The organism is Streptomyces sp. NBC_01006 (assembly GCF_045162725.1).
Lineage (GTDB): Bacteria > Actinomycetota > Actinomycetes > Streptomycetales > Streptomycetaceae > Streptomyces.
On sequence record NZ_CP108700.1, the window covers coordinates 5,776,232 to 5,833,466 of the forward strand.

At 70.9% G+C, this 57,235-nt stretch carries 52 protein-coding genes, 5 tRNA genes and 1 pseudogene (2 of these 58 cut by a window edge); 37 read left to right on the plus strand and 21 right to left on the minus strand.

The window, feature by feature from the left end; translation table 11 throughout:
• Positions 1-464, minus strand: partial view of an MFS transporter gene (locus OG509_RS26570; RefSeq protein WP_406185030.1) — the beginning only. It extends 1,174 nt beyond the left edge of the window; 464 of the gene's 1,638 nt are visible here — the first part of the coding sequence; its start codon is at positions 462-464; its stop codon lies beyond the left edge, outside the window.
• A 102-nt stretch (positions 465-566) separates the two neighbouring features.
• On the opposite strand from OG509_RS26570, the gene OG509_RS26575 reads away from it, so the two are divergent.
• A complete protein-coding gene (locus tag OG509_RS26575) occupies positions 567-1,160 on the plus strand; it encodes a TetR/AcrR family transcriptional regulator (protein WP_406185031.1) in 594 nt (197 codons plus the stop codon).
• A gap of 82 nt (positions 1,161-1,242) precedes the next feature.
• On the opposite strand, the gene OG509_RS26580 is transcribed toward OG509_RS26575, so the two are convergent.
• Positions 1,243-2,382: a PucR family transcriptional regulator gene (locus OG509_RS26580; protein ID WP_406185032.1), complete on the minus strand. Its 1,140-nt coding sequence runs from the start codon at positions 2,380-2,382 to the stop codon at positions 1,243-1,245.
• Between the two features lie 198 nt (positions 2,383-2,580).
• Here OG509_RS26580 and OG509_RS26585 point away from each other — a divergent pair, with 198 nt between their 5' ends.
• Complete coding sequence (locus OG509_RS26585) at positions 2,581-3,507, plus strand: proline dehydrogenase family protein (RefSeq protein ID WP_385581252.1); 927 nt, start codon at positions 2,581-2,583, stop codon at positions 3,505-3,507.
• Between the two features lie 31 nt (positions 3,508-3,538).
• The gene (gene pruA, locus OG509_RS26590) at positions 3,539-5,170 is read left to right on the plus strand and encodes an L-glutamate gamma-semialdehyde dehydrogenase (RefSeq protein WP_387283709.1); all 1,632 of its coding nucleotides are present in this window, start codon (positions 3,539-3,541) and stop codon (positions 5,168-5,170) included.
• An 82-nt stretch (positions 5,171-5,252) separates the two neighbouring features.
• On the opposite strand, the gene OG509_RS26595 is transcribed toward pruA, so the two are convergent.
• Entirely contained in the window at positions 5,253-6,179 is a 927-nt protein-coding gene (locus OG509_RS26595; RefSeq protein WP_406185034.1) for a zinc-binding alcohol dehydrogenase family protein, read from the minus strand.
• A gap of 88 nt (positions 6,180-6,267) precedes the next feature.
• On the opposite strand from OG509_RS26595, the gene OG509_RS26600 reads away from it, so the two are divergent.
• Positions 6,268-6,705, plus strand: coding sequence for a MarR family winged helix-turn-helix transcriptional regulator (locus tag OG509_RS26600; protein ID WP_406185035.1), 438 nt, complete (start codon positions 6,268-6,270; stop codon positions 6,703-6,705).
• 8 nt (positions 6,706-6,713) lie between these two features.
• On the opposite strand, the gene OG509_RS26605 is transcribed toward OG509_RS26600, so the two are convergent.
• The 3 genes from OG509_RS26605 to OG509_RS26615 form a co-directional block, all read right to left on the minus strand.
• On the minus strand, positions 6,714-7,415 hold the full coding sequence (locus tag OG509_RS26605; protein WP_406185036.1) for a nitroreductase family protein: 702 nt from the start codon (positions 7,413-7,415) through the stop codon (positions 6,714-6,716).
• 96 nt (positions 7,416-7,511) lie between these two features.
• Complete coding sequence (locus tag OG509_RS26610) at positions 7,512-9,542, minus strand: phosphocholine-specific phospholipase C (RefSeq protein WP_406185038.1); 2,031 nt, start codon at positions 9,540-9,542, stop codon at positions 7,512-7,514.
• Between the two features lie 119 nt (positions 9,543-9,661).
• Positions 9,662-10,678, minus strand: a complete 1,017-nt coding sequence (locus OG509_RS26615; RefSeq protein ID WP_406185040.1) for an NADP-dependent oxidoreductase — start codon at positions 10,676-10,678, stop codon at positions 9,662-9,664.
• 101 nt (positions 10,679-10,779) lie between these two features.
• Here OG509_RS26615 and OG509_RS26620 point away from each other — a divergent pair, with 101 nt between their 5' ends.
• The 5 genes from OG509_RS26620 to OG509_RS26640 all read left to right on the plus strand — a co-directional run bounded on the left by OG509_RS26620 (position 10,780) and on the right by OG509_RS26640 (position 15,343).
• Complete coding sequence (locus OG509_RS26620) at positions 10,780-11,679, plus strand: LysR family transcriptional regulator (protein WP_406185041.1); 900 nt, start codon at positions 10,780-10,782, stop codon at positions 11,677-11,679.
• A gap of 261 nt (positions 11,680-11,940) precedes the next feature.
• Positions 11,941-12,069 carry a hypothetical protein gene (locus tag OG509_RS26625; RefSeq protein ID WP_266625109.1) on the plus strand — a complete coding sequence of 43 codons (129 nt, stop codon included), beginning with the start codon at positions 11,941-11,943 and terminating at the stop codon, positions 12,067-12,069.
• Positions 12,070-12,150: 81 nt separating this feature from the next.
• Positions 12,151-13,191 (plus strand): 3-isopropylmalate dehydrogenase, encoded by a 1,041-nt coding sequence (locus OG509_RS26630; protein WP_406185042.1) that lies wholly within the window; start codon positions 12,151-12,153, stop codon positions 13,189-13,191.
• A 241-nt stretch (positions 13,192-13,432) separates the two neighbouring features.
• Positions 13,433-14,518: a branched-chain amino acid aminotransferase gene (locus OG509_RS26635; RefSeq protein ID WP_406185043.1), complete on the plus strand. Its 1,086-nt coding sequence runs from the start codon at positions 13,433-13,435 to the stop codon at positions 14,516-14,518.
• Between the two features lie 390 nt (positions 14,519-14,908).
• The gene (locus tag OG509_RS26640; protein WP_406185044.1) at positions 14,909-15,343 is read left to right on the plus strand and encodes a hypothetical protein; all 435 of its coding nucleotides are present in this window, start codon (positions 14,909-14,911) and stop codon (positions 15,341-15,343) included.
• Positions 15,344-15,438: 95 nt separating this feature from the next.
• On the opposite strand, the gene OG509_RS26645 is transcribed toward OG509_RS26640, so the two are convergent.
• Positions 15,439-16,884: a cytosine permease gene (locus tag OG509_RS26645; RefSeq protein ID WP_406185046.1), complete on the minus strand. Its 1,446-nt coding sequence runs from the start codon at positions 16,882-16,884 to the stop codon at positions 15,439-15,441.
• Between the two features lie 156 nt (positions 16,885-17,040).
• Here OG509_RS26645 and ureA point away from each other — a divergent pair, with 156 nt between their 5' ends.
• From ureA to OG509_RS26675, 6 genes are all read left to right on the plus strand, one after another.
• The gene (ureA, locus tag OG509_RS26650) at positions 17,041-17,766 is read left to right on the plus strand and encodes an urease subunit gamma (RefSeq protein ID WP_406185047.1); all 726 of its coding nucleotides are present in this window, start codon (positions 17,041-17,043) and stop codon (positions 17,764-17,766) included.
• Complete coding sequence (locus tag OG509_RS26655; RefSeq protein WP_406185048.1) at positions 17,763-19,496, plus strand: urease subunit alpha; 1,734 nt, start codon at positions 17,763-17,765, stop codon at positions 19,494-19,496. The genes ureA and OG509_RS26655 overlap by 4 nt, the downstream gene beginning before the upstream one ends.
• Before the next feature lie 20 nt (positions 19,497-19,516).
• Positions 19,517-20,554, plus strand: coding sequence for an agmatine/peptidylarginine deiminase (locus tag OG509_RS26660; RefSeq protein ID WP_406185049.1), 1,038 nt, complete (start codon positions 19,517-19,519; stop codon positions 20,552-20,554).
• Positions 20,555-20,583: 29 nt separating this feature from the next.
• Positions 20,584-21,192 carry a TetR/AcrR family transcriptional regulator gene (locus OG509_RS26665; RefSeq protein WP_030159070.1) on the plus strand — a complete coding sequence of 203 codons (609 nt, stop codon included), beginning with the start codon at positions 20,584-20,586 and terminating at the stop codon, positions 21,190-21,192.
• A gap of 295 nt (positions 21,193-21,487) precedes the next feature.
• Positions 21,488-23,122, plus strand: a complete 1,635-nt coding sequence (gene cimA / locus OG509_RS26670; protein ID WP_406185051.1) for a citramalate synthase — start codon at positions 21,488-21,490, stop codon at positions 23,120-23,122.
• Positions 23,123-23,229: 107 nt separating this feature from the next.
• The gene (locus tag OG509_RS26675; RefSeq protein ID WP_406185052.1) at positions 23,230-24,576 is read left to right on the plus strand and encodes a hypothetical protein; all 1,347 of its coding nucleotides are present in this window, start codon (positions 23,230-23,232) and stop codon (positions 24,574-24,576) included.
• 34 nt (positions 24,577-24,610) lie between these two features.
• On the opposite strand, the gene OG509_RS26680 is transcribed toward OG509_RS26675, so the two are convergent.
• Entirely contained in the window at positions 24,611-25,234 is a 624-nt protein-coding gene (locus OG509_RS26680; RefSeq protein ID WP_406185054.1) for a YceI family protein, read from the minus strand.
• 256 nt (positions 25,235-25,490) lie between these two features.
• On the opposite strand from OG509_RS26680, the gene OG509_RS26685 reads away from it, so the two are divergent.
• Both OG509_RS26685 and OG509_RS26690 read left to right on the plus strand, forming a co-directional pair.
• Complete coding sequence (locus OG509_RS26685) at positions 25,491-27,074, plus strand: acyl-CoA carboxylase subunit beta (RefSeq protein WP_266663402.1); 1,584 nt, start codon at positions 25,491-25,493, stop codon at positions 27,072-27,074.
• Between the two features lie 22 nt (positions 27,075-27,096).
• Entirely contained in the window at positions 27,097-27,303 is a 207-nt protein-coding gene (locus OG509_RS26690; protein WP_030159060.1) for an acyl-CoA carboxylase subunit epsilon, read from the plus strand.
• A gap of 83 nt (positions 27,304-27,386) precedes the next feature.
• Here the strand turns inward: OG509_RS26690 and OG509_RS26695 are convergent, their stop codons facing one another.
• The 8 genes from OG509_RS26695 to OG509_RS26730 all read right to left on the minus strand — a co-directional run bounded on the left by OG509_RS26695 (position 27,387) and on the right by OG509_RS26730 (position 37,748).
• The gene (locus OG509_RS26695) at positions 27,387-27,968 is read right to left on the minus strand and encodes an ATP/GTP-binding protein (protein ID WP_037792108.1); all 582 of its coding nucleotides are present in this window, start codon (positions 27,966-27,968) and stop codon (positions 27,387-27,389) included.
• Complete coding sequence (locus tag OG509_RS26700) at positions 27,949-28,509, minus strand: DUF742 domain-containing protein (protein WP_385581306.1); 561 nt, start codon at positions 28,507-28,509, stop codon at positions 27,949-27,951. Before OG509_RS26700 ends, OG509_RS26695 begins: the two co-directional genes overlap by 20 nt.
• Before the next feature lie 93 nt (positions 28,510-28,602).
• On the minus strand, positions 28,603-29,016 hold the full coding sequence (locus OG509_RS26705; protein WP_008739857.1) for a roadblock/LC7 domain-containing protein: 414 nt from the start codon (positions 29,014-29,016) through the stop codon (positions 28,603-28,605).
• A gap of 10 nt (positions 29,017-29,026) precedes the next feature.
• Positions 29,027-32,221: a nitrate- and nitrite sensing domain-containing protein gene (locus tag OG509_RS26710; protein WP_406185057.1), complete on the minus strand. Its 3,195-nt coding sequence runs from the start codon at positions 32,219-32,221 to the stop codon at positions 29,027-29,029.
• Positions 32,222-32,554: 333 nt separating this feature from the next.
• Positions 32,555-33,136 carry an ATP/GTP-binding protein gene (locus OG509_RS26715; protein WP_048475966.1) on the minus strand — a complete coding sequence of 194 codons (582 nt, stop codon included), beginning with the start codon at positions 33,134-33,136 and terminating at the stop codon, positions 32,555-32,557.
• Positions 33,117-33,509: a DUF742 domain-containing protein gene (locus OG509_RS26720; RefSeq protein WP_030859942.1), complete on the minus strand. Its 393-nt coding sequence runs from the start codon at positions 33,507-33,509 to the stop codon at positions 33,117-33,119. The genes OG509_RS26715 and OG509_RS26720 overlap by 20 nt, the downstream gene beginning before the upstream one ends.
• 150 nt (positions 33,510-33,659) lie before the next feature.
• A complete protein-coding gene (locus OG509_RS26725) occupies positions 33,660-34,073 on the minus strand; it encodes a roadblock/LC7 domain-containing protein (protein WP_008739864.1) in 414 nt (137 codons plus the stop codon).
• 9 nt (positions 34,074-34,082) lie between these two features.
• Complete coding sequence (locus OG509_RS26730) at positions 34,083-37,748, minus strand: nitrate- and nitrite sensing domain-containing protein (RefSeq protein WP_406185059.1); 3,666 nt, start codon at positions 37,746-37,748, stop codon at positions 34,083-34,085.
• A 565-nt stretch (positions 37,749-38,313) separates the two neighbouring features.
• Here OG509_RS26730 and OG509_RS26735 point away from each other — a divergent pair.
• The 9 genes from OG509_RS26735 (at position 38,314) to OG509_RS26775 (ending at position 42,326) form a co-directional block, all read left to right on the plus strand.
• Positions 38,314-38,496, plus strand: coding sequence for a hypothetical protein (locus OG509_RS26735; RefSeq protein WP_406185060.1), 183 nt, complete (start codon positions 38,314-38,316; stop codon positions 38,494-38,496).
• Between the two features lie 98 nt (positions 38,497-38,594).
• Positions 38,595-39,383: a fumarylacetoacetate hydrolase family protein gene (locus OG509_RS26740; protein ID WP_406185062.1), complete on the plus strand. Its 789-nt coding sequence runs from the start codon at positions 38,595-38,597 to the stop codon at positions 39,381-39,383.
• Positions 39,376-40,890 carry a glutamate--tRNA ligase gene (gene gltX, locus OG509_RS26745; protein WP_406185064.1) on the plus strand — a complete coding sequence of 505 codons (1,515 nt, stop codon included), beginning with the start codon at positions 39,376-39,378 and terminating at the stop codon, positions 40,888-40,890. The genes OG509_RS26740 and gltX overlap by 8 nt, the downstream gene beginning before the upstream one ends.
• A gap of 132 nt (positions 40,891-41,022) precedes the next feature.
• Positions 41,023-41,751, plus strand: coding sequence for an HAD family hydrolase (locus OG509_RS26750; RefSeq protein ID WP_406185066.1), 729 nt, complete (start codon positions 41,023-41,025; stop codon positions 41,749-41,751).
• Positions 41,752-41,837: 86 nt separating this feature from the next.
• Positions 41,838-41,909: transfer RNA gene (locus OG509_RS26755), tRNA-Gln, on the plus strand.
• 27 nt (positions 41,910-41,936) lie between these two features.
• A tRNA-Glu gene (locus OG509_RS26760) sits at positions 41,937-42,009 on the plus strand.
• Positions 42,010-42,072: 63 nt separating this feature from the next.
• Positions 42,073-42,145 (plus strand) — tRNA-Glu (locus OG509_RS26765).
• A 21-nt stretch (positions 42,146-42,166) separates the two neighbouring features.
• Positions 42,167-42,238 (plus strand) — tRNA-Gln (locus OG509_RS26770).
• 15 nt (positions 42,239-42,253) lie between these two features.
• Positions 42,254-42,326 (plus strand) — tRNA-Glu (locus tag OG509_RS26775).
• A 182-nt stretch (positions 42,327-42,508) separates the two neighbouring features.
• Here OG509_RS26775 and ndgR read toward each other — a convergent pair.
• Entirely contained in the window at positions 42,509-43,225 is a 717-nt protein-coding gene (gene ndgR, locus OG509_RS26780) for an IclR family transcriptional regulator NdgR (protein ID WP_037837458.1), read from the minus strand.
• A 119-nt stretch (positions 43,226-43,344) separates the two neighbouring features.
• On the opposite strand from ndgR, the gene leuC reads away from it, so the two are divergent.
• The 4 genes from leuC to OG509_RS26800 all read left to right on the plus strand — a co-directional run bounded on the left by leuC (position 43,345) and on the right by OG509_RS26800 (position 46,547).
• Positions 43,345-44,769 (plus strand): 3-isopropylmalate dehydratase large subunit, encoded by a 1,425-nt coding sequence (leuC, locus tag OG509_RS26785; protein WP_406185068.1) that lies wholly within the window; start codon positions 43,345-43,347, stop codon positions 44,767-44,769.
• Between the two features lie 3 nt (positions 44,770-44,772).
• Positions 44,773-45,366, plus strand: coding sequence for a 3-isopropylmalate dehydratase small subunit (gene leuD, locus OG509_RS26790; protein WP_030162844.1), 594 nt, complete (start codon positions 44,773-44,775; stop codon positions 45,364-45,366).
• A gap of 137 nt (positions 45,367-45,503) precedes the next feature.
• Positions 45,504-45,731 (plus strand): hypothetical protein, encoded by a 228-nt coding sequence (locus OG509_RS26795; protein ID WP_008739877.1) that lies wholly within the window; start codon positions 45,504-45,506, stop codon positions 45,729-45,731.
• Between the two features lie 144 nt (positions 45,732-45,875).
• Entirely contained in the window at positions 45,876-46,547 is a 672-nt protein-coding gene (locus OG509_RS26800) for an HU family DNA-binding protein (RefSeq protein WP_385581330.1), read from the plus strand.
• A gap of 305 nt (positions 46,548-46,852) precedes the next feature.
• Here the strand turns inward: OG509_RS26800 and cofC are convergent.
• Positions 46,853-47,524 (minus strand): annotated as a pseudogene (gene cofC / locus OG509_RS26805) (2-phospho-L-lactate guanylyltransferase); the annotation flags it as partial.
• A gap of 176 nt (positions 47,525-47,700) precedes the next feature.
• Between cofC and OG509_RS26810 the strand changes: the two are divergent.
• From OG509_RS26810 to OG509_RS26820, 3 genes are read left to right on the plus strand one after another with little or no spacing between them, the layout of a single operon-like run.
• The gene (locus OG509_RS26810; protein ID WP_406185069.1) at positions 47,701-48,453 is read left to right on the plus strand and encodes a lysophospholipid acyltransferase family protein; all 753 of its coding nucleotides are present in this window, start codon (positions 47,701-47,703) and stop codon (positions 48,451-48,453) included.
• Complete coding sequence (locus tag OG509_RS26815; protein ID WP_030162837.1) at positions 48,450-49,460, plus strand: NAD(P)H-dependent glycerol-3-phosphate dehydrogenase; 1,011 nt, start codon at positions 48,450-48,452, stop codon at positions 49,458-49,460. The genes OG509_RS26810 and OG509_RS26815 overlap by 4 nt, the downstream gene beginning before the upstream one ends.
• A gap of 39 nt (positions 49,461-49,499) precedes the next feature.
• A complete protein-coding gene (locus tag OG509_RS26820) occupies positions 49,500-50,657 on the plus strand; it encodes a D-alanine--D-alanine ligase family protein (RefSeq protein ID WP_406185071.1) in 1,158 nt (385 codons plus the stop codon).
• Between the two features lie 82 nt (positions 50,658-50,739).
• On the opposite strand, the gene OG509_RS26825 is transcribed toward OG509_RS26820, so the two are convergent.
• Positions 50,740-51,240, minus strand: a complete 501-nt coding sequence (locus tag OG509_RS26825; RefSeq protein WP_406185073.1) for a DUF3515 domain-containing protein — start codon at positions 51,238-51,240, stop codon at positions 50,740-50,742.
• Between the two features lie 23 nt (positions 51,241-51,263).
• Complete coding sequence (locus OG509_RS26830) at positions 51,264-51,497, minus strand: Lrp/AsnC family transcriptional regulator (RefSeq protein WP_030162831.1); 234 nt, start codon at positions 51,495-51,497, stop codon at positions 51,264-51,266.
• Positions 51,498-51,741: 244 nt separating this feature from the next.
• Here OG509_RS26830 and OG509_RS26835 point away from each other — a divergent pair, with 244 nt between their 5' ends.
• Positions 51,742-52,725: a thiamine-phosphate kinase gene (locus OG509_RS26835; protein WP_030162829.1), complete on the plus strand. Its 984-nt coding sequence runs from the start codon at positions 51,742-51,744 to the stop codon at positions 52,723-52,725.
• Positions 52,722-53,525 carry a bifunctional hydroxymethylpyrimidine kinase/phosphomethylpyrimidine kinase gene (gene thiD, locus OG509_RS26840; RefSeq protein WP_406185076.1) on the plus strand — a complete coding sequence of 268 codons (804 nt, stop codon included), beginning with the start codon at positions 52,722-52,724 and terminating at the stop codon, positions 53,523-53,525. Before OG509_RS26835 ends, thiD begins: the two co-directional genes overlap by 4 nt.
• Before the next feature lie 151 nt (positions 53,526-53,676).
• Here the strand turns inward: thiD and rpmB are convergent, their stop codons facing one another.
• Positions 53,677-53,862 (minus strand): 50S ribosomal protein L28, encoded by a 186-nt coding sequence (rpmB, locus tag OG509_RS26845; protein WP_030298506.1) that lies wholly within the window; start codon positions 53,860-53,862, stop codon positions 53,677-53,679.
• Positions 53,863-54,110: 248 nt separating this feature from the next.
• On the opposite strand from rpmB, the gene OG509_RS26850 reads away from it, so the two are divergent.
• Both OG509_RS26850 and recG read left to right on the plus strand, forming a co-directional pair.
• The gene (locus OG509_RS26850; protein WP_406185078.1) at positions 54,111-55,802 is read left to right on the plus strand and encodes a DAK2 domain-containing protein; all 1,692 of its coding nucleotides are present in this window, start codon (positions 54,111-54,113) and stop codon (positions 55,800-55,802) included.
• Positions 55,803-55,818: 16 nt separating this feature from the next.
• A protein-coding gene (recG, locus tag OG509_RS26855) for an ATP-dependent DNA helicase RecG (RefSeq protein WP_406185080.1) crosses the window boundary here: on the plus strand, positions 55,819-57,235 show its 5' portion. Its footprint extends 788 nt past the window's final position; only the first 1,417 of its 2,205 coding nucleotides appear in the window; the start codon lies at positions 55,819-55,821; its stop codon lies off the right edge, out of view.

Genomic DNA, 57,235 nt, shown 5'->3' on the forward strand with positions numbered 1-57,235 from the left:
AGGGCGATGCCGCCGGTCATGGCCCCGGACCAGATGGCGATGGCCTGACCGCGCTGCTTGGCGTCCTGGAAGAGGTTGCGTACGAGCGCCAGCGTGGAGGGCATCAGGGTCGCCCCGCCGATCCCGAGCAGCACGCGGGCGGCGATCAGCATCTCGGCGCTGGTGGCGTAGGCGGCGCAGACCGAGGCGAGCCCGAAGGCGGTCGCGCCCATCAGCAGCAGCTTGCGGCGGCCGATCCGGTCGCCGAGCGAACCCATGGTGATCAGCAGGCCGGCGAGGGCGAAGGCGTAGCTGTCGAAGATCCAGAGCTGCTGGGTGGCGCTCGGGTCGAGCTCTCGGGTGATGGCCGGGATGGCGAAGTAGAGGACGGAGACGTCCATCGAGACCAGGAGCAGGGGCAGCAGGAGGACGGTGAAGGCGGTCCATTCCCTGCGGCCGGCGAGACGCGCGGCGGAGTTCGTCATGAGCAGGAATGTACAAGCGTCATAAACGCTTGTCTAGTACGCCCGTATGGGACTGTTGTCTGTGACTGTTGTCTAGGACGCTTGTCTTGATACGGTGAGCGCATGGGACACCGTGAAGATCTGCTCGAAGGCGCCAAGAAGTGCCTGGTCGAGAAGGGTTTCGTGCGGACGACCGCGCGCGACATCGTCAACGCCTCCGGCGCGAACCTGGCGTCGATCGGCTACCACTACGGCTCGAAAGACGCCTTGATGTCGAAGGCGTACATCGCCCTCGCGGAGGAGTGGGGCGATTCGTTCGTGCCGGACGTCACCGGGGAGGGCGGCTCGCTCGAACGATTCCGCTCGGTCTGGGAGGGCGTGATCGGCCGTCAGGAGGAGTCGGCGCCGATGTGGGCGGCCAGCATGGAGGTGGCGCTCAGTCGCGGCCGGATGCCGGAGCTGCGCGAACTGCTCGCCGCCTCCGCGGGGGACGGCCGCAAGGGGCTGATCGCCGCGTTCACCGGCATCCCCGAGGAGGACCTCGACGAGCGGGACGTCCGCACGATCGGCGGGCTGTACCAGGCGCTCATCACCGGGGTGATGGCGCTGTGGATGTTCGACCCGGAAGCGGCCGTCACCGCCGAGGAGTTGACGGAGGGCATGCGGCGCGCCGCGGAGATGATGACGAAGGACAAGGGCGCCGCCTACCCCGCCTGAGCGCGGGTGTCTCCCGTACGAGGGGTGTCGGCGCACCGCGTACGAGGCGTGCCGGCGCGGTGTGTACGAGGCGCGCCCGCGTTCAGCCGTACAGGCGGGCCGCCTTGAGGGCCATGTGGAGCAACAGCCGGTCCTCGCCCTCGTCCAGGTCCAGGCCGGTCAGCTGCTCCACCCGGGCGAGCCGGTAGTACAGGGTCTGGCGGTGGATGCCCAGGGCCGCCGCCGCGCGGCCCGCCTGGCCCGCGCAGTCCAGAAACAGTTCGGCGGTACGGGCGAGTTCCCGGTGCGCCGGCCCGAGCAGGACCCGGGTCGCCGGATCGCCCGCCGGGTCGGCGGCCGCCAGGGCCGCCAGCATCCGGTACGGGCCGATCGCCGACCACTGGGCCACCGGGCCGAACCTGGGCTGGGCGGCGGCCGCCTGCGCCGCCGCCGAAGCCTCCGACCAGGCGTCGGCCAGTGCCGCCGGCCCCCGGCGGGGCTCCGCGATCCCGGCGGTCGCCGAGCCGCCCGCCAGCAGCCGGGTCGCGACGCCGACGGCTGGGACGAGCACCTCCGCCGAGCGGAGCCTGACCAGGACGGCGAGTGCCTGGCCGGCCTTCCGCCCCGGCCGGGGGAGCGTGGACACCGCCGCCGCGCCCGGGACCGACGCCGGGGCCTCACCGGACCACGGCTCCACGCACACCACCGCGTGCAGCCCCTCACCCCCCGGCCCCAGGGCCAGCCGGAGCGCGGCCACCGCCATGTCCTGCTGCCAACCCCGGCCGGCCGTGAGCACCTCCCGGAACTCCCGGGACAGGTCGGCCCCCGCCTTCGCCTCCTCGGCGAGCAGGATCCCGATGCGCTCGGCCACCTCCATGGCCGCCGCCAGGGCGTCCGGCCCGGGGCCGGGCTCCTGGTCGAGGAGCCACACGTACCCCTGCACGATCCCGCGGTAGCGCACCGGCAGGCAGATGCGCCCCCGGAAGACCCCCGCGTCCGGCGCCGCCGGGATCCGCACCGGACCCGTAGCCCGCGCGATGCCGAAGCCCTCGAACCAGGCCCGCACGGCCGCCGTCGACTGCCGGGTCAGGATCGAGCGGGTGCGTACGGGATCCATCGCGAGATCGTCGTCGCTGTCGTGCGCGCCGAAGGCGATGAGGCGGAAATCCCGGTTCTCCAGCGTCGCCGGGGCGCCGAGGAGCGCCGAGATGTCATCCACCAGGTCCTGGTAATCGCCCTTCACCCGGACATTCTCCCACCTGGAAAGCCGGTCTTCAGACAGATGTATGAGATCGGGGACACGGATGCGTGACAGCTGTCGATGGCAGAGGATCAAAGCGATCCTTAGGTTTCACGGTGGTTTTACTTGCGTTTTCTTTACGGCCCCGCCCACCCCCGCGCGGACCGTATGCCTGCTTCTGCCACCTGTTGGAGGTGCCCCGTGCTGGGTCCCGCGATCCTCGCCGCTTCGCGCAGCGACAAGATGCGCCGAATCGTCTCTGCCGCCCCGGTGACCAAGCCCGTGGTGAACCGGTTCATCCCCGGCGAGACGGTCGACCAGGTCATCCCGATCGTCGTGGACCTCACGGAGAAGGGCCTGGAGCTCACGCTCGACGTGGTGGGCGAGGACATCACCACGGTGGAGCAGTCCCATGCCGCGCGTGACGCCTACCTCGAACTCATCGAGCACCTGGCCGGCCTGGGCCTCGGCGAGAAGGCCGAGATGTCGGTCAAGCTGTCGATGTTCGGCCAGGCGCTGGAGGGCGGCCACGAGCTCGCGCTCGCCAACGTCCGCCCGGTCGTCGAGGCCGCCGCGGCCATCGGCACCACCGTCACGCTGGACGCCGAGGACCACACCACCCTCGACTCGATGTTCGCCATCCACGAGGAGCTGCGCCGGGACTTCCCGCAGACCGGCTGCGTGATCCAGGCGTACCTCTTCCGCACCGAGGCCGACGCCCGCCGCCTGGCCGCCGCCGGCAGCCGCGTCCGGATCGTGAAGGGCGCCTACAAGGAGCCCGCCGAAGTCGCCTACCAGGACAAGGGCGAGATCGACAAGGCGTACGTCCGCATCCTGAAGACGCTGATGGAGGGCGAGGGCTACCCGATGATCGGGTCGCACGACCCGCGCCTGATCGCCATCGCGCAGGAGCTCGCCCGCAAGGCCGGGCGCAAGCTGGACGAGTACGAGTTCCAGATGCTGTACGGCATCCGCAGCGAGGAGCACCTGCGGCTCGCCGCCGAGGGCCACCGCATGCGCGTCTACACCGCGTACGGGACGGACTGGTACGGCTACTTCATGCGGCGCCTCGCCGAGAAGCCGGCCAACCTCCTGTTCTTCCTCCGCTCGATGATCACCAAGAACTAGCCAAGAACCAGGTCAAGGAGTTACCAGCCCCATGGATGCTGTGACCCAGGTCCCCGTGCCGGTCAACGAGCCGGTCCACTCGTACGCCCCCGGTACCCCGGAGCGCGCGCGCCTCGAAACGCAGCTGAAGCAGCTGTCCGAGAACCCGATCGACCTGCCCATGACGATCAACGGCGTCAAGCGGATGGGCGGCGGCGAGCGCTTCGACGTCGTGCAGCCGCACGACCACAAGTCGGTCATCGGCACGTACGCGAACGCCACCCAGGCCGACGCCCAGGAGGCCGTCGACGCCGCCCTGGCCGCGGCCCCGGCCTGGCGCTCGATGTCCTTCGACGACCGCGCCGCGATCATCCTGCGCGCCGCCGAGCTGCTGTCCGGCCCGTGGCGCGAGAAGCTGGCCGCCTCCACCATGCTGGGCCAGTCGAAGACCGCGCAGCAGGCCGAGATCGACACCCCGTGCGAGCTCGTCGACTTCTGGCGCTTCAACGTCCACTTCGCCCGCCAGATCCTGGCCGAGCAGCCGGTCGCGAACTCCGCCGGCGTGTGGAACCGCAGCGACCACCGCCCGCTCGAAGGCTTCGTCTACGCGATCACGCCGTTCAACTTCACGGCCATCGCCGGCAACCTGCCGACCGCCCCCGCCCTGATGGGCAACGTGGTCGTGTGGAAGCCGTCCCCGACGCAGACGCACTCCGCGGTCCTCCTGATGGAGCTCCTGGAGGAGGCCGGCCTGCCGAAGGGCGTCATCAACCTGGTGACGGGCGACGGCATCGCCGTCTCCGAGGTGGCCCTGAACCACCCCGAGCTGGCCGGCATCCACTTCACCGGTTCGACCAAGACCTTCCAGTACCTGTGGAAGACGGTCGGCAACAACATCGAGAAGTACAAGTCCTACCCGCGCCTGGTCGGCGAGACCGGCGGCAAGGACTTCGTCGTGGCGCACCCGTCCGCGGACCGCGCCGTCCTGAAGACCGCTCTGACCCGCGGCTCCTTCGAGTTCCAGGGCCAGAAGTGCTCGGCGTCCTCGCGCGCCTACGTCCCGGCCTCGATCTGGAACGACGGCTTCAAGGAGGCCTTCGCGGCCGAGGTCGACGGCATCACCATGGGTGACGTCCGCGATCTGACCAACTTCATCGGCGCCGTCATCGACGAGCGTTCGTTCGCGAAGAACAAGGCCGCGATCGACCGTGCGATCGCCGACCCGACCTGCGAGATCATCGCCGGTGGCACGTACGACGACTCGGAGGGCTACTTCGTCCGCCCGACCGTCATCGCGTGCACCGACCCGGAGAACGAGGTCTTCACGACCGAGTACTTCGGCCCGATCCTGGCGATCCACGTGTACGAGGACGCCGAGTTCGACGCGATGCTGGCCCAGATGGAGTCGGTGTCGGCGTACGCGCTGACCGGCTCGATCATCGCCGGTGACCGCTACGCGGCGGCGGACGCGATGGAGAAGCTCCGCTTCGCGGCGGGCAACTTCTACATCAACGACAAGTCGACCGGCGCCGTGGTCGGGCAGCAGCCGTTCGGCGGCGGCCGTGCCTCGGGTACGAACGACAAGGCGGGCGCCGCGTCGAACCTGATGCGCTGGACCTCGACGCGCTCCATCAAGGAGACGCTGGTCGCGCCGACGGACTACGCGTACCCGCACATGGGCTGATCCCGGCCCCCTGCTGACCCCGCCCCCGTTCCGGTACCCCCAAGTCCGGATCGGGGGCGGTTCCAGTTGCGCCCCTGTCCGGTCAGGGGATCAGGACCACCTTGCCGAGGTTGCGCCGTTCCTCGATCAGCGCGTGCGCCCGGGCCGCCTCGGCCAGCGGGATCTCCCCGTGCACGGCGGGGCGCAGCGAGCCGTCCGCGTACGCCTTCCACAGCTCGCGCCGCCAGCCCTCGTACACCTCGGGCCGGCCCTGCGCGACGGCCCGGATCTGGAAGCCGATCATCGAGGCGCCGCGCACCAGCAGTTCGTACGCCTCCACCGAGCCGCCGCCCGAGCCGTACGCCACCAGCCGGCCGCCCGTGGCCAGGGCCCGCACGACGGGGCCGAGCAGCTCGCCGCCGACCCCGTCGAGGACCACGTCGTACGGGTCGCCCCAGGAGGCCGGGTCGTCGTACAGCACCACCTCGTCGGCGCCGAGGCCGCGCACGAACCCGGCCTTGTCCGGGCTGGAGACGGCGGCGACCAGCCGGCCCGCCCCGCCGGCCCGGGCCAGTTGGAGCGCGAGGCTGCCGACCCCGCTCGCGGCCGCCGTGACCAGCACGGACTCCCCGGGGCGGACCTGCCCGGCCTCCCAGGCGCCCCGGGCCACGAGCCCGCTGCGCACGAGCGCGACGGCGTCGACGGAGCTCGCCCCGTCGGGGACGGCGGAGGTGAAGGGGGCCGCGAGGAGCGCGTACTCGGCGTACCCGTGGCCGAAGCACAGCCCGGTGACCCGGTCGCCGACGGCGAACCCCCGCATCCCCTCGCCGAGTGCCGCCACGGTTCCCGCGACCTCGCCGCCGAGCGGTATCGCCCCGGCACCCTCCCGCACCTTGCGCACGACGGGCAGCGTGACCCCGACGGCCTCGACCGCGACGAGCAACTCCCCGGGGGCGGGGACGGGCACGTCCGCCTCCTCGGCGAACAACACCTCGGGACCGCCGTTGACCTCGTGGCGGATGCGCAGCACAGGACCTCCCGGACCGTGTCGAATTCATTGGGAGCCCCAACGATATACGAGATCGTGGGGAGTTCCAATGAATTGCTACGCTGGGCTCATGACCTCGGCCCTCGCACACATCCAGTCCCTCCCGAGCTGGCTCGTCGGGCGGGTCGCGGCGCGCGGCCGCGGCCTGGTCGCCGAGGCGCTCGCCGCGGAGGGGCTGAAGCTCGCGCACCACGCGGTACTGGCGGCGACGGCCGAGTACGGCCCGGTGGCCCAGGCCGACCTCGGCCGCCGGCTCGGCATCGACCCCAAGGACCTGGTCGGGCTCCTCAATCACCTGGAAGGCGCCGGCCTCCTCCTGCGGGCCCCGGATCCGGCGGACCGCCGGAAGAACGCCATCACCCTCACCCCGGCGGGCAAGGCCACCCTCGCCCGCTGCGCCACCCTGGCCGAGACGGCGAACGCCGCGTTCCTGTCCCCCCTGACCCCGGCGGAACGCGAGCAGCTGACAGCCCTCCTGGCCCGCGTCCACGAGGCCGGAGCCCCGTAATACACCCCCTAGACCTCGACGATGACCTGGTCCAGGGACTTGCGGACGAGGTCCGGGACCTCGCAGTCGTCCGCCGGGTAGCCCACCGGGATGACCGCGAAGGCCTTCTCGTTCTCCGGGCGGTGCAGGACGTGGGAGAGGAAGCGCATCGGGCTCGGGGTGTGCACCAGGGCCGCCAGCCCGCTGAGGTGGAGGGTGGTCAGGAGCATGCCGACCGCCATGCCGACCGATTCGTCCACGTAGTAGTGCTTGCGCTTGGCGCCGTCCGGGCCGAGCCAGTAGCGCTGCTGGAAGACCACGATCAGCGCCGGGGCGTCCGTCAGGTGGGTCTTCACGGCGTCCGTGCCGAGGGGGCGCAGGGCGGCGAGCCATTCGTCGCCCAGCCGGCCGTCGTAGGACAGCTGCTCCTCCTGCTCGGCGGCCGCGCGGATCTGCTGCCGCACGGCCGGGTCCTTGACCAGGACGAAGGTCCACGGCTGCTGGTGCGCCCCGGAGGGGGCGGTCGCCGCGCAGGCGACGGCGTCCCGGATGACCTGCTCCGGAACGGAGTCGGGGGAGAAGTGCCGGACGGTGCGCCGCTCGTCCATGCGCTCCCGCAACTGCGCGGCGCGCGCGAGCGATTCCCCGCTCGGCATCCGCGCGGGACGGTAGGCGACGGGGCGGTACGGCTCGCCATGGGTCGGGGTCCACTGCTCGGTCTCGGGCGACATGGACAGATCTTCACGCGGGGACCGGATCGGGACCAGGGCCCGATCCGGTCGCCCTCGAGTATTTCCGGCCAGGACGTGCTCCAGGCCGTGTCGTCCCTAGCTGCCGCTGATGCTGGGCGTGCCCGTCTCGATGTGGCCCGTGTAGCGGCGCGACCAGGTGCCGTCGTTGTCCGCGAGGATCGTGAAGTCGTACCAGCCGTCGTTGTACGCGACCGCGTTGAAGTAGTCCTCGCGCGAGGAGTTCGCCGGGACGGTGTAGGTCCACGGGCCGTCCGAGCGGTAGGCGTTCGAGCGGATCGTGAAGGTGACGGGCGCGGCCGACGTGTTCGTCATCTTGAAGTAGAGCGCCGTCTTGCCCGTGCCCGGCTCCACCGCGAAACGGGCCGCCACCTCGATCGCCTTGCCCGCCTTCGACGCGTCGCCGATGAACCGGCGCAGGAAGCGGTTGGGCCCGTACATCGAGATGTCGTACTTCCCGGAGCCGCTGCCGAGCCCGATGTTGAAGTAGTCCGTCGCCGTCGCGCCCGGGTCCACCGTGTACTGCCAGGCCGCCGTGTCCCGGTACTGGTGCGGGTGGATCGAGAAGTGTGCCGCCTGCTTCGCCTGCGCGCCCTGGTTGGTCATCGAGAACCAGGCCAGGATCTTGCCGGCCGCGCCGAACTCGAAGCGGTCCAGGTTGCCGTTGACCTGGTACGGAAGGGCCCGTGCCGGGCGGGTTCCGGCCTCCTGCACGGGGAGTGCGTTGTCCTGCGGCGCCGGGTTGGGGAGCGGGCCGCAGGTCGACTGGCCGATGACCTTCGCCGTCGAGGGCAGCCCGGACGGCACTCCGTACACCGGGCGCGCGAAGTCGAAGACGCCGGTCAGGTCGCCGGTCACCTTGCGGCGCCAGTCGCTGATGTTCGGGCAGTTCGCCGGGGTGCCGAGGGCCGCCGTCCACTTCTCCATGAACCGGAGCACCGAGGTGTGGTCGAAGACCTCCGAGCTCACCCAGCCGCCGCGCGTCCACGGGGACATGACGATCATCGGGACGCGGAAGCCGAGGCCGATCGGGGTGCCGTCGATGTACTCGCCCGGGGTGCCGGGCGGGGCGACGGGCGGCGGGACGTGGTCGAAGAAGCCGTCGTTCTCGTCATAGTTGAGGAACAGGACGGTGGAGTCGAAGACCTCGGGGTTCGCGGCCAGCGCGCGGTAGACCAGGTCCACGAAGTGCGCGCCGTCGCCGGGCGGGGCGTACGGGTGCTCCGAGAAGGCCTCGTTCGCGACGACCCAGGAGACCTGCGGCAGGGTGCCGGCGACGACGTCCGCGCGGATGGCGGCCGCGATGTCGTCGGGGGTGGAGCCGGTGACCTTGGGGACGGAGCCCATGCCGCGGTCCCACAGCGGGTTGCCGGGCGCCGCGTCCGTGAACTTCTTGAAGTAGGCGAGCCCGTTGTCCCCGTAGTTGTCCTGGGCGTTCTGGTAGACCTTCCAGCTCACGCCGGCCCGCTGGAGGGCCTCCGCGTACGTCTCCCAGGTCAGCCCGGACTCGTCGCCGCCGTCCTTGCTGCCCGCGTCGACCTTGCCGCTCCACAGGAAGGTGCGGTTCGGGCCGGTCGCGCTCAGCGTGGAGCAGAAGTAGGCGTCGCAGATCGTGTAGTTGTCGGCGAGCCCGTAATGGAAGGGTATGTCCCCGCGGTCGAGGTAGCCGAGGGTGCGGGTGTTGCCGACGCCGAGGACCCAGTTGTCCATCCGGCCCTTGTTCCAGGCGGCGTGCTGCGAGGTCCAGCTGTGCGGGAGGTCGCCGTTGCACTGGGCGAGCGTCTCGCCGTCGACACCGCCGGCCGCGGGGGTGGAGCTGAGCTTCCACGGGTACTGGCGGCCGCCCCAGTTGGGCTGGTTGAACATGCCCCAGCCGCCCGGGATGTTGCCGGCGGCGCGGTCGCCGAAGCCGCGGACACCCTTCAGCCTGCCGAAGTAGTGGTCGAAGCTGCGGTTCTCCTGCATCAGGATCACCACGTGCTTCACATCGGTGATCGTGCCGGTCGCGGCGGCAGCGGCCGAAGACGTCGGCGCGATCGCCGGCAGGGCGGCCCCGGCCATCAGCCCGGCGCCGATTCCCACGAAACCTCTGCGGCTGATCGGTGTCACTGGCTACTCGCCTCCAACTCAAGTGCCCCGCTGGCACATTGACGGAAAGAGTGGCGGGCGCCGGGCCAAAGGTCTACATCCGTGCGGTAAGAAGTCGGTGAACATCCGGTTGGCTGGATTCAGTCCCCAAGACGGACCAGCATTTTGCCCAGATTGTCGCCTCGCAGCATGCCCAGGAAGGCATCCACCGTGTGATCAATTCCCTGGACAACGGTGGTGTCCGTGCCGATCCTGCCGCTCTGCAGGTGAGGGACCATGAAGTCCTCCATCTCGTCCTGCAAATTGGTGTGATTGCGAACCAATACCCCTTCCAGGCGCAACGACTTGTGGACGACCTCGAAGAGGTTGCGCGGCGCGGCCGGCGAGCGGTCCCCGTTGTACATCGAGATCCCGCCGACCCAGGCGATCCGCCCGTACTCGCGCAGCACGTCGATCGCGCCGGCCAGGTGCTCCCCGCCCACGTTGTCCACGTACACGTCGATGCCGTCGGGCGCGGCCTGCGCGAGCTGCTCGCCGACCGGCCCGTCGTGGTAGTCGAACGCCGCGTCGAAGCCGAGCGCGCCGGTGAGGTGGCGGACCTTCGCCGCCGAGCCCGCGCTGCCGATGATCCGGCGGGCGCCCAGCAGCCGCGCGATGTGCCCGGTGGCGGTGCCGACCCCGCCCGCGGCGGCCGAGACGAAGAGGTCCTCGCCCTCGCGCAGCGCCGCGGTCCGGGTCAGGGCGGCGTACGCGGTCAGGCCGGTGCCGCCGAGGATGCTCAGGTACGCCTCCAGCGGGACGTCCTCGTGGCCGCGCAGCTTCCGGGTGCCGTTCGCGCCGAGCGTGACGAGGGCGTGCGTACGCCAGCCCTCGCGGTGGAAGACCAGGTCGCCCTCGCGCAGTCCGGGGTCGCGGGAGGCGAGCACCCGGCCCACCGCGCGGCCCTCCAGGGGGGTGTTCAGCTCGAAGCCGCCCTCGCCGCCGTCCATCAGTCCGCGGTGGTACGGGTCCACCGAGAGCAGGAGGTTCTGCACCAGGGCGGTGCCCGCGGCGGGGGAGGGGACCGGGGTCGCCACGTACGCGAAGTCGGTCGCGACGGGGAAGCCGCAGGGGCGGGCGGTCAGGTGGACGGCGTGAGCGGTGTGGTTCGTGGTCATGACGAGGACGCTAGGAAGGAATCACCGGCCCGGGCAGGGGGTTGCGCTCATGGAAGCCGCACATCCATGAACACAGCTCATAGAACGAGGTGAGAGCCACTGTGGCCGAGCTCGCCCCGCACGAACTCCGGGTCCTGGTCGCCGTCGCCGAGACCGGCGGCTTCTCCGCCGCGGCCGCCCGGCTCGGCCTCACCCAGTCGGCCGTGTCGCACTCCGTACGCGGCAGCGAGGCCAAGGTCGGCGCGGTCCTCTTCGAGCGCGGGCGCAGCGGAGCCTCGCCCACCCCGGCGGGGGAGCGGGCGGTCGGCCTCGCCCGCCGGATCCTGCGGCTGTACGAGGTCCTCGGCGCGGAGGTGCGCGGCGCCGGCCGGACCGGGCCGGATCGGGACACCGTGGAGGGAGTGCTGCGCATCGCGGCGTTCCGCAGCGCGGCCCTGCACCTGCTGCCCCCGGCCCTGGAGCGGCTCACGGCCCGCCACCCCGGCATCCGCCCCGAGGTCCGGGTGGTGCGCGAGCTCGGCGCCGGCACGGCGGGGGAGGTGGCCGCGGGCCGCGCCGACCTCGGCATCGCGACGCTGAACGCGACCGGACCCGCAGCGCGGGACGGGGGAGGGGCCGGCCTGCTGACCGGGGTGCTCCGGGAGGAGGCGTACGCCCTGGTCCACCCGGCCGGACACCCGGACCCGAAGGCCCTGCCCCTGCTGGACTGGGACGAGAACTGCGGCTCGTACACCCGCGACTGGTGGCGGGCCCAGGACTGGATCCCGCGCGCCACCGTCAAGGCGGAGGACGACGGGATGGTGCTGACCATGGTCGGGCGCGGGCTCGGCATGGCGATCCTGCCCGAGCTGTCGCTCCGCGAGGCCACGAACGCCGTGGACATCACCGGACTGGGCCCTTCGGGGCCGGTGAGACGCGTGGGATACGTCACCACACCGGAGTCCGCGTCCACTCTGGCCGTAAGGGCTCTGATCAGGGAACTTCGCTCCGAGAAGGCGTGAATCGGAGGCCCGTGAAGGGGCCTTCCGAGGGGCTGTCCGTCTCAGATAGTAGGAAGCCCGACTAATTGCGGAGACATACAACGGGAGCTGCCCTAGCGTTGTAGGAGCCGAACGTCTCGCCGATCCGGCGAATGGCGGTCGAGAGCGCGCGCCCTTTGGCAGGCAACCCCTGCCGCGCACCGCTCCCCGCCTCTTCCGGCGCCTTGAAGGAACCCCTCATCCGTGGCCCCGCCACGCCGTGATCTCAAGGAGTCGATCACCATGACCGCATCCACCGCAGCCCGCCGCGTCCGCCACTCCTCCACTGCCGACGCCGACCGCAAGAACGCCGCGGCCGCCCTCCAGCGCGCTCTCGACCGCCGGGACAACGGCGGCTCGACCGGCCACTGAGCACCCCCGGCCCTCGGTTGGGTTGGTCCACATGGTGGACGCGACATGACCGAGGGCTGGGACCGGGAGTACGGTTCCGACATGTCGACCAGCATCAATCTCGCAGTGATCCCCGGTGATGGCATCGGCCAGGAAGTCGTGGCTCAGGGCCTCAAGGTCCTTACCGCGGTCCTGCCCCAGGATGTGAAGCTGGAGACCAAGGAGTACGACCTCGGCGCCCAGCGCTGGCACCGCACCGGTGAGACCCTCCCGGACGCGGAGCTGGAGGCGCTGAGGCACCACGACGCGATCCTGCTGGGCGCCATCGGCGACCCGTCGGTCCCGTCCGGCGTGCTGGAGCGCGGCCTGCTGCTCAAGCTCCGCTTCGCCTTCGACCACTTCATCAACCTGCGCCCGTCGAAGCTCTTCCCCAACACGGCCACCCCGCTCGCCGGCCGTCCGGAGATCGACTTCGTCGTGGTCCGCGAGGGCACCGAGGGCCCGTACACCGGCAACGGCGGCAGCCTGCGCACCGGTACGCCCGCCGAGGTGGCCACCGAGGTCAGCATCAACACCGCGTACGGCGTGGAGCGCGTCGTGCGTGACGCGTACGAGCGGGCCAACGCCCGTCCGCGCAAGAAGCTGACGCTGGTCCACAAGAACAACGTCCTCGTGTACGCGGGCCACATGTGGAAGAACATCTTCGACAAGGTCGGCCAGGAGTACCCCGAGGTCACCACCGACTACCTGCACGTCGACGCCGCGACGATCTTCTTCGTCACGCAGCCCGAGCGCTTCGACGTCATCGTCACGGACAACCTCTTCGGTGACATCCTCACCGACCTGGCCGCCGCCGTGACCGGCGGGATCGGCCTCGCCGCCTCCGGGAACATCAACCCGACCGGCACCTTCCCGTCCATGTTCGAGCCGGTCCACGGCTCGGCCCCGGACATCGCCGGCACCGGCAAGGCCGACCCGACCGCGACGATCCTCTCGGTCGCCCTCCTGCTGCGCCACCTCGGCTACGAGGCCCAGGCCGTCCGCATCGAGGACGCCGTCTCCGCCGACCTCGCGGAGCGCGACGGGACCTTCCGCAGCACCGAGCAGATCGGCGACGCGCTCGCCGCCCGAGTAGCCGGCTGACCCGGCAGCTCCACCTCAGGAAGCCGCCGGGCCGCGCACAGACGCACCCGGCGGCTTTTCCTGTACGGCCCCGGGTGCCACCATCTCCCCTGGGCCGCATTCACTCCGTTTCACCCCGCTTCTCCGAAGGCACCTCGCGCGCGATAATCGAACGCGAGACCGCGGAATGCGGGGAAGCTCGGACGTCCTGGTACGCCGTGAGCGCGGTCCGCCCTACGAAACCGGTGAAGGACAAGCACTCATGACGACGCCCACGATCGAGCTCAAGCCCTCCTCGAACCCGCTGTCCGATGCGGAGCGCGAGGCGATCCTGGCCAGCCCCGGCTTCGGCCGCCACTTCACCGACCACATGGTGACGATCAAGTGGACCGAGGGCCGCGGCTGGCACGACGCCGAGCTGGTCCCGTACGCGCCGCTGTCGATGGACCCGGCGAACATGACCCTGCACTACGCGCAGACGATCTTCGAGGGCCTCAAGGCCTACCGCCAGCCCGACGGCACCGTCGCCAGCTTCCGCCCGCAGGCCAACGCCGAGCGCTTCCAGGCCTCCGCCCGCCGCATGGCGATGCCGGAGCTGCCGGCCGACCTCTTCATCGAGGCCTGCGACGCGCTCATCAAGCAGGACAGCGCCTGGGTGCCCTCCTCCGGCGAGGCCTCCCTGTACCTGCGGCCGTTCATGTTCGCGTCCGAGGTCGGCCTCGGCGTCCGCCCGGCCAACGAGTTCCTCTTCATCGTCATCGCCTCGCCCGCCGGCGCGTACTTCCCCGGTGGCGTCAAGCCCGTCTCCGTCTGGCTCTCCGAGGAGTACGTCCGCGCCGTCAAGGGCGGTACGGGCGCGGCCAAGACCGGCGGCAACTACGCGGCCTCCCTCGTCGCCCAGGCCCAGGCCGCCGAGCACGGCTGCGACCAGGTGGTCTGGCTCGACGCCGTCGAGCACCGCTGGATCGAGGAGATGGGGGGCATGAACCTGTACTTCGTGTACGGCGACCGGATCGTCACCCCGGAGCTGACCGGCTCGCTCCTGCCCGGCATCACCCGCGACTCCCTCCTCACCATCGCCCGAGACCTCGGCTACACCGCCGAGGAGGGACGTATCTCCACCGAGGACTGGAAGCGCGACAACGAGAACGGCACCCTGACCGAGGTGTTCGCCTGCGGCACCGCCGCGGTCATCACCCCGGTCGGCTCGGTCAAGTCCGAGCGCGCCAACTGGACCCAGGGCACCGGCGAGCCCGGCGAGGTCACCATGAAGCTCCGCAAGGCGCTGCTGGAGCTCCAGACCGGCCGCACCGCCGACACCCACGGCTGGATGCACCCGCTGGGCTAGTCCGCGGCGAGGCAGTCACGACGAGGTCCCGGCCGGGAGGCCGGGGCCTCGTCGTGTGTCCGGGGCCTGGTCCGCCGGGCGGTGCGGGCAGGGCGCCGCACCTGGCCGGGCCACCCGGCCGGAGGTACGCCGGGAGTGTTCCGCGGGTCGCCCGCCTCCGGCTCGGGGGCCCTTCCGGGGCAGGGCCCGCGGGCCTCGTCGCCCCGCCCGCCGCCCGGTGCGGGCGCGTGGGTACGGTCCGTGCGGAGATGCGGTGCACGTACCGGCGTGCGACGTTGATCGCGCCTGCCGATGCGGCGCCGGACACCGGCCCCGGGCGGCACGCTGCGCCCCCAGCGGCGTGAATCTCTCGTGCGCCGGCCGCCACGGCCGGCGGGAAGGCGGATCCCCATGAAGCGGTTCGTTGCCTCCGGCCTGCTCTGCGCGGCCGCGGTAATCGGCGCCTCGGCATGCTCCAGCGACGACGACACGACGCCGCAGGAGGCAGCCTCGTCGGCCAGCGCCGCGCTGTGCACCAACCTGGTCCAGTTGAAGTCGGACAACGCCGCGCTCAAGGCGCTGAATCCGGCCACGGCCACCAAGGACCAGCTGCAATCGGCGTACGACGCCGTCCAGGCCGACTGGAAGAAGGTCAAGGAGACCACCTCGGCACTGAAGTCGGCCGAGAAGGACGCCGTCACGATGGCCGCGGAGAACCTCAAGAGCGCCTACGAGGGCCTGCCAGGCGACACCACGGGCAAGGACGCGATCACCCAGCTCCAGCCGCAGATCCAGGCGCTGGACACCGCGGCCAACGAGGCGACCACCTCACTGAAGTGCCGTTAGCGCCCGGCGGAGGCGACGATGCGGGCCCCGGGGGGACGTCCTCCCGGGGCCCGCATCGTGTACCGCTCCCGGCGTCAGCCGTCAGCCGTCAGCCGTCAGTCGACGGCGACCGCCACCTTGCCCGCGGCATCACTCGCGCTGGCGGGTGCGGCCGCGCTCATGCTCGCGGTCCGCAGCGTGAGCGCCGTGTAGACCAGGCCGCCGGCCAGGCCGGACAGGACGAAGGAGCAGTCCACTCCGCCGGTCAGGGCGAGCAGCGGGCCCTCGTAGAAGGGGGTGGTCACGGCGAGCAGGCCGACTCCGGCGCCCACGGCCCAGGAGACGGTGGCGGCCACGTTCCAGCCGGCGCGGTACCAGTAGATCCCGCCCACCGAGCGGCGGTTGAAGACCTGGAGCGCGTCGGCGTCGTACTGCCCGCGGCAGCGGACGTAGCCGATCAGGGTGATCACGGCCCACGGGGTGCCGATCGCGGTGAGCAGCAGGACGAACGAGGTCATCGCGGACTGCACGTCCCACTCGAAGGAGCCGATGAAGACGAACGCGGTGGCCACGGCGGCGGCGACCAGCGTGGCCTTGGCGCGCGTGGCCTTGGGCACGATCGCGTCGAGGTCGAGGCCCATGGAGTAGAGCATCAGTCCGGCGTTGCCCACCGAGCCGGCCGCGGCGGCGGCGAGCAGCGGCAGCAGGTACCAGAACGGCGCGGCGTCGACGAGGGGCCCGGCGTAGTCGGTGCCGGCCTTGGCGGCGAGCGCGGTGTAGGTGCCGAACAGCTGCGGAATCAGCAGGCCGATCAGCAGGCCGAGGGCCGTGGACCAGAACACCTTGCGGGAGCCGTGCCTGCGGGGGGAGATGTAGCGGGTGTAGTCGCCGAGCAGGGTGATGAAGGCGACGGGCCCGCTCAGTCCGGCGGCGACGGCGGCGAGCAGCCAGGTCGGCCAGAAGGAGCCGAGCAGGTACGAGGTCTGCGGCGGGGCGGCGGTGGTGAAGTCGGGGGCGTAGGCGTAGAGGCCGATGGCGAGCAGGATCACCATGCCGATGGAGAGCACCTTGCTCATGCGCAGCAGCAGCCGGTAGCCGAAGACGGCCCCGACGACGGTACAGGCGGCCAGTACCCCGTACATCACGGCCCGCGAGACGCCGGTGTCCGGCAGCCCGGTGAGCCGGGACAGGACGCCGACCATGACGTCGCCGCCGATCCACAGGGTGAGGGCGGTGTAGCCGAGTGAGAGCAGCAGGCCGACGACCGAGCCGACGAGCCGGCCGCGGACGCCGAACTGGGCGCCGCTGGAGGTGGAGAGGTTGGTCGCCGTGCGCAGGGAGACCAGCGCCAGCGGCGCGGTGAAGGCGATGCCGACGAGCGTGCCGGTCACGATGGCGGTGACCGAGGGCCACAGACCCAGTCCGAAGGACGGGGGCAGCCAGCCGAACACGATCACGCCGAGGCAGAGATTGGAGCCGAGCAGGATCGAGATCAGGTCACGGGGACCGCTCGTCCGCTCCTCCTCGGGGATGGTGTCGACTCCGCGCTGTTCGATGGGCATGGGGGGACTCCCTTGGCAGGGCGGGGGGTGGTTCGCATATGTTTGAACGACACTCAATGTGACCTAACGCCTGGTCCCAGGTCAATGCTTCATTGCCGAGAAATGAAGAGTTAGAGTGATGCTCTAACCCATCGACTCAAAAGGTGGTGGATCGGCGTGCGGCTGACCCCTACGGAGCGCGACCGGCTGCTGCTGCGCAGCGCCGCGGAACTGGCCAGGGCCCGCAGGGCCCGCGGACTCAAGCTCAACGTCCCGGAGGCCACCGCGCTCATCGCGGACACGGTCTGCGAGGCCGCGCGCGACGGCAAGCGGCTCGCGGAGGCCATCGAGGAGGCCCGCAGCGTGCTGGGCCCGGCCGATGTGCTGCCGGGCGTCGCCGACGTGGTCACCGAGGTGCACGTGGAGGCCGTCTTCGACGACGGCTCCCGCCTCGCGGTGGTCTCGGCCCCGATCCGGGGCGCGGTGCCGCTCGGCGAGTACGCCCCGGGAGCGGTCGTACCCGGCCCGGGCGCCCCCCAGCCGGAGCCGGCGCTGCACCTGCACGTGCGCAACACGGCCTCCGTGCCGGTGAGCGTCACCTCCCACTTCCACTTCTTCGAGGCGAACCCCCGCCTCGACTTCGACCGCGCCGTGGCCTACGGCATGCGGCTGTGCGTGCCCGCCGGCTCGTCCGTACGGTTCGACCCGCACGGCGAGGCCGAGGTCGGCCTCGTCCCCATCGGCGGCGACCGCATCGCGATCGGCTTCGCCGGGCTGGTCGACGGCCCCCTGGACGCCCCGGGCGCCAAGGACGAGGCCCTGCGCCGCGCCGCGGCCTGCGGCTACCTGGGTACGGGGATGAGCGGCGCGGCGGACGACACGGCGGACGGAGACCAGCCGTGAGCAAGCAGACCAGGCACAGCGACCACTGTGCGCCGGGCAGCCGGCACATCGACCCCCACGAGTACGCCTCCGTCTTCGGCCCCCGCGCCGGAGACCGCGTCCGGCTCGGCGACTCCGGGCTCACCGTCCGGGTCGAGTACGACGCCCAGAAGCCCGGCGACGAGTTCCTGGCCGGCTTCGGCAAGACCGCCCGCGACGGACTGCACCTGAAGGCCGCCGCAGTCCGCGAGACCTGCGACGTCGTGATCAGCAACGTCCTGGTCATCGACGCCGTCCTCGGCATCCGCAAGGTGTCCATCGGCATCCGCGAGGGCCGGATCCACGCGATCGGCCGGGCCGGCAACCCGGACACCCTCGACGGGGTGGACGTCGTGGTCGGCACCGGCACGTCGATCGTCTCCGGCGAGGGCCTGATCGCCACCGCAGGCGCCGTCGACACCCACGTCCACCTGCTGTCCCCGCGGGTCATGGAGGCCTCGCTCGCCGCGGGCGTCACCACGATCATCGGCCAGGAGTTCGGCCCGGTCTGGGGCGTCGGCGTCAACTCCCCCTGGGCGCTGAAGCACGCGTTCAACGCCTTCGACGCCTGGCCCGTCAACATCGGCTTCCTCGCCCGCGGCTCCTCCTCGGACGCCGCCCCGCTGGTCGAGGCCCTGGCCGAGGGCGGCGCGTCCGGCTTCAAGGTCCACGAGGACATGGGCGCGCACACCCGCGCCCTGGACACCGCGCTGCGCGTGGCCGAGGAGCACGACGTCCAGGTCGCCCTGCACAGCGACGGCCTCAACGAGTGCCTCTCCGTCGAGGACACCCTGCGCGTCCTGGACGGGCGCACCATCCACGCCTTCCACATCGAGGGCTGCGGCGGCGGACACGTCCCCAACGTGCTCAAGATGGCCGGCGTGCCGAACGTCATCGGCTCCTCCACCAACCCCACCCTGCCCTTCGGCCGGGACGCGGTCGCCGAGCACTACGGCATGATCGTCTCCGTCCACGACCTCAAGCCGGACCTCCCCGGCGACGCCGCCATGGCCCGGGACCGCATCCGCGCGGGCACCATGGGCGCCGAGGACGTACTGCACGACCTGGGTGCGATCGGCATCACCTCCTCCGATGCCCAGGGCATGGGCCGCGCCGGCGAGACCATCCGCCGCACCTTCGCCATGGCCGCCAAGATGAAGGGCGAGCTCGGCCCGCTCGAAGGCGACGGCGAGGGCGACGACAACGCCCGCGTCCTGCGCTACATGGCCAAGCTGACCATCAACCCGGCCATCGCCCACGGCCTGGCACACGAGATCGGCTCCATCGAGGTCGGCAAGCTCGCCGACATCGTGCTGTGGCGCCCCCAGTTCTTCGGCGCCAAGCCCCAGCTGGTCCTCAAGTCCGGCTTCCCCGCGTACGGGGTCACCGGCGACCCCAACGCGGCCACCGACACCTGCGAACCGCTGGTCCTCGGCCCGCAGTTCGGCTCGTACGGCGCCACCCCCGCCGACATCTCCGTCGCCTTCGTCTCGGCCGCCGCGGCCGCCCTCGGCAGCGACGGGATGCCGACCCGCCGCCGCCGCGTCGCCGTCCGCGGCACCCGCGGCATCGGCCCCGGGAACCTCCTCCTCAACTCCCGGGTGGGCGCGGTCGATGTGGACGCGCGCAGCGGTCTCGTCACCCTCGACGGCGACCCGCTGCGCTCCGAAGCGGCCGACTCGGTCTCCCTCAACCGCCTGTACTTCTTGTAAATCCTTTAAGGACCGCTGCCATGACTGCAAAGCCCACGGACCACGGTTTCCGGATGCCCGCCGAGTGGACGCCCCACGAGCGCACCTGGATGGCCTGGCCGAGCCCCAACCCGACCTTCACCAACGAGCAGGAGCTCGCCGAGGCCCGCCGGGCCTGGGGCGCCGTCGCCCGCGCGGTGCGCGCGTACGAGCCCGTGACCCTGGTCGTCTCGCCCGGTGACGCCGAGAGCGCCCGCGCGGTCGTCGGCGACGACGTACAGCTGGTGGAGCGGGAGCTCGACGACGCCTGGATGCGCGACATCGGCCCGACCTTCGTCACCAACGAGGCCGGCGGGCTGGCCGCCGTGGACTGGACCTTCAACGGCTGGGGCGCCCAGGAGTGGGCCCGCTGGGAGCACGACTCCAAGGTCGCCCGGCACGTCTCGGACCTCGCCGGCACCCGTACGTACAGCACCCCGCTGGTCAACGAGGGCGGTGCGATCCACGTCGACGGCGAGGGCACCGTGCTCCTCACCGACACCGTGCAGCTGGGCGCCGGGCGCAACCCCGACTGGACCCGCCAGCAGGTCGAGGCGGAGATCCACGCCCACCTCGGCACCACCAAGGCGATCTGGCTGCCGTACGGCCTGGCCGGCGACTACGGCACCTACGGCACCCAGGGCCACGTGGACATCGTGGCCGCCTTCGCCCGCCCCGGCGTGGTGATGGTCCACACCCAGCCGGACCCCGCCCACCCGGACCACGAGCGCTGCAAGACCATCGCCGCCATCCTGCGCTCCTCCACGGACGCTCAGGGCCGGCGGCTGGAGGTCGTGGAGATCCCGGCGCCGACCGTGCTGGAGGAGGACGGGGAGTGGGTGGACTACTCCTACATCAACCACTACCTGTGCAACGGCGGCGTGGTGTTGTGCTCGTTCGACGACCCGCGCGACGAGGAGGCCGCCGAGATCTTCCGCGGCCTGTTCCCCGAGCGGACCGTGACACTGGTTGACGCACGTACGATTTTCGCCGGGGGTGGCGGTATCCACTGCATCACCCAGCAGCAGCCGAAGGTCTGACCTGCGGCGGATCGACGAAGGAGTGGCCCATGGCGGCGGGTGGAGTGCGTGCGGTACGGAAGAACGCGCCGCCGCGAGAGGACGTACTCGTCGCCGCCATGGCCACGATCGCCGAGCGCGGCCTGGAGGGCCTGACCATGGCCGGGCTGGGCCGCCAGGTCGGCATGAGCAGCGGCCACCTCCTCTACTACTTCGGCAGCAAGGACGAGCTCCTGCTGCAGACGCTGGAGTGGAGCGAGGCGGCCCTCGGGGCCAAGCGCCGGGCCCTGCTGGCCCGCCGCGGCCCGGCGCGCGAGCGGCTCCAGGCGTACGTGGACCTCTACGTGCCCGAGGAGGCCCGGGACCCCCACTGGACGCTGTGGCTGGAGGTCTGGAACCGCTCGCAGAACGCCGGCCCGCAGGAACGCGAGCGCCAGGCCGCCATCGAGGGCGCCTGGCACCGCGACCTGGTGGCCCTGCTCGCCGAGGGCATCTCGCGCGGGGAGTTCCGGCCCGTGGACCCGGACCGCTTCGGCGCCCGGCTGCGGGCGCTGCTCGACGGGTTCAGCATCCAGGTCGCCGTCGGCCTGCCCGGGATAGGGCGGGCGGACATCCTGGCCCACGTCTCGGAATTCCTTGACGAAGCTCTCGTATCGTGAGACGCGCTGCTCTTGCGGTGAGACGGTGTGACACACTGCGGACGTGCCTGCTCAGCTCATGATTATGGACAGCAGCGCGCCGGTCCGCAGTGGCCGCTGAACCGTGGAAGAACTTCGCGGAAGCGGCCACAGTGCCCCAGACCCGCGCGCAGACCTCTCGCACCCGCGAGGGGTCTTTTCGTTTCCCGGCGCCATTCCTGCCGGGAGCGGGCCGCGCGCGATGATGGGGGCAGTGGAGGCGGCCTGCCCTGGGGCGGGCATCCGGAACCACTCATCCGACAGGAGTCAGATCAGCATGACGACGACAGAGGCGGCAGGGCCGGCGGCGCAGGACCCCGCCGACGACACGGACAGCTTCCACGTCTTCGACACCACCCTGCGCGACGGCGCCCAGCGTGAGGGCATCAACCTCACCGTCGCCGACAAGCTGGCGATCGCCCGGCACCTGGACGACTTCGGAGTGGGCTTCATCGAGGGCGGCTGGCCGGGCGCCAACCCCCGCGACACCGAGTTCTTCGCCCGCGCCCGCGCCGAGATCGACTTCAAGCACGCGAAGCTGGTCGCCTTCGGCGCGACCCGCCGGGCGGGCGGTTCGGCCGCCCAGGACCCGCAGGTCCGGGCCCTGCTGGAGTCGGGTGCCCCCGTGATCACCCTGGTCGCCAAGTCCCACGACCGGCACGTCGAGCTCGCCCTGCGCACCACGCTCGAAGAGAACCTGGAGATGGTCCGCGACACCGTCTCCCACCTGGTCGCCCAGGGCCGCCGCGTCTTCGTCGACTGCGAGCACTTCTTCGACGGGTACCGGGCCAACGCCGAGTACGCGAAGTCGGTCGTACGCACCGCCCACGAGGCCGGCGCCGACGTGGTCATCCTCTGCGACACCAACGGCGGCATGCTGCCGGCCCAGGTGACCGCGGTCGTCGCGACCGTCCTCGCCGACACCGGCGCCCGCCTGGGCATCCACGCCCAGGACGACACCGGCTGCGCCGTCGCCAACACCCTGGCCGCCGTCGACGCGGGCGCCACGCACGTCCAGTGCACCGCGAACGGCTACGGCGAGCGCGTCGGCAACGCCAACCTCTTCCCGGTCGTCGCCGCGCTGGAGATCAAGTACGGGCGGCGCGTCCTCCCGGAGGGCGCCCTCGCCGAGATGACCCGCATCTCGCACGCCATCGCCGAGGTCGTCAACCTGACGCCCTCCACGCACCAGCCGTACGTCGGCGTCTCGGCCTTCGCGCACAAGGCGGGCCTGCACGCCTCGGCCATCAAGGTCGACCCGGACCTCTACCAGCACATCGACCCCGAGCGGGTCGGCAACACCATGCGGATGCTGGTCTCCGACATGGCCGGCCGCGCCTCCATCGAGCTCAAGGGCAAGGAGCTCGGCGTCGACCTCGGAGGGGACCGCGCCCTGGTCTCCCGGGTCGTCGAGCGGGTCAAGGAGCGGGAGCTCTCGGGCTACACGTACGAGGCCGCCGACGCCTCCTTCGAGCTGCTGCTGCGCGCCGAGGTCGAGGGCCGCGCCCGCAAGTACTTCCGTACGGAGTCCTGGCGGGCCATCGTCGAGGACCGCCCCGACGGCACCCACGCCAACGAGGCCACGGTCAAACTGTGGGCCAAGGGCGAGCGGATCGTCGCCACGGCGGAGGGCAACGGCCCGGTCAACGCCCTGGACCGGGCGCTGCGGGTGGCCCTGGAGCGCTTCTACCCCCAGCTGACCAAGTTCGAGCTGGTCGACTACAAGGTCCGCATCCTGGAAGGCAAGCACGGCACGGAGTCCACGACCCGCGTCCTGATCGCCACGACGGACGGCATCCGTGAGTGGTCCACGGTGGGCGTCGCCCAGAACGTGATCGCCGCGTCCTGGCAGGCCCTGGAGGACGCCTTCACCTACGGCCTCCTGCACGCGGGTGTCGAACCCGCCGAGTAGCAGCACGCCGGCCCCACCGCCCAGACCGCCCCTGCCCTCGTGGTGGGGGCGGTGTGGTTTATGTCCAGCTCACACAGGAAAGTGGCGGTTCCGGTAGCGTCGGGGGTATGAGGACCAGGCTGATATCCGTACGTCCCGGTCGGCTGCTGGCCGCTCTGCTGCTGGCCCTGTCCGCGACCGCCCTCGTGGCCGCCCCGCAGGCATCGGCGGCCACCGGACCCGCCGCCGTGGCGGAGGCCCTCAAGCAGGGCCCGGTGTACGTGGACCCCCGCGCCGAGGCGCAGCTGCCGAAGGCACAGGCGGACGCGCTCGCGAAGAAGATCAAGGACGCCGGGAAGCCGGTCTTCGTCGCCGTGCTGCCGGCCGGCTCCGAGTTCCCCGCCGACAGCGTGCTGCGTACGGTCCGCGCCGAGACCGGTATCACCGGGCTCTACGCGATCCGGCTCGGCGACGGCTTCAACGCGGGCGCCGACCGGGCGGTCATGCCCCCCAATGCCGTCCGCAATCTGACGGACGCGGTGAAGGCCGGCGGGGCCGTGGACGCGGGCACCGAGATCAACAACTTCGTCGACCAGGCGCTGACGCAGGTCAAGGGCAAGGCTCCGGCCTCCTGGGGCGACACCGGGGCCGACGGCGGAAGCCCGGTCGGCGGGCTGGTCGCGCTCGGCGCGGTGGCCGTGATCGGCGGCGGCGGTGCGTACGCGCTGGTGCGGCGCAACCGCAAGAAGAAGGAAGAGGCGGAGCGCGAGGCGATCGAGAAGCTGCGCGTGGTCGTGGACGAGGACATCACGGCCTTCGGCGAGGAGCTCGACCGGCTGGATTTCCACCCCGGTGAGCCCGGAGCGGACGACGCCATGCGGGGGGACTACGAACAGGGCCTCGACTCGTACGAGAAGGCCAAGGACATCATGGCCTCGGTCCAGCACCCCGATGAGGTCAAGGGCGTCACCCAGGCCCTGGAGGACGGCCGGTTCGCGCTGGCCAGCCTCGATGCCCGCCGTCAGGGCCGGCCGCTGCCCGAGCGCCGCTCCCCCTGCTTCTTCGACCCGCGGCACGGGCCGAGCACGCAGGACGCCGAGTGGTCGCCGGCCGGCGGGGCGGCGCGTACCGTCCCCGTGTGCGCGGCGGACGCCGTCCGGCTGAGCGAGGGCAAGGACCCGATGGTCCGTACGGTCGACACCGAGTACGGGCCGCGCCCGTACTACGACGCGGGCCCGGCGTACGGGCCCTGGGCGGGCGGATACTTCGGCGGCGGCATTCTGCCCGGCCTGCTCGTGGGCACGATGCTCGGTTCGATGATGTCGAGCCCCGCCTACGCCTCCGACATGGGCGGCTACGACGGCGGGGACTACTCCGGAGCCGACTTCAACTCCTCCGACTTCGGGGGAGGGGACTTCGGCGGCGGTGGTGGGTTCGACGGCGGCGGCGGGTTCGACGGTGGGGGCGGCTTCTAGCCACCGCCCCCGGGACCCGGCGGCGTCAGGCGGTTCAGGCCTGCTTGATGGCCGAGATGTCGAAGGTCAGCTTCACCTTGTCGCTGACCATGACTCCGCCGGCCTCCAGCGCGGCGTTCCAGGTCAGGCCCCAGTCGGAGCGCAGGATCTCGGCGGAGCCCTCGAAGCCGACGCGCTCGTTGCCGTAGACGTCGGTGGCCGAACCGTTGAACTCCAGGTCGATGGAGAGCGGGCGGGTTACCTCCTTGATCGTCAGCTCGCCGGTGATGCGGTACGCGTCGCCGCCGAGCTGGGCCGCCCGGGTGGAGCGGAAGGTCATCAGCGGGAAGGCCTCGGCGTCGAAGAAGTCGCCGCTGCGCAGGTGGCCGTCGCGGTCGGCGATGCCGGTGTCCACGGAGGCGATCTTCACCTCGATGGAGGCGGCGGAGCGGGCCGGGTCGCTTCCGTCGAGCTGCAGGGTGCCGGAGTAGTCGGTGAAGCTGCCGCGGACGTTGGTCACCATGGCGTGGCGGACCGTGAAGCCGATGCTGCTGTGGGCGGCGTCGATCACATAGTCGCCGGTGAGGGCCGCGAGGGCCGGGTCCACGTCGATCGTGGCGACGGTGGCGGCGCCCTCCTGGATGTTCCCGGTCTGGCTGCGGCGGTTGAAGAGACCCATGACGTGCTCCCTGGTGCGGTCGTGCCCGATGTTGGTTGAACTTTCAACGAGGATGACGCTAGACCTATTCCGTTCAAATTTCAACATCTAGGTGGGGCGTGTCGCCGTTTTGTCGAACTTCCACAAAGGAGAGGGGCCTCGCCTGGTGGTGTCCGCGCATCACGTGGCGGTTCTGTCCGGGCCGGACAGCGGAACACTTCCGAGACTGTGTGGAATCAACGGAGGTTTTTCATCGACCGCTTCGTAAGGTCGATACATGACCGTTGTGGACCAGACTCCGAGCGAGCCGACGGACGCCCGCGGGCGCGTGGCCGAGCTGCACTCCCTGCGCGAGCAGGCGCGGCGTGGACCCAGTGACCGGGCGACCGAGGCGCAGCACGCCAAGGGCAAGCTGACCGCGCGCGAGCGCATCGCGCTGCTGCTCGACGAGGGTTCCTTCAAGGAGGTCGAACAGCTGCGCCGCCACCGTGCGACCGGCTTCGGCCTCGAAAGCAAGAAGCCGTACACCGACGGTGTCATCACCGGCTGGGGCACGGTCGAGGGCCGCACGGTCTTCGTCTACGCGCACGACTTCCGCATCTTCGGCGGCGCCCTGGGCGAGGCCCACGCCACGAAGATCCACAAGATCATGGACATGGCCATCGCGGCCGGTGCCCCGCTGGTCTCCCTGAACGACGGCGCCGGCGCCCGTATCCAGGAGGGCGTCTCCGCGCTCGCCGGCTACGGCGGCATCTTCCAGCGCAACACCAAGGCCTCGGGCGTCATCCCGCAGATCTCGGTCATGCTGGGCCCGTGCGCCGGCGGCGCCGCATACTCCCCGGCCCTGACGGACTTCGTGTTCATGGTCCGCGAGACCTCGCAGATGTTCATCACCGGCCCCGACGTCGTCCGCGCCGTCACCGGCGAGGAGATCTCCCAGAACGGCCTCGGCGGCGCCGACGTGCACGCCGAGACCTCCGGCGTCGCGCACTTCGCGTACGACGACGAGGAGACCTGCATCTCCGAGGTGCGCTACCTCATCTCGATGCTCCCCTCCAACAACCGGGAGAACCCCCCGGTCCACGAGACCTCCGACCCCGCCGACCGGCGCTCGGACGTCCTGCTGGACCTGGTCCCCGCGGACGGCAACCGCCCGTACGACATGCACAAGGTGATCGAGGAGCTCGTCGACGAAGGCGACTTCCTGGAGATCCACGAGCGCTGGGCCCGCAACATCATCTGCGCCCTGGCCCGGCTCGACGGCCAGGTCGTCGGCATCGTCGCCAACCAGCCCGCCCACCTCGCCGGCGTCCTCGACATCGAGGCCTCCGAGAAGTCCGCGCGCTTCGTCCAGATGTGCGACGCCTTCAACATCCCGATCATCACCCTGCTGGACGTCCCCGGCTTCCTGCCGGGCGTCGACCAGGAGCACGGCGGCATCATCCGCCACGGCGCCAAGCTGCTGTACGCGTACTGCAACGCCACCGTCCCGCGGATCTCGCTGATCCTGCGCAAGGCCTACGGCGGCGCGTACATCGTCATGGACTCGCAGTCCATCGGCGCGGACATCACGTACGCCTGGCCGACGAACGAGATCGCGGTCATGGGCGCCGAGGGCGCGGCCAACGTCATCTTCCGCAAGCAGATCGCGGAGGCCGAGGACCCCGAGGCGATGCGCGCGCGCATGGTCAAGGAGTACAAGGCCGAGCTGATGCACCCGTACTACGCGGCCGAGCGCGGTCTCGTCGACGACGTCATCGACCCGGCGGAGACCCGCGAAACCCTGATCAGCGCCCTGGCGATGCTCCGCAGCAAGCACGCCGACCTGCCGTCCCGCAAGCACGGCAACCCGCCGCAGTAGTAGCGAAGGAGACCTGCCACCCATGACCACCAAGTCCGCCGACACCCTGCTGCGCGTCGAAAAGGGCAACGCCGCCCCCGAGGAGCTGGCCGCGATCACCGCGATCCTGCTGGCCCGCGCCGCGTCCGCCCCCGAGGGCCGTCCGGTGCACCGCATCGGCTCCCAGGCCCGCTGGCGCCGCCTGGAGCGCACCCCCGGCTTCCGCGCCCCGCACAGCTGGCAGGGCTAGCCGCTACGGCTCTTCCGGGACAGACCGAAAAGGCCCCCCGCACTCCTCGGAGTGCGGGGGGCCTTTCGCGCGGGCCGTGGTGCCTACCGCAGGCGGGCCATGAGGGCGTGCTCGACCAGGGTGATGAGCGCGCTCTTGGCGTCCGCGCGGTGGCGGGCGTCGGTGGTGATGATCGGGGCGTCCGGGCCGATCTGCAGGGCCTCGCGGACTTCCTCCGGCGTGTACGGCTGGTGGCCGTCGAAGCCGTTGAGGGCGATGACGAACGGCAGGCCGCTGTTCTCGAAGTAGTCCACGGCCGGGAAGCAGTCCGCCAGGCGCCGCGTGTCGACGAGGACGACGGCACCGATGGCGCCGCGGACGAGGTCGTCCCACATGAACCAGAAGCGGTCCTGTCCGGGGGTTCCGAACAGGTACAGGATGAGGTCCTGGTCCAGGGTGATGCGGCCGAAGTCCATGGCGACCGTGGTGGTCGTCTTGTCCCCGGTGTGGGTCAGATCGTCGATGCCGGCCGACGCGGACGTCATCACGGCTTCGGTGCGCAGCGGGTTGATCTCGGAGACCGCGCCGACGAACGTGGTCTTGCCCACGCCGAAGCCGCCCGCCACCACGATCTTCGCGGAGGTGGTGGAGCGAGCCGCTCCGCCGTTAGAGCTTGCGAAGTCCACTGAGCACCCTTTCGAGCAGTGTCACATCTGGCTGGCCGCCGGCAGACTCGTCGCCGCCGGGCTGGTGAATGGCGACAAGGCCCGCCTCCGCCAGGTCGGCGACGAGGATGCGGGCGACACCAAGAGGAATGGAGAGAAGTGCCGAGATCTCCGCGACGGATTTGATCTCCTGGCACAGGCGGCAGATGCGCTGGTGCTCGGGCAACTGCCCTTGCAACCGCGCGGGGTCCGCCGTGGTACTGACCAGCGCCTCGATGGCGAGCTGGTAGCGCGGCCGGGTACGGCCGCCGGTCATCGCGTACGGGCGCACCAGCGGGTTGTGCGCCTTGGGGGCCTGCTGCTGCGGACCCCGGAGGGGCTGCTGCGAGGGCCGGTGGGGCGGCTGGGCCTGCTGGGGCTGACCGTACGGCTGCTGCTGGTAGGGATTGTGCTCCGGAACCGGCCGGCTGGGAGCGGAGGGGAAATTGAAGCGGTTCTGGTCGTGCTGCCCACCCTGCGGCTGCTGCGCGCCGCCATAAGGATGTCCTCCGGGTGTTGTCACGTCTCCTCCTCCGACTCCAAGAACGCAGTACTCCCTGTGGAACCGCGCCACCGCACCCTATGGTGCGATGACGCGAAACGCACTGCCTGTTTGCTAGTTGAGAAGACTTCCCTGCAGCTCCGAGCGCAGTTCCGGGGTGAGGACACTGCCTGCTCGGTCCACGAGGAGGGCCATCTCGTAGCCCACGAGGCCGATGTCGCACTCGGGGTGCGCGAGCACCGCGAGGGACGATCCATCGGACACGGACATGAGGAAAAGGAACCCGCGGTCCATCTCCACAACGGTCTGGTTGACGGCGCCACCCTCGAAGATGCGGGAGGCTCCAGCGGTCAGCGACGTCAGACCGGAGGCCACGGCCGCCAGCTGATCGGCGCGGTCGCGCGGGAATCCGTCGGACATCGCCAGAAGAAGGCCGTCGGCGGAGACCACCACCGTGTGGGACACCCCGGGGGTGTTGTCCACGAAGTTGGTGATCAACCAGTTCAGGTTCTGTGCCGCCTGGCTCATCGGGCTCACACTAACGCTCCTGGTCATAGCTGTTACTTGACTGCTCAGAACCCGCGCTGCGTCCCTGCTGGACACCGCGCCGCAGATTGCTCAACCTGCCGCGGACGTCCTCCGGTGCGCGGGAGACCTGGGGTCCGCCCTGCGGGGTCGTCTCCGCCGCGCCCTCGACCAGGTTGGCCTTGGGCACGCGCCGAGGGAGACCGGACGGGGTGATCCCGCCCGCCTTCGGCTCACGGAGTTTGGCGGCCTGCTGCCAGCGCTCGTCGTTGTTCGAGCGCCATGCCTCGCTGCCTTCCTCGTCCCGCTCCGGGGCGGCGGGCTGCTGCTGTCGCTGCGGCCGCTGCTCGAAGAGGGATCCGGTGGACTCCGCTTCCTTCTGTGCCGGCTGCCACTGCTGCTGGCTGCCGCGGCGCGGCAGGCCCGCTCCGGTCACTTCGTGGCCGGTGTCGGCAGCGGCGCCCGGACGGTCGAAGCCTACGCGGTCCGGGGCGGGTTCGGGAGCGGACGGGGGTTCCGATTCGGTCCCGTAGCCCTGCTGGTAGCCGCCGGAGTAGGTGTTCTGCTCGGGCCATTCTGCCTGCGGGGACGGGGCTGCGTAGCCACCGTCGTACGCCGGGGCATCCTGGCGACTATCCGGGTATCCGGCTTCCGGATAGCCGTAGTCCTGCTGCGGGTACGCCTCGTAGCCCTGCTGGGGCGCGTGGGCCTGCCGGGAGTCGTACGAGGTGTCGTAGCCCTGCTCGGGCTGCTGCTCGTACCCCTGATACGGCTGGTACCCGTGCTCCGGCTGGGGTTCCGCATACTCCTGCTCGGCGAACTCGCCCTGCTGCTCCTGCCCGTAGCCCACCTGGGCTTCGAGCGCGGCCCGGCGCTCCTGCTGGGCCAGGGAACGGCCGACCGGGTTCAGCCCGGTGCCGTCGCCCTGCTCGTCGGCGCCTCTGCCCTCGTAGCGGGAGTCGTCGAAGCCCAGCTCGGCGGCCGTACGCATCGGGACGGCCTGCTGGGCCGGCTGCTGCGGGATCATCGAGGACACGGTGAAGTCGTCGTCCGGGATCCCCTCGCCACCACCACCATGGGTGATCGCGTCGGGGAGCATGACCAGCGACGTGGTGCCGGCGGCCTCGCCCGAGGGGCGCAGCTGGACCCGGATGCTGTGGCGGTCCGCCAGCCGGCCGACCACGAACAGACCCATGCGCTGGGAGATCGCGGCGTCCACGGTCGGCGGGTTGGCCAGCTTGTGGTTGATGTCCGCGAAGTCCTCGGCGGTGAGGCCGATGCCCTTGTCGTGGATCTCGACCATCACGCGGCCGTCGGGCAGACGCGTGGCGTTGACGCGGACCTTGGTCTGCGGGGAGGAGAACGTGGTGGCGTTCTCCAGGAGCTCGGCGAGCAGGTGCACGAGGTCGGTCACGGCCTGGCCGTGGATCTCGGCCTCGGAGACGCCCGAGAGCTCGATGCGCTCGTACTGCTCCACCTCGGAGGAGGCGGCGCGCAGCACGTCGACGAGGGGGACCGGCTGGTCCCAGCGGCGGCCCGGTTCCTCACCCGCGAGGATGAGGAGGTTCTCGCCGTTGCGGCGCATACGGGTGGCCAGGTGGTCCAGGCGGAAGAGGTTCTCCAGCTGGTCCGGGTCGGCCTCGTTGTTCTCCAGGTCGGTGATGAGGGTCAGCTGGCCCTCGATCAGGGACTGGTTGCGTATGGAGAGGTTCGTGAAGATCGCGTTGACGTTCCCTCGCAGGAGCGCCTGCTCGGCGGCGAGCCGGACCGCTTCCCGGTGGACCTGGTCGAAGGCGCGGGCGACCTCGCCGATCTCGTCCTGGGAGTTGATCGGGATCGGCGCGACACGGGTGTCGACCTTGCCCGGGTCGGTGCGCGAGAGCTGGTCGACGAGCATCGGCAGGCGCTGCTCGGCGACGTCGAAGGCGGCGGAACGCAGCCGGCGCATCGAGTTGCTCATCTGGCGGGCCATCATCCCGGCCAGGATGAAGGCGGCGAGCAGGGCCACGACCACGATGGCGCCGGTCCAGATGGCGTCGTTGCGGGCCTCGTCGGAGACGGCGACGGAGTCGGTCACGGCCTTGTCGAGCAGGTTCTTCTCGACCTCGCCGTAGCCCTCGAACTTGGCGGAGGCCGCGGCCTGCCAGGCCTGGGGCGTGGTGCCGCCCGCGATGACCTTGTTCTTGCTCTCGCCGCTGGCGATCGCCTCGGTCATGCCGGTGAGCGCGGAGTTGTTCACGATCGGCGGCGCCTTGAAGGGGGTGCCTGCCTGCTCGGACGCCCGCTTGGCGGCCGCGAGCTTCTCGGCGCCCTCCTGCGACCGCCGGCCCATGACCTCCTTGAGGTGGTCCACGTCTTCCTCGGTACCGGCCGCGACGTACTCGCCGATGGCGATGTCCTCGAGGTAGGCGTAGGAGGAGAAGGCGACGAGCTGGGCCTTGCGGATGTCCTCGTTCTCGTTCGGGCGCACCAGCAGGTGGGTGCCGACCGAGCGCTGGAGCGAGTTCGCCGCCTTGGCGAGTTCGATCGCGTAGACCATGCGGCCGTAGCTGGTGACGTTGCCGGTGCCCAGGCCGAGTTCGTTGGAGAACGTCATGAGGTAGTGCTGGACCAGCACGTACCCCTCTTCGGTCGGGATCGGGCCGTTCGCGCTCGGCGGGTTCTTCTTCGCCGTCTCCTGGGAGGCGTACGCCGACTGCCGGACGGCCGCGAGCTTGGGCTCCTCCTGGCGGAAGAGCTCCAGGCGGCGCGCAAGACCCGAGTTCGAGGGGAGGTCCTTCGTGGCCTTGGCGAACTTCTCCTTGGCCGCGTCGGTTGCCGCGTAGACCTTCGCGACGGCCTCACTGTTCCGGTCGCCCTTGAGGAGCGGTTCGGCCGTGAGGTCGCGCTCGTTGAGGAGGGCCTGGCCGTATTCGGCCGCTGCCTGGACGATGCGGGCCGTCTTCTCGGCGTCCTTGGCCTCGTTCCAGCGGTCGACCGAGCCCTTCACCTGGAAGCCGCCCATCACCAGTCCGACGAGGACGGGGACGAGCAGGATGGCGTTCAGCTTGGTCGGCACGCGCCAGTTGCGCGGGGAGAACCTGCTGGTGCTGCCGCTCTTCGCCGGCGGGTCGACGGGTACGTCGACGGACGACGTACCCGCACGCTGCGGCGGGGTGAAGTTGCCACGCGCGGGTTCATCCGCGGGGCTTGAGTTGCTTCGCCTCACTCGACCAACAACCTTCCGGCGGTGCTACTAGCTAGTTAGTTGAATTCCAGCACGGTTAACGGCCCTGTTCCAAACAGTTGAAATCGGCCATTCCCAGAGCCTTATGTCACGCATAAAACGGACATAAAGAGCGAGCTGCGGCAAAAATGGAGCCAGTCGTGAGCGCAGCGGCACCGCCCGACCGCGCCCTGTGTCCAAGTGGCGGCAATTCACTGTCGAAACGTTATGAACCGAGAGGGCGGGCCGTGTCCTATGACACAGCCCGCCCTCTCACCTTGTGAAGAACCCGTGGTACTTGAGTGGTGCCCCTTGAGCCCCGTTGCCCGAGTCGTGTTACTTGAGTCGGGCCATGAGGGCGTGCTCGACGAGCGTGATGAGCGCGCTCTTGGCGTCCGCGCGGTGGCGGGCGTCGGTGGTGATGATCGGGGCGTCCGGGCCGATCTGCAGGGCTTCGCGGACTTCTTCGGGGGTGTAGGGCTGGTGTCCCTCGAAGCCGTTGAGGGCCACGACGAACGGCAGCCCGCTGTTCTCGAAGTAGTCGACCGCGGGGAAGCAGTCGGCGAGCCGGCGGGTGTCGACGAGCACGATGGCACCGATGGCGCCGCGGACGAGGTCGTCCCACATGAACCAGAAGCGGTCCTGTCCGGGGGTACCGAACAGGTACAGGATGAGGTCCTGGTCCAGGGTGATGCGGCCGAAGTCCATGGCGACCGTGGTGGTCGTCTTGTCCCCGGTGTGGGTCAGGTCGTCGATGCCGGCGGACGCGGACGTCATCACGGCTTCGGTGCGCAGCGGATTGATCTCCGAGACGGCCCCGACGAACGTGGTTTTGCCCACGCCGAACCCGCCCGCCACCACGATCTTCGCGGAGGTGGTGGAGCGGGCGGTTCCGCCGTTAGAGCTTGCGAAGTCCACTGAGCACCCTTTCGAGCAGCGTTACATCCGGCGTGCCGCCGGCCTCTCCATTGCCCGGCTGGTGGATGGCCACCATTCCGGCCTCGGCCAGGTCGGCGACGAGGATCCGGGCGACACCGAGCGGCATCGACAGCAGTGCGGAGACCTCCGCGACCGACTTGACCTCGCGGCACAGCGTGCAGATGCGCTGGTGCTCGGGAAGCAGGCCGGACAGGTGCATCGGATCGGCCGTGGTGCTGACCAGCGCCTCTATGGCGAGCTGGTAGCGGGGCCGGGTCCGGCCGCCGGTCATCGCGTACGGGCGAACGAGCGGCTGATCGCCTTCCGAGTACGAATCACCGTACGAATCGGAGTAGGCGGGGGGCGGGGTCATTGATCCTCCGGGCTGGACAGCAGTGGTCAGCGTGCCGTCTGACGGGGCGGCCGGTGGGGGGACGGTATGACGGCCTGACGGTGGTACTGGGTTCCGGGGCGGTCCCCCGGTCCCCCGGCCGGAAGTACCGTCCGGCCGGGAGATGTGGCGTCAGATGAGCAGGCTTCCCTGCAGCTCCGCGCGCAGGTCCGGGGTGAGGACGCTGCCGGCGCGGTCCACGAGGAGGGCCATCTCGTAGCCGACGAGGCCGATGTCGCACTCGGGGTGCGCGAGCACGGCCAGGGAGGATCCGTCCGAGACGGACATGAGGAAGAGGAATCCCCGGTCCATCTCGACCACGGTCTGGTTGACGGCGCCGCCCTCGAAGATGCGGGAGGCTCCTGCGGTCAGCGACGTCAGACCGGAGGCCACGGCCGCCAGCTGATCGGCGCGGTCCCGGGGGAAGCCTTCGGACATCGCCAGAAGGAGGCCGTCGGCGGAGACCACCACCGTGTGGGACACCCCGGGGGTGTTGTCCACGAAGTTGGTGATCAACCAGTTCAGGTTCTGTGCCGCCTGGCTCATCGAACTCAACTAACGCTCCTGCTGGTAAGTGGGGTCGATGTGGTAACTGCCGGTCGCCGGGCCGTTGTTGCCGGCCTGACGGCCCTGCTGGATACCCCGTCGGAGGTTGGTCAGACGGCCGCGGACGTCGTCCGGCGCTCGCGAGACCTGCGGGCCCGACTGTGCGTCGGACTGCTGCTGCGCGGTGCCGGCCACGAGGTTCGCCCGTGGTACTCGGCGGGGCAGCCCCGAGGTGGTGATGCCGCCGGCGGCGGGCTGGCGCACGCGCTCGGCCTGCCGCATCAGCTCGTCGTTCGGCGAGGACCGCCAGCTGACGGTCGGCGAGCTGCCGGTCGTCGCCTGGGCGGACTCGGCCGCGGGCTCCTGGCCGCGCTGCGGCAGCGGCTGCTGCAGGCGCTGCTGGGGAGCCGGAGCCGGGGCGGACTGCTGCGGCTGCTGGGGAACCGGCGCCTGACCGGAGGGCTGCGGGCCCTCCTGGTGGAACCAGTTCGACTCCAGCGTGTCGAAGATCGGGCTGCGCTCGTTGCCGGTGCTCGGGGCCGGCGGCAGTGCCTCCGGCTGGTGGGCCTGCGGCAGCTGCGGAGCCTGCGGCTGCTGGGGGGCGAATCCGCCGACACCGGGACCGCCGGGCCGCGGGGCCTGGAAGTCCGGACGGGCGAACTGGCCCGTGGTGGACGGATCCGCCGCACCGCGCGGCTGCGGGCGCTCGAACTGGCCGGTGGTGCTGTTGCCGGCCGGCGGGCGCGGGGCGTTGAAGTCCGGACGGGGGAACTCGGCCGTCGAACCGGGGCCCGAGAGCTCGTCGTGGCCGCGCGGGACCTCGTGGCCGCCGTGGCGCGCCTGGTCGGCGCCCCAGCTGGTGGTCTGCGGGATCCCGGCGGGGCCGCCGCCCGCACCCGGAAGCTCCGGACGCGCGGCGCCACCGCGCGGCGGCAGCTGCGGCCGGGCGCCGCGCGGAGCCGGGGCGGCGGGCGCCTGGGCCGAGGGGACCGGGCCGGTCGGGGCGGGCTGCTGCTGCGGGGGCTGCGGGCGCTCGAAGCCGTTGCCCTGCGGGAATCCGCCCTGGCCGGAGGCCGTGGGCGCGGGCATCGGACGGGAGCCGGGACCGCCGGCCGGACCGCGGCCCGGCAGTGGGGAACCGCCGCCGAACGCGCTGTCGCCGAAGCCGCCCTGGCCCTGGGAGGTCGGGGCGCCCGGCATGCCGGTCATACCCGCACCGCCCTGCGGACGCGCGCTCGGGCCGCCTTGCTGCGGACGTGCACCGGGACCGCCCTGCGGGCCCTGCTGACCGGGGGCGCCGTCGCGTCCCGGCAGCGCGGCACGCTGGCCGCCGCCGGAGACCTGGCCGCGCTGCTGGCCGGCGCCGACGGGCTGGCGTGCGCCGCCGCCCGGGACCGCACCCTGCGCGGAAGCACCCGGCATGCCCTGCGGAGCGCCGGAGCCCGGACCGCCGGGACCACCCGGACCGCCCTGGCCCGGCATCGGACCCGGCTTCTTGCCGCCCTGGGCGACGTCCACCGGCAGCATGACGAGGGCCGTCGTACCACCCGAGTCGGACGGGCGCAGCTGGATGCGGATGCCGTGTCGCAGGGACAGGCGGCCGACCACGAACAGGCCCATGCGGCGGGAGACGGAGACGTCCACGGTCGGCGGCGAGGCGAGCCGCTCGTTGATCGCGGCGAGGTCCTCGGGGGAGAGGCCGATGCCGGTGTCGTGGATCTCGACGAGCACGCGCCCGTCGGGCAGCGCGTGACCGGTGACCTTGACCTTGGTCTGCGGGGAGGAGAACGAGGTGGCGTTCTCCAGCAGCTCGGCGAGGAGGTGCACGAGGTCGTTGACGACGCGGCCGGCGACGTCGGTGCCGGGCACCGACGCGAGTTCGATGCGCTCGTACTGCTCCACCTCGGACGCGGCGGCACGGAGCACGTCGACGAGCGGGACGGGGCGGGTCCACCGGCGGCCCGGCTCCTCGCCCGCGAGGACGAGGAGGTTTTCGCCGTTACGGCGCATACGGGTCGCGAGGTGGTCGAGCTTGAAGAGCGAGGACAGCTGGTCCGGGTCGGCCTCGCGCGACTCCAGCTCGGAGATGAGCGAGAGCTGGCGCTGGATGAGGCCCTGCGAACGGCGCGAGAGGTTGGTGAACATCGCGTTGACGTTGCCCCGGAGGAGGGCCTGCTCGGCGGCGAGGCGGACGGCCTCGCGGTGCACGTCGTCGAAGGCCGCGGCCACCTGGCCGATCTCGTCGCGGGTGTGCAGGCCGACCGACTCCACGGACGTGTCCACGTCCTGCGGGTCCGACTCGGACAGCTGCTTGACGAGCTCCGGCAGTCGGTCCTGGGCGACCCGGGTCGCGGTGTCCTGCAGGCGGCGCAGCGAGCGGATCATCGACCGCGCCATGACGAAGGCACCGACGAGGGAGACGCCGAGGACGAGCAGGATCAGGGCACCGTTGATGATGGCGTCCTGCTGCGAGGAGTTCTTGAGCTCGCGGGCCTTCTGCTCCATGTCCTCGAGCAGGGTCAGCTCGATGACCTTCATGGCCTGGAGCTTGGTGTCGTCTGCGTCGTACCAGTCCATCCAGGACCGGTTCTTCTCCTTGCCGAACTGCCCCTGGGTGCTCAGGACGCGGCGCGCGTAGTGGTCGGCGGTGCCGATCTCCGTGTTGCCGTCGCCGAGCGCCGCGAGGAGTTCCTCGGGCTTGCCCTGGTAGACGAGTTCGAAGGTCTTCTTCGACTGGCTCTCGCCGCGGAGCGCGGAGAGGGCGTACAGGCGGTCGTTCTCGGTGAGCGTGCCCGCGCGCTCGCTGCTCTCGGGGAGCGAGGCGGCGATGACGGCGCGCTGGATCGAGGCGTACTCCTTGGCGGAGGAGAAGGCCGCCAGGGCACGCGTACGCTTGATCATCTCCGGGCTGGAGGTGGCCTGCGCCATGTCCTGGGAGAGCGAGAGCAGCGAGACGATCAGCGCGTTGTACTCGGTGACGGTCTGCTGGGCGCCGTTCTGGTACGCCTTCTTGCGGATTTCCTCGATGCCGGTGAGCTGGCGGCCGATCTGCAGGATGTTGTTGCGGATCGACTTGAGGGTCTCGTCCTTGTCCTCCGCACTGTCGACCTTGTCGGTCGCGGCCTGGAAGGCCTTGGCGGCGGCGTCGGTCTGGTCGCGTACGCCCGTGACGAGGCTGTTGGGCTTGCCCGACTTGTCGACCGACAGCGGACCCGCCGACTTGTCCCGCTCCTCCTGGAGCATGGCGGCCAGGTTGGTGGCCTGCCGGGTCATCGTCGTGAGCAGCTGCATGTGCTCCAGCTGGTCGATGTCGTTGAGCGAGTCGTTGATGCGGAAGCCACCGAGCGTGGTGGCGGCGACGACCGGCAGGGTCAGCAGCGACACGAGTCGCGTGCTGATGCGCCAGTTCTGCATGGCGAATCGCGAACCGGGCCCGCTCGGGGCCTTCGGTATCGCCACGTCCTTGCCGGCCGGCTCTTCGCTCTTCGTCTTGCCCCGGGGCTTGAGGCGCGCCTTCGCCTTCACCGCGTTCACCGTGGTGGAGGAGTCGGGGCCTGCGCCTTCGGCAGCCGGCCCGCGGTTCTGGGCGTGCTGGGGCGAGGAGCCACGGTCGGTCCCGCCGCGCGGCTCCTGCTCCGCCGCAGCGCTGCCATCCCTCTTGAATCGTCCCTGCACTAGCGTCGCAACCTCTGGACCAGGCGTCCCGCCGGGCGACCGGTGGGACGGTGTCGAGTCGTGGGGCATTTCGGCCCCATGGTGGTCGTCGGTGACCGGCGCGTCTCCCTCTCCTTGCCGCCGCGCGCGGCGCTGTGTCGCGCCACCTGCGCGCCGGCTGTTCCCGCGGCGGTCCCGCGAATTCCAGCACAGTGGCGGATCTCCAACAAGGTGCGCGTGTCGGCCTGCAGCGGCGATCACGGAATGCGATGAGGGGATTACGCGATGTGGTCCGCCTTTCGGGACGAACCGGACTTACGTCGACCAAACGCGGTGGCTGGCAAGGTGTCCCAGTCGAGATGATCAGGAGCGGAATGGCTGATTCAGTGGCGCAATGTCCGTTTCGCCACCCGAAATTGACTGCCGGTTATGCCCGTATTGCCGGGTCGTAGGTGAGCAAACTCACACAGCCGTGGCCATTACTTCCCGGTTGGGCCGGGGAATCGGATGTTTAGCCTTGCCCTTTACAGGGTTGAAGGATCCGACAACCCCCCACCCGACAACCGAGCCGAGGGCCCGAAACACCGTGAAGACGACGATGATGTTCCGCAACATAGCCAACCCCCGCCGCACCACCCTCGCGCACCTCAAGGACGCCGAAGAGCTGCAGGCGATCGAGGCTCCGGAGCACCCCGTCGAGCTGCCCGCCCAGACCGCGAACCCGCGCCGCACGATCCTGATGGACGCGCCGGTCGCCGCCGCGCAGTAAGCCACTCGGCAAAAGGAGCGCGAAGCGCCGCTGCCCGCCGCGTTAGCCTGGACACGCAGACTCCAGCCAGCGGAAATACAGAGGGGCAGACGCAACACGTGCGCATCGCCAGGTTCTCCATCGACGGCAATGTCGCGTTCGGCGCGGTCGAGGGCAGCACTGCCCCCGGCGCCGAGGGTGAGCTCGTCCTCGACATCATCAAGGGCATCCCGTTCGCGGACTTCGAGCTCTCGGGCACGAAGGTCCCGCTGAACAAGGTCCGGCTGCTGCCGCCCGTGCTCCCGAACAAGGTCGTGGCCATCGGCCGCAACTACGCGGAGCACGCGGCGGAGCTCGGAAACCAGGTCCCGGACGCGCCGATCACCTTCTTCAAGCCCTCCACCTCGGTGGTCGGCCCGGGCGACCCGATCACGTACCCCTCCTTCTCCCAGGACCTCCACCACGAGGCGGAGCTCGCCGTGGTCATCGGCCGCATGTGCCGAGAGGTCCCGAAGGAGCGCGTCAAGGACGTGATCCTCGGCTACACCTGCGCCAACGACGTCACCGCGCGCGATGTCCAGCAGCGCGAGAAGCAGTGGGCCCGGGCCAAGGGCTTCGACAGCGCCTGCCCCCTCGGCCCCTGGATCGAGACCGATCTGGACCCGAGCGACCTGACCATCCAGTGCACCGTCAACGGCGAACAGCGCCAGCTCGGCCGCACCAGCGACATGGTCCGCTCCATCGAGGACCTGATCGTCCACATCACCGAGGCCATGACGCTGCTCCCGGGCGACGTCATCCTCACGGGGACCCCGGCCGGAGTCGGCCCCCTCAACGTCGGCGACGAGGTCGCCGTCACCATCGAAGGCATCGGCACTCTCACCAACAAGGTGATCAAGCGTGGCTAACGCGAACTCCCCCAAGCTCTCGACTTCGCTCGAACAGGGGGTACCCCCGCGCGTACGTTTCTGTCCCTCCCCGACCGGCAACCCCCACGTGGGCCTGGTCCGGACCGCCCTCTTCAACTGGGCGTTCGCCCGCCACCACGGCGGTACGTTCGTCTTCCGCATCGAGGACACCGACGCGGCGCGCGACTCCGAGGAGTCGTACGACCAGCTGCTCGACTCGCTGCGCTGGCTCGGCTTCACCTGGGACGAGGGCCCCGAGGTCGGCGGCCCGCACGCCCCGTACCGCCAGTCCGAGCGCATGGACATCTACGCGGACGTCGCCCAGCGCCTGCGCGACGGCGGGTACGCGTACGACTGCTACTGCACGACCGAGGAGCTGGACGCGCGCCGCGCCGCCGCCCGCGCCGCCGGCAAGCCCTCCGGCTACGACGGCCACTGCCGCGAGCTGACCCAGGTGCAGCTGGAGGCGTACCAGGGCGAGCACCGCCCCTCGATCGTCCGCTTCCGGATGCCCGACGAGCCGATCACCTTCACCGACCTGGTCCGCGGCGAGCTGACCTTCACCCCGGAGAACGTGCCGGACTTCGGCATCCTGCGGGCCAACGGCGCGCCGCTCTACACGCTCGTCAACCCGGTCGACGACGCGCTGATGCAGATCACGCACGTGCTCCGCGGAGAGGACCTGCTGTCCTCCACCCCGCGCCAGATCGCGCTGTACAAGGCGCTGATGGAGATCGGCGTCGCCACGGACGTCCCGCAGTTCGGCCACCTGCCGTACGTGATGGGCGAGGGCAACAAGAAGCTCTCCAAGCGCGACCCCGAGTCCTCGCTCAACCTGTACCGCGAGCGCGGCTTCCTCCCCGAGGGTCTGCTGAACTACCTCTCGCTCCTCGGCTGGTCCTTCTCCAAGGACCAGGACGTCTTCTCGATCGAGGAGATGGTGGCGAAGTTCGACATCGACGGCGTGAACGCCAACCCGGCGCGCTTCGACCTCAAGAAGGCCGAGTCGATCAACGGCGACCACATCCGCCTCCTCGACCCCAAGGCCTTCGCGGACGCCTGCACCCCCTGGCTCCAGGCCCCGCACGCCAACTGGGCGCCCGAGGACTTCGACGCCGAGGCCTGGGCGGCCATCGCGCCGTACGCCCAGACCCGCGTCACGGTCCTCTCCGACATCACGGCCAACGTCGACTTCCTGTTCCTGAAGGAGCCGGTCGAGGACCAGGCGTCGTGGGACAAGGCGATGAAGGGCGAGCCCGCGGCCCTGCTGACCACGGCGCGCGCCAACCTGGAGGCGGCCGACTGGTCGGACCCGGAGTCCCTCAAGCAGGCCGTCCTGACCGCCGGCGAGGCCCACGGCCTCAAGCTCGGCAAGGCCCAGGCCCCGGTCCGCGTGGCCGTCACCGGCCGCACGGTCGGCCTGCCGCTCTTCGAGTCCCTCCAGATCCTGGGCAAGGAGCGCTCGCTGTCCCGCATCGACGCGGCCCTGGCGAAGCTCGCCGCCTAGGCGGCGCCCGTACGTACGTCCCTCAGGGGGCGGCAGCCGGAACCCCGGCCGCCGCCCCCTGACACGTGTCGCGGGCCGTGGACATCGGCAAAACCTGGAGGCGGCGCCGCGATATGTCGTAGCGTCGGACGTATGCCGATCCGCGCCGTGCTGTGGGACATCGACGACACCCTGTTCGACTACACCGGGGCGGACAGCGCCGGCCTCGCGCGCCGGCTCACCGAGGAGGGCATCGCGGAGCGGTACGGGTCCCCGCAGGAGGCGCTCGCGCTGTGGCGGGAGATCACCACCCGGCACTGGGACCGCTTCGCCGCCGGCGAGGTGACCTTCCAGGAGCAGCGCCGCGACCGCGTACGGGACTTCCTCGGCGAGCCCGGGATGGGCCCTGCCGAGGCCGACGACTGGTTCGACCGGTACGTCGTGCACTACAAGGCCGCCTGGACCCTGTTCCCCGACGTCGTGCCCGTACTGGACGCCCTGGCGGGCGATTACCGGCACGGGGTGCTCTCCAACTCCTCCACGGCCAACCAGGACCCGAAGCTGCGCCATCTCGGCCTGCGCGAGCGCTTCGAGGTGCTGGTCTGCGCAGCGGAACTGGGCGTCAGCAAGCCGGAGGCGCAGGCCTTCCTCGCCGCCTGCGAGGCACTCGGACTGCCGCCGGGCGAGGTCGCGTACGTGGGGGACCAGCCGGAGATCGACGCGCGCGGCGCCCGCGACGCCGGCCTGACCGCGGTCTGGCTCGACCGGGACGGAGAGCGCGGGCCGGGCCCCGAGGGCGTGCACCGGATCGCCGGTCTCGCCGGGCTCCCTGAGCTGCTGGCCTCGGATACCCGTTTTGGAGCACGGTCAGGCATCCGGTAATGTTCTTTCTGCGCCGCCGGAGCGGGCCGAAAGGCCGGACGGAGGCGCCACTCGAAAGAAAAGCCCCCCAGGGGGTTGACTTTCGGTGGGGTATAGTGTAATTGGCAACACGAGGGTTTCTGGTTCCCTTATTCTAGGTTCGAGTCCTGGTACCCCAGCGCAGTGCAGTAGTAACGCAGTGCTTTGCCCCCGTTGTGTAGCGGCCTAGCACGCCGCCCTCTCAAGGCGGTAGCGCCGGTTCGAATCCGGTCGGGGGTACAGATCCTTCCCGCAAGGTCTCCATTGGGTAGCTCCCGGACGTCTTGATGCAGGATCGCTAGGGCCCCCGTTGTGTAGCGGCCTAGCACGCCGCCCTCTCAAGGCGGTAGCGCCGGTTCGAATCCGGTCGGGGGTACTGGTCTGGTATAGACCACATTGGGCTATGGTGTAATTGGCAACACGAAGGTTTCTGGTTCCTTTGTTCTAGGTTCGAGTCCTGGTAGCCCAGCGCAGTACAGAGCAAGCCCCCGTTGTGTAGCGGCCTAGCACGCCGCCCTCTCAAGGCGGTAGCGCCGGTTCGAATCCGGTCGGGGGTACGCACGGAAGAGGCCCTCCGCGTTCATCGCGGAGGGCCTCTTCGCTGTTCCCGTACTCACCCCGACGCCGGCCCCGGCCCCCTACAAGTGCGGGCCCGGAGGCGCGTGTTCGGACGTGTGCGGCGTCGTACGCGCCCCCGGGCCCGGGGGGAGTGGGGGGAAGGCCTGCGGCCGGGGAGGTGTCAGCCGGAGCGGCGCAGGGCCTCCGACAGGCGGGCGGCCGCGTCGATGACGGCCTGGGCGTGCATCCGGCCCGGGTGGCGGGTCAGGCGCTCGATCGGCCCGGAGACCGAGACGGCGGCCACGACACGGTTCGAGGGCCCGCGCACCGGCGCCGAGACGGACGCCACGCCGGGCTCCCGCTCGCCGATCGACTGCGCCCAGCCGCGGCGTCGTACGCCCGACAGGGCCGTCGCCGTGAAGCGCGCGCCCTGCAGCCCGCGGTGGAGCCGCTCGGGCTCCTCCCAGGCCATCAGGATCTGCGCGGCCGAGCCCGCCTTCATCGGGAGCGTCGAGCCCACCGGGACGGTGTCCCGCAGACCCGACAGCCGCTCGGCGGCCGCCACGCAGATGCGCATGTCTCCCTGACGGCGGTAGAGCTGCGCGCTCTCGCCCGTCACGTCACGGAGGTGGGTGAGTACCGGTCCCGCCGTGGCCAGCAGGCGGTCCTCGCCGGCCGCGGCGGCGAGCTCCGCCAGCCGCGGTCCGAGGATGAACCGGCCCTGCATGTCCCTCGCCACCATCCGGTGGTGTTCCAGTGCCACGGCCAGGCGATGTGCCGTGGGTCGTGCGAGCCCTGTCGCCGCGACCAGCCCGGCGAGGGTGGCCGGACCGGACTCCAGTGCGCTCAATACCAGAGCTGCCTTGTCGAGAACGCCGACGCCGCTAGAGTTGTCCATGAAACGATATTCGCGTCTCACACTGTGAAACGCAAGTTCAATTTTTCCAAGAACCAGCGAGTCTGTATGTACGGGTCCACGAACCACTGGGTCCGGGACGGTGAGCCGGAGGGAAAGCGATGGGTAGGACACTCGCGGAGAAGGTCTGGGACGACCATGTCGTCCGGCGCGCCGAGGGCGAGCCCGACCTCCTCTTCATTGATCTGCACCTGCTGCACGAGGTGACCAGCCCCCAGGCCTTCGAGGGCCTGCGCCAGGCCGGCCGCAAGGTCCGGCGGCTGGACCTCACCATCGCCACCGAGGACCACAACACCCCCACGCTGGACATCGACAAGCCCATCGCCGACCCGGTCTCCCGGGCCCAGCTGGAGACGCTGCGGGCGAACTGCGCCGAGTTCGGGGTACGCCTGCACTCCCTGGGCGATGTCGAGCAGGGCGTCGTCCACGTGGTGGGACCGCAGCTGGGCCTGACCCAGCCGGGCACCACCGTGGTCTGCGGTGACTCGCACACCTCCACGCACGGCGCCTTCGGCGCGCTGGCCTTCGGCATCGGCACCAGCCAGGTCGAGCACGTGCTGGCCACCCAGACGCTGCCGCTGGCCCGCCCGAAGACCATGGCCATCACCGTCACCGGCGAGCTGGCCGAGGGCGTCACCGCCAAGGACCTGATCCTGGCGATCATCGCGAAGATCGGCACCGGCGGCGGCCAGGGCTACATCCTGGAATACCGCGGCGAGGCCATCGAGAAGCTCTCGATGGAAGCGCGGATGACCATCTGCAACATGTCGATCGAGGCCGGCGCCCGGGCGGGCATGATCGCCCCCGACCGGACCACCTTCGACTACCTGAAGGGCCGCGACCACGCCCCCGAGGGCGAGGACTGGGACGCGGCGGTCGCGTACTGGCAGACCCTGCGCACCGACGAGGACGCGGTCTTCGACGCCGAGGTCGTCATCGACGGCGCCACGCTGTCGCCGTTCGTCACCTGGGGCACCAACCCGGGCCAGGGCGCGCCGCTGTCGGCGAACGTCCCCGACCCGGCTTCGTACGAGGACGCTTCGGAGCGCCACGCCGCCGAAAAGGCCCTGGAGTACATGGGGTTGACGGCCGGGCAGCCGCTGCGGGACATCAAGGTCGACACCGTCTTCGTAGGTTCGTGCACCAACGGCCGTATCGAGGACCTGCGCGCCGTCGCCGGCATCATCGAGGGCCGCAAAGTCGCCGACGGCGTACGGATGCTGGTCGTCCCGGGCTCCGTCCGGGTCGCCCTGCAGGCGGTGGAGGAGGGCCTGGACAAGGTCTTCAAGGAGGCCGGGGCCGAATGGCGGCACGCGGGCTGCTCGATGTGCCTGGGCATGAACCCCGACCAACTGGCCCCCGGTGAGCGCTCCGCGTCCACCTCCAACCGCAACTTCGAGGGCCGGCAGGGCAAGGGCGGTCGGACCCACCTGGTCTCCCCGCAGGTGGCCGCCGCCACCGCGGTGCTGGGCCATCTGGCCTCGCCCGCCGACCTGTCCGACGCCACCGCGACCGCCGGAGTCTGAACCATGGAAGCCTTCACCACCCACACCGGCCGGGCCGTCCCGCTGCGCCGCAGCAACGTGGACACCGACCAGATCATCCCGGCCCACTGGCTGAAGAAGATCACCCGCGACGGGTTCGAGGACGGGCTCTTCGAGGCCTGGCGCAAGGACCCCGAGTTCGTCACGAACCGCCCCGAGCGCCAGGGCGCGACCGTGCTGGTCGCCGGTCCCGACTTCGGCACCGGCTCCTCGCGCGAGCACGCCGTCTGGGCCCTGCAGAACTTCGGGTTCAAGACAGTCATCTCCTCCCGCTTCGCCGACATCTTCCGCGGCAACTCGCTGAAAAACGGTCTGCTGACCGTGGTCCTGCCGCAGGAGACCGTCGACCGGCTGTGGGAGCTGACCGAGGCCGACCCGACCGCCGAGGTGACGGTCGACCTGGTCGCCCGCCAGGTCCGCGCGGCAGGCATCGAGGCGGAGTTCGAACTCGACGACAACGCCCGCTGGCGCCTGCTGGAGGGTCTGGACGACATCTCGCTCACCCTTCAGAACGAAGCGGACATCGACACGTACGAAAGCGCCCGACCGAGCTTCAAGCCGCGCACGATTAGGGCCTGATTCCAGCCTGATCAGCGCTTATTCACCTATGGGTGATCACATCGACAACACTGTGCCCCCCGCCTTCGGGCGGGGGGCACAGCCGTGTGTTGAGGCCCCGTGAGGCGACAACTCGCCCCAGATGGCACAATCTGTGCATGGAACGCGACAGTCAACTTGAGCTCTACGAACTCGTCGCGGACCGGCTGAAAGAAGCACACACAAGGGTGCGCACACTGCAAGTCCCGGAGGGCGTAAGGATGGCGCTGTCCCGGAAGCTGTTGGTCGTCACGGCCGCGGCGAAGCACGATCTCGCCGATGCGGCAAGGCGCCTGGACAGGTTGATGAAGGACCTCGACGAGGGTCGATTCCCTGAAGGCGACTGATGCGAAGGAACTCCGTAACGACCTACACCGTTGCGGCACTAGGGTGATTAGCCCGTTTCGTGTTTGATTTGCGGTATATATCCGCCTAACGTGCGAAATAAGCTTGAACACATTCGTTCTGGCGAAGTCTCCGAAGGGGAAGACGTGAACAAGGCGCAGCTCGTAGAAGCGATTGCCGACAAGCTGGGCGGCCGCCAGCAGGCCGCGGACGCTGTCGACGCGGTACTGGACGCGATGGTCCGCGCTGTGGTCGCGGGCGACCGGGTCTCGGTCACGGGCTTCGGCTCGTTCGAGAAGGTCGACCGCCCGGCCCGCTACGCCCGCAACCCGCAGACGGGTGAGCGCGTCCGGGTCAAGAAGACCTCTGTTCCCCGCTTCCGCGCGGGCCAGGGCTTCAAGGACCTGGTCGCGGGCACCAAGAAGCTGCCCAAGGGCGGCGAGGTGTCGGTGAAGAAGGCGCCCAAGGGCAGCCTCTCCGGCGGTGCTTCCGCGACGGTCAAGAAGGCCGTGGCCAAGAAGGCCACGACCGCCAAGAAGGCGGCGGCGAGGACCACGGTCGCCAAGAAGACCACCGCGAAGAAGGTCGTCGCCAAGAAGGTGGTCGCCAAGACCGCCGCGGCGAAGAAGACCACGGCGACGGCCAAGAAGACCACCGCCACCGCCAAGAAGGCCGCGGCGACGGCGAAGAAGACCACCGCCACCGCCAAGAAGACGGCTCCGGCGGCCAAGAAGGCCACCGCGAAGACCACGGCGCCCGCCAAGAAGACGACGGCGCGCAAGACCACCGCGAAGAAGACCACGGCCCGCAAGAAGTAAGGCCACGAGTCACACACGCCGGGCCGGCTTCCCCCTCCTGGGGAAGCCGGCCCGCGGTGCTGTCCGCGCTGTCCGTGCAGGTCAGAAGGGTCGCGGCGGTGAGGTCAGAAGGTCTGCAGGGTGACCAGCGTGATCCGCAGGGCCGGGCCCTCGCCGTCCGTCTCGATCCGGACCCGCTGCCCGGGCCGCAGCAGCCGCAGGCCGCCCGCCTCGAAGGCCGGGGCCTCGAAGGGCACCGGGGTGCCGTCGTCCAGCAGCACACTGCCGCTGCGGGTCTGGGAGTCGTACGTGTACGCGGTCGCCTGCATACGGGCACTGTATCGGGCCGTGTGACGGCCCACCCCGAGGGCGAGGGCCGTCCGCAGATCCGCTCCCGTGTCCACGTCCCGGCGTACGCTCTCGACGTCCGCGAGGGCTATTTCCGCAGCTCCCGAAGCCGAATGACGGGCCCGTGACGGACCTCCGAACGAGGGTGTCAATTCCACGTCCGGCGCAGCGGAAAGCAGCGTCGTGCCGATTCCCGCCGCGTCCGCCAGAAATGCCCGGGGAAATACGGATGCGGCTTCGAGCACGCGTAGCAATTCCGGCGGCCGCAGTGCGGGCAGATCCGCGTTCATCGCTGCCACCGCCGCCCCCGGCCGGGCCCTGCGTATCTCCCGCGCCCCGTGGGCCAGCGCCGCGTTGAGTCCGGCGGCCGGGGCGTCCGGCACGATCCGCGCCCCCAGCCGCGCCAGTTCCCTTCCGGCCTCGGCGTCGTCCGTGACGACCACCACATCCGCCACCGCCGCGCAGGCCAGCGCCCCCGCCACGGTGTCCTGCGCGAAGGCCAGCGCGAGCCCGGGGCGGGATGCGCCCACGGCCGCCGCGAGACGGCTCTTGGCCACCGCCAGGGGCTTCAACGGGACCACCAGACTCCAGACCGCGTTCGTGGCGGACCCCCCTTCCCTCCGGTGCGCGTCCGTCCATGCGTGGACCATGGCCGGGTCATGGCCTGGTCATGCGTCGGCCCATTGTCGCCTCTGCCCGGTCGGCCCGTAGGTCCGGTGCTCCGGGCGGGGCGTACGGTGTTCTCGACAGAGACCGGACCTGAGGCCACACTTGTCCGGCCGACCAGGTGCCCAGCCGCGCACCGGTCCTAGAGGAAGGTGTCCGAGTGTCCCGCCGCAGAATCGGCTTCTGGTACCGCCTGGCGGCGGTCATCGCAAAACCGCCGCTGGTGGTGCTCTTCAAGCGGGACTGGCGGGGAATGGATCACATTCCGGCCGGCGGCGGGTTTATCACGGCGGTCAATCACAACTCGTATCTGGACCCGCTCTCCTACGCGCACTTCCAGTACAACACCGGCCGGGTGCCCCGATTGCTCGCCAAGGCGGCCCTCTTCAAGGTCCCCATTGTCGGCGCGATCCTGCGCGGCTCCGGCCAGATCCCGGTCTACCGCGAGACCACCAACGCCCTGGACGCATTCCGGGCCGCCGTGGACGCGATCGAGCGCGGCGAATGCGTGGCCTTTTATCCGGAAGGCACCCTCACCCGCGATCCGGACATGTGGCCGATGGCCGGCAAGACCGGCGCGGCGCGGGTGGCGCTGATGACCAGGGCGCCGGTCATTCCGGTGGCCCAGTGGGGCGCGAACCTCGCGATGCCGCCCTACGCCAAGGAGGACAAGGTCCGCCTGTTCCCGCGCAAGACCCTCCAGGTACTGGCCGGACCCCCCGTGGACCTCTCCGAGTTCTACGACCTGGAGCCCACCCCGGACGTGCTCAAGGAGGTCACCGAGACCATCATGGCGGCCATCACGGAGCTGCTGGAGGAGCTGCGCGGCGAGAAGGCGCCGGAGCAGCCGTACGACCACCGCAAGGCCAGGCTGGAACAGCGGCGCAAGGCCGCGGGGGAGGACCTGAAGTGACACGTCCCGTGAAGGCAGCCGTCTTCGGAACCGGCTCCTGGGGCACGGCCTTCGGCATGGTGCTCGCCGACGCAGGCTGCGAGGTGACCCTGTGGGGCCGCCGCCGCGAGGTCGTCGACGCCATCAACACCGGCCGGACCAACCCGGACTACTTCCCGGACGTCGAACTCCCCGCGAACATGCGCGCCACCACCGACCCGGCCGAGGCCGCGGCCGGCGCCGACTACGCGGTCCTCGCCATCCCCTCCCAGACCCTGCGCGGCAACCTCGCCGAATGGGCCCCGCTGCTGCCCGCCGACGCCGTGCTCGTCTCCCTGATGAAGGGCATCGAACTCGGCAGCGCCAAGCGCATGAGCGAGGTCATCGAGGAGGTCGCCAAGGTCCCCGCCGAGCGCGTCGCCGTCGTCACCGGCCCCAACCTGGCCCGCGAGATCGCCGCCCGGCAGCCGGCCGCCGCCGTCGTCGCCTGCTCCGACGAGGCCGTCGCGCAGCGCCTCCAGGCGGCTTGCCACACCCCGTACTTCCGCCCGTACACGAGCACCGACGTCATCGGCTGCGAGCTGGGCGGCGCCGTCAAGAACGTCATCGGCCTCGCCGTCGGCATCGCGGACGGCATGGGACTGGGCGACAACACCAAGGGCTCCCTCATCACCCGGGGCCTCGCCGAAGCGACCCGGCTGGGCCTGGCCATGGGGGCCGACCCGCTCACCTTCTCCGGTCTCGCGGGCCTCGGCGACCTCGTCGCCACCTGCTCCTCGCCGCTCTCCCGGAACCACACCTTCGGCACCAACCTCGGCCGCGGAATGACGCTGGAGGAGACCATCGCGGTCACCAAGCAGACCGCCGAGGGCGTCAAGTCCTGCCAGTCGGTGGCCGATCTGGCCCGCCGCCACGGGGTGGACATGCCGATCACCGACACCGTGGTCGACATCGTCCACCACGGCAAGCCGCCGCTGGTCGCGCTGAAGGAACTGATGGGGCGCAGCGCCAAACCGGAACGCCGCTGACTCCTTTCCGGACGCCCGACCGGGTATCGTCGTGGCGATATGAGCAGCGAGAACCTCCCCCAGACCCCTGAGCAGCAGGGCCGCAAGCCCCGCGTGGCCGTCGTGTTCGGCGGCCGCAGCTCGGAACACGCCATCTCGGTCGTCACCGCGGGCGCCGTGCTGCGCTCCATCGACCGGTCCAAGTACGAGGTGCTGCCCATCGGCATCACCACGGACGGCCGGTGGGCGCTGACCGCCGACGAGCCCGCGCGGATGGCCATCGCCGACCGCAAGCTGCCGAGCGTCGAGGAGCTCGCGGACTCCGAGGACGGCGCCGTCGTACTCTCCGTCGACCCGGCCAACCGCGAGGTCGTCTACACCGAGCCCGGAGCCGTCCCCAAGGCCCTGGGCGAGGTCGACGTCGTCTTCCCGATGCTGCACGGCCCGTACGGAGAGGACGGCACCCTGCAGGGCCTGCTGGAGCTCTCCGGCATCCCGTACGTCGGCTCGGGCGTCCTCGCCTCGGCCGTCGGCCAGGACAAGGAGTACATGAAGCGCGTCTTCACCTCCTTCGGCCTCCCCGTCGGCCCGTACGTGACCGTCCGGCCCCGCGAGTGGGACGCCGACCGGGACGCCACCAAGGCGCGGATCCTGGACTTCGCCGGTGAGCACGGCTGGCCGCTGTTCATCAAGCCCGCCCGGGCCGGCTCCTCCATCGGCATCACCAAGGTCGAGGACGCCTCCGGCCTGGACGCGGCGATCCGCGAGGCACAGCGCCACGACCCGAAGATCATCGTGGAGGCGCTGCTGCGCGGCCGCGAGATCGAGTGCGGGGTGCTGGAGTTCGAGGACGGGCCGCGCGCGAGCGTGCCCGCCGAGATCCCGCCGGTCTCCAGCCACGACTTCTATGACTTCGAGGCGAAGTACATCGACTCCGCCTCCGGGATCGTGCCCGCTCCGCTCACCCCGGAGCAGACCGCCGAGGTGCAGCGGCTCGCGATCGAGGCGTTCGACGCCGCGTCCTGCGAGGGCCTCGTGCGCGCCGACTTCTTCCTCACCGAGGACGGCACGTTCGTCATCAACGAGATCAACACGATGCCGGGCTTCACCCCGATCTCCATGTACCCGCGGATGTGGCAGGAGTCGGGCATCGAGTACCCGGAGCTGGTGGACCGCCTGATCCAGGCGGCCCTGAGCCGCTCCACCGGCCTGCGCTGACCGCAGCCGCAGCGCCGTACATGCCGACCGCCCGCCGGGATTCCCGGCGGGCGGTCGGTGTGCGAAGGGGCGCAGGGCCCCGTCAGTACGAGGAGATGCCCTCCGGGACGGTCTTGGCCACGACGGCGGACAGCCCGACGAGCATCCCCGCATCCGTGGCATGCTCCTTGTCGACCCGGACCTCGGTGTACGCGAGCCGCATCCCGGTGATGAACCGGAACCCCCCGCCGGCGCTGTCGGGGACCTTCTGCAGCAGCCACCGGACGCCGTTGACCTCGACGCCCTCCTGCTTCGGATCAGCCATCTCGGGGGGCTTGGGGATACCGCACCGCAGTACGATCGCCGAGCCGCCCCACGCGGCGGTCAGATCCGACTCCGGCACTGCCTTGGCCCGCGCCAGGCCGGCCACCGTCTCCGGGAGTTCCCCGTGCAGTGCTGCACAGAACCCCGCGACGTCGGCGGGCGGCGTGGGCGGCGGGTCCACCCGGGCTTCGGAGTCACCCGGGGTACAGCCCGCGAGGGCCAGTACCGCGACCAGTACGGGCAGGGCGGGCAGACGCAGGGGCCGGCGGTGGAGGGTCATCACCGGCCAAGAGTAGACGGGGGCTACAGATGGACCACCGGGCAGGTCAGGGTGCGGGTGATGCCCTCCACCTGCTGCACCTTGGCGACGACCATGCGGCCGAGCTCGTCCACGGTGTCGGCCTGGGCGCGCACGATCACGTCGTACGGCCCCGTCACGTCCTCGGCCTGGATCACCCCCGGGATCTGGCTGATGGACTCGGCGACGAACGACGCCTTGCCCACCTCGGTCTGGATAAGGATGTACGCCTGTACCACGGAACCTCCAGGGCGGCCACGAGGATCGATTCCCCTAACCTTCGGGTGGGCCCAGGGATTCGGGTGGGCCCGGGGAAGAAGGGACGCCACGGTACCGCGTTGCCGAGCACCACGGGGAGACCCGGGGGCACGGCGCCACGCACAGCGGGGCGTACGGAGAGCAGAAGTTGACGTATCTGTTGACGGTACCCAGAGCTGTGACGGCTCGCGACCGCAAGCGGACTGGGCAAGAAGGGGCACAGCGATGAAGGGCACTGTGGGCGAGCTGGGGGAGTTCGGGCTCATTCGGGAGCTCACCTCACGGCTCACCACCACCCCGGCGGTCCGGCTCGGACCGGGCGACGACGCCGCGGTCGTGTCGGCCCCCGACCGGCGGGTCGTGGCGAGCACCGACATCCTGCTGGAAGGCAGGCACTTCCGGCGCGACTGGTCCACCGCGTACGACGTCGGCCGCAAGGCCGCCGCGCAGAACCTCGCCGACATCGCCGCCATGGGCGCGGTGCCGACCGCGCTGCTGCTCGGCCTCGTCGTCCCGGCCGAGCTGCCGGTCACCTGGCCGACCGAGCTCATGGACGGCATCCGCGACGAGTGCCAGGTCGCCGGCGCGGCCGTGGTCGGCGGCGACGTCGTCCGCGGGGACACCATCACCGTGGCCATCACCGCCCTCGGCGACCTGCGCAACCACGAGCCCGTGCTGCGCTCCGGCGCCCAGCCCGGCGACGTCGTGGCCGTCACGGGCTGGCTGGGCTGGTCCGCGGCCGGATTCGCCGTGCTCTCGCGCGGGTTCCGCTCCCCGCGGGCCTTCGTCGAGGCGCACCGGCGCCCCGAACCCCCGTACCACGCGGGCCCCGCGGCCGCCGGGCTCGGTGCCACCGCGATGACCGACGTCAGCGACGGCCTGATCGCCGACCTCGGGCACATCGCGGAGGCCAGCAAGGTACGGATCGACCTGCGCTCGGCGGCCGTCGACATCCCGACGCAGATGCACGACATCGGGCAGGCCGTCGGGGTCGACCCCTTGCAGTGGGTGCTCACCGGAGGAGAAGATCACGCCATCGTGGCGACCTTCCCGCCCGACGTGAAACTGCCGGCCCGGTGGAAGGTCATCGGGGAGGTGCTGAACCGGTCCGCGCTGCCCCAGGTGACCGTGGACGGCGCCCCCTGGACGAGCACCGGCGGCTGGGACCACTTCGGCTCCGACCCGTCCACCGAGGAGACCTCCAGATGACCGACGCGCCACCGCTGTGCCTGACCGTCGCCGGATCCGATTCCGGCGGTGGCGCCGGGATCCAGGCCGATCTCAAGACGATGCTGGCACTGGGCGTGCACGGGATGAGCGTGGTGACGGCCGTGACCGCGCAGAACTCCCTCGGGGTGCAGGGGGTCTGGGAACTGCCCGCCGAGGCCGTGAAGGCCCAGTACCGGGCCGTCGTGGACGACATCGGCGTCCACGCCGTCAAGACCGGGATGCTGGCCTCCACCGCGCTGGTGGAGACGGTGGCCGAACTGCTGGCCGCCACCTCCGCCCCCGCCGTCGTCGACCCGGTCGGGGTCTCCAAGCACGGGGACGCACTGCTCGTCGCCTCGGCGCTGGACGCCGTACGCAAGGAGCTGCTGCCGCGGGCCACCGTGGCCACCCCGAACCTGGACGAGGTGGCGCAGCTCACGGGCGTGGTGGTGGAGAGCGAGGACGACATGCGGCGCGCCGCGGACGCCGTCCTCGCGTACGGGCCGCAGTGGGCGCTGATCAAGGGCGGGCACCTGGCCGCCCACGGGGGCGAGGCCGCCGACCTGCTCACCGACGGGGACACGCAGCTGTGGCTGCGGGCGCCGCGCCACGACAACCGGCACACCCACGGCACCGGCTGCACCCTGGCCAGTGCGATAGCCGCGGGGCTCGCCAAGGGGCAGGACGTACCGCAGGCGGTCATGGAGGCCAAGGAGTACGTGAGCGGCGCCATCGCGGCCGGCTTCGCGCTCGGCGGCGGCATCGGCCCGGTGGACCACGCCTGGCAGTGGCACCGCTGACGACGGCAGGACGACAGAGGACCACCGCGTCACGTGACGCGGTGGTCCTCTTCATGTCCGGGTCCGAAGGTCCGGACAAGGCAAAAGGCCGGTCCACGAGGTGGACCGGCCTTTTTGGCAACCGGAAAGGGCTGCGCTACGACGGTTGGCGTCAGCGCGAGACCTTGCCGGCCTTGATGCACGAGGTGCAGACGTTGAGGCGCTTCGGCGTCCCACTGACCATGGCACGAACGCGCTGGATGTTCGGGTTCCAGCGACGCGAGGTGCGGCGGTGCGAGTGGGAGATGTTGTTGCCGAAGCTCGGCCCCTTGGCGCAAACGTCGCAGTTGGCAGCCACAGGTCACTCCAAAGACTTCAGATGCACTTACAGTGAAATCCGGCGCACCGGATCAGAAGTCTGAGAAGTCTGAGTGGTTTGCCGGGGGAATGGCCCGACTTTCATCGGGCAACCGGAGCAGCATACAACGACTGCGTCCGTCCAAGAAAACTACCATGGCCGCCGCCGATCCCGCCCGGGGCCCCTGACACGCGGCAGTCCTTGGTTACCCTGCGGTGAACCCTGGCCCGCACGAGGAGGAACGCCCGGTGCAGCACGAGCCGCAGCCGCAGCCCGCCGACGAGCTCGACGCCGAAGCGGTGCGCACCTGGAGCTCGCTGGCCGTGGCCGCGCTGGGCCGGGCCCGCGAGGACATCGACGCGATCAACGTCTACCCGGTCGCGGACGCGGACACCGGAACCAACCTCTACCTGACCGCCGAGTCGGCGGACCGCGCCCTGGCCGAGGCGCTCGGAACACCACCCGCAGGCGTGAGCGAGACCACTGCGGTGGACCCGGTCGCCGCGGCTGCGACCGCCTCCCTTCCCGAGGCCGTACGGGCCTACGCGCACGGCGCCCTCATAGGCGCCCGCGGGAACTCGGGGACGATCCTGGCGCAGCTGCTGCGCGGTGTGGCCGACGTACTAGGCGACGAGCCCGGGGACCGCGGAGCCGGCCGGATGCTGGCCGAGGCTCTGACCCGGGCCGCCGAGGAGGCGTACCGGGCTGTCGCGCACCCGGTGGAGGGCACCATGCTCACCGTCGCCGCCGCGGCCGCACGGGCCGGCGAGGCGGCAGGGGCGGCCGCCGGGACCGCCGCCGACGTGGCCAGGGCCGCCTACGACGGGGCCCGCGCGGCCCTCGCCGACACCCCGGGGCAGCTGGCCGAGCTGGGCCGGGCCGGAGTGGTCGACGCCGGGGGCTGCGGGCTGGTCGCCGTACTCGGGGCCCTGTGGCAGGCGCTGTCCGGCGGACAGCCCGCGGCCGAGGCCGTCCGCGGCCGGGCCGTGCCCGTACCGCGGCCGCCGCAGCCCTGCGAAGCCGAGGAGCAGGGCGGGCCCGCGTACGAGGTGATCTACCTCCTGGAGGCCGCCGAGCCGGCCGTGGCGCAGCTGCGCGAGCGCCTCGACGGACTCGGGGACTCCCTGGTGGTGGTCGGCGGCGACGAACTGTGGAACGTGCACGTCCACGTCGACGACCCCGGCGCCGCCGTGGAGGCGGGCGTGGTCGCCGGGCGGCCGTACCGGATCCGCATCACCCATTTCGCCGACGAGCGGCGCCGGGCGCGCGGCGAGCGCGTCCAGCGGGCCGTCGTCGCCGTGGTCCCGGGCGAGGGGTTGGCCGGACTGTGCGGGGAGGCGGGCGCGACCACCGTGCTCGCCCGCCCCGGAGAGGTCCCGGACGCCGCCGCGCTCGTCGACGCCATCCGGCGCGCGCACGCCCGCGAGGTGGTGCTGCTGCCCGGCGGCGCCGACCAGCGCGCCGTCGCGGCCGCCGCCGCCGATCAGGCCCGCGCCGACGGCGTACGGGTGGCCGTGATCCCCACCCGGTCCGCGGTCCAGGGCCTGGCCGCCCTCGCCGTCCACGATCCGGAGGGCAGCTTCGACGAGGACGTGGTCGCCATGACCGCGGCCGCCGGCGCCACCCGCTACGGGGAACTCGCCGTCGCCGAACGGCAGTCGTTCACCTCCGCCGGCATCTGCCAGGCCGGGGACGTGCTCGGGCTCATCGACGGGGACGTCGCCGTCATCGGCTCCGGCCTCGACGAGACCGCCCAGGCGGTCCTGGAGCGGATGCTGGGCTCCGGCGGCGAACTCGTCACCCTGGTCCTGGGACCGGAGGTGCCGGACGCCCTCGCCGAGCGCCTGGAGGCGTACGTACAGCACGGACACCTGGCGGTGGACACGGTCACCTACCGCGGCGGGCGGTACTCGGCGCCCCTGCTCATCGGGGTCGAATAGCCGACTTGTCAGCGCCATGGTGTGCAATGAAGGCGTGCCCGCGCTCGACGAAGACCTCAAGAAGACGCTCGGCCCCGCCACCGCCAAGGTGCTGGCCGAGCAGCTCGGCCTGCACACGGCCCTGGACCTGCTGCACCACTACCCGCGGCGGTACGCCGAGCGCGGCGAGCTGACCTCGCTCGCCGAGCTCGCCGACCAGATCGACGAGCACGTGACGGTCGTCGCCCAGGTCGCCGACGCCCGGATCCTGACCTTCAACGGGGGCCGCGGCAAACGCCTGGAGGTGACCATCACCGACGGCAGCGGCCGGCTCCAGCTGGTCTTCTTCGGAGCGGGCGTCCACAAGCCGCACAAGGACCTGCTGCCGGGCACCCGCGCCATGTTCGCGGGCAAGGTCGGCATGTTCAACCGCAAGCTCCAGCTCTCCCACCCCGCGTACGAGCCGCTCGGCGCGGACGCCTCCGACCGGGACGCCGCGACCGCCTTCGCGAACCAGCTCATCCCGATCTACCCGGCCTGCGCCAAGCTGGAGTCCTGGAAGATCGCCAAGTGCGTGGACGCCGTGCTGCCGAGCGCCCAGGAGACCGTGGACCCGCTGCCGGACGCCCTGCGCGAGGGCCGCGGACTGGTCCCGCTCACCGAGGCCCTGCTGAAGATCCACCGGCCGGCCACCAAGGCCGACATCGAGGACGCCCGCCAGCGCCTGAAGTGGGACGAGGCGTTCGTCCTCCAGGTCGCCCTGGCCCGCCGCCGGCACGCCGACTCCCAGCTCCCGGCCGTCCCCCGCCGCCCCGCCCCGGGCGGCCTGCTCGACGCCTTCGACGCCAAACTTCCCTTCACCCTCACCGACGGCCAGCAGACCGTCTCCCGCGAGATCTTCGAAGACCTGGCCACGAGCCACCCCATGCACCGCCTCCTCCAGGGCGAGGTCGGCAGCGGTAAGACGATGGTGGCGCTGCGGGCCATGCTCGCCGTCGTCGACTGCGGCGGACAGGCCGCCATGCTCGCGCCCACCGAGGTGCTCGCCCAGCAGCACCACCGGTCCATCACCGAGATGATGGGCGAGCTCGCCGAAGGGGGCATGCTCGGCGGCTCCGACCGGGGGACCAAGGTCGTGCTGCTCACCGGATCCATGGGGATGCCCGCGCGCCGGCAGGCGCTGCTCGACCTGGTCACCGGCGAGGCCGGCATCGTCATCGGCACGCACGCGCTCATCGAGGACAAGGTGCAGTTCCACGACCTCGGCCTGGTCGTGGTCGACGAACAGCACCGCTTCGGCGTCGAGCAGCGCGACGCGCTGCGGTCCAAGGGGAAGCAGCCGCCGCACCTGCTGGTCATGACCGCGACCCCGATCCCGCGCACCGTCGCGATGACCGTCTTCGGGGACCTGGAGACCTCCGTCCTCGACCAGCTGCCCGCCGGCCGCTCCCCGA

Coding starts and splice junctions, on each gene's coding strand:
- OG509_RS26795 (WP_008739877.1), top strand. CDS start 45,504: ATGGAACGCGACAGTCAACTTGAGCTCTACGAACTCGTCGCGGACCGG.
- OG509_RS26600 (WP_406185035.1), top strand. CDS start 6,268: ATGACCTCGGCCCTCGCACACATCCAGTCCCTCCCGAGCTGGCTCGTC.
- OG509_RS26660 (WP_406185049.1), top strand. CDS start 19,517: ATGACTGCAAAGCCCACGGACCACGGTTTCCGGATGCCCGCCGAGTGG.
- OG509_RS26605 (WP_406185036.1), bottom strand. CDS start 7,415: ATGTCGCCCGAGACCGAGCAGTGGACCCCGACCCATGGCGAGCCGTAC.
- OG509_RS26705 (WP_008739857.1), bottom strand. CDS start 29,016: ATGAGCCAGGCGGCACAGAACCTGAACTGGTTGATCACCAACTTCGTG.
- leuD (WP_030162844.1), top strand. CDS start 44,773: ATGGAAGCCTTCACCACCCACACCGGCCGGGCCGTCCCGCTGCGCCGC.
- OG509_RS26675 (WP_406185052.1), top strand. CDS start 23,230: ATGAGGACCAGGCTGATATCCGTACGTCCCGGTCGGCTGCTGGCCGCT.
- OG509_RS26685 (WP_266663402.1), top strand. CDS start 25,491: ATGACCGTTGTGGACCAGACTCCGAGCGAGCCGACGGACGCCCGCGGG.
- OG509_RS26645 (WP_406185046.1), bottom strand. CDS start 16,884: ATGCCCATCGAACAGCGCGGAGTCGACACCATCCCCGAGGAGGAGCGG.
- OG509_RS26835 (WP_030162829.1), top strand. CDS start 51,742: ATGAAGGGCACTGTGGGCGAGCTGGGGGAGTTCGGGCTCATTCGGGAG.
- pruA (WP_387283709.1), top strand. CDS start 3,539: ATGGATGCTGTGACCCAGGTCCCCGTGCCGGTCAACGAGCCGGTCCAC.
- OG509_RS26575 (WP_406185031.1), top strand. CDS start 567: ATGGGACACCGTGAAGATCTGCTCGAAGGCGCCAAGAAGTGCCTGGTC.
- OG509_RS26640 (WP_406185044.1), top strand. CDS start 14,909: ATGAAGCGGTTCGTTGCCTCCGGCCTGCTCTGCGCGGCCGCGGTAATC.
- OG509_RS26635 (WP_406185043.1), top strand. CDS start 13,433: ATGACGACGCCCACGATCGAGCTCAAGCCCTCCTCGAACCCGCTGTCC.
- OG509_RS26680 (WP_406185054.1), bottom strand. CDS start 25,234: ATGGGTCTCTTCAACCGCCGCAGCCAGACCGGGAACATCCAGGAGGGC.
- OG509_RS26720 (WP_030859942.1), bottom strand. CDS start 33,509: ATGACCCCGCCCCCCGCCTACTCCGATTCGTACGGTGATTCGTACTCG.
- leuC (WP_406185068.1), top strand. CDS start 43,345: ATGGGTAGGACACTCGCGGAGAAGGTCTGGGACGACCATGTCGTCCGG.
- OG509_RS26825 (WP_406185073.1), bottom strand. CDS start 51,240: ATGACCCTCCACCGCCGGCCCCTGCGTCTGCCCGCCCTGCCCGTACTG.
- OG509_RS26690 (WP_030159060.1), top strand. CDS start 27,097: ATGACCACCAAGTCCGCCGACACCCTGCTGCGCGTCGAAAAGGGCAAC.
- OG509_RS26820 (WP_406185071.1), top strand. CDS start 49,500: ATGAGCAGCGAGAACCTCCCCCAGACCCCTGAGCAGCAGGGCCGCAAG.
- OG509_RS26625 (WP_266625109.1), top strand. CDS start 11,941: ATGACCGCATCCACCGCAGCCCGCCGCGTCCGCCACTCCTCCACTGCC.
- thiD (WP_406185076.1), top strand. CDS start 52,722: ATGACCGACGCGCCACCGCTGTGCCTGACCGTCGCCGGATCCGATTCC.
- OG509_RS26665 (WP_030159070.1), top strand. CDS start 20,584: ATGGCGGCGGGTGGAGTGCGTGCGGTACGGAAGAACGCGCCGCCGCGA.
- OG509_RS26630 (WP_406185042.1), top strand. CDS start 12,151: ATGTCGACCAGCATCAATCTCGCAGTGATCCCCGGTGATGGCATCGGC.
- OG509_RS26725 (WP_008739864.1), bottom strand. CDS start 34,073: ATGAGCCAGGCGGCACAGAACCTGAACTGGTTGATCACCAACTTCGTG.
- OG509_RS26615 (WP_406185040.1), bottom strand. CDS start 10,678: ATGACCACGAACCACACCGCTCACGCCGTCCACCTGACCGCCCGCCCC.
- ndgR (WP_037837458.1), bottom strand. CDS start 43,225: ATGGACAACTCTAGCGGCGTCGGCGTTCTCGACAAGGCAGCTCTGGTA.
- cimA (WP_406185051.1), top strand. CDS start 21,488: ATGACGACGACAGAGGCGGCAGGGCCGGCGGCGCAGGACCCCGCCGAC.
- OG509_RS26750 (WP_406185066.1), top strand. CDS start 41,023: ATGCCGATCCGCGCCGTGCTGTGGGACATCGACGACACCCTGTTCGAC.